40 protein-coding genes and 4 pseudogenes are annotated in these 50,645 nt (G+C 44.1%); 12 read left to right on the top strand and 32 right to left on the bottom strand.

The window, feature by feature from the left end:
* Together ACTNB3_RS13295 and ACTNB3_RS13290 are read left to right on the top strand one after the other, a co-directional pair.
* Nucleotides 1-376 (top strand): annotated as a pseudogene (locus ACTNB3_RS13295) (recombinase family protein); the annotation flags it as partial.
* Nucleotides 324-893 (top strand): annotated as a pseudogene (locus ACTNB3_RS13290) (ABC transporter substrate-binding protein); the annotation flags it as partial. The pseudogenes ACTNB3_RS13295 and ACTNB3_RS13290, both read left to right, overlap by 53 nt.
* Before the next feature lie 55 nt (nucleotides 894-948).
* Here the strand turns inward: ACTNB3_RS13290 and ACTNB3_RS13285 are convergent.
* From ACTNB3_RS13285 to ACTNB3_RS13270, 4 genes are all read right to left on the bottom strand, one after another.
* Nucleotides 949-1,692 carry a DUF975 family protein gene (locus ACTNB3_RS13285; protein ID WP_441026261.1) on the bottom strand — a complete coding sequence of 248 codons (744 nt, stop codon included), beginning with the start codon at nucleotides 1,690-1,692 and terminating at the stop codon, nucleotides 949-951.
* A 22-nt stretch (nucleotides 1,693-1,714) separates the two neighbouring features.
* A complete protein-coding gene (locus ACTNB3_RS13280) occupies nucleotides 1,715-3,565 on the bottom strand; it encodes an ABC-F family ATP-binding cassette domain-containing protein (RefSeq protein ID WP_441026259.1) in 1,851 nt (616 codons plus the stop codon).
* Between the two features lie 81 nt (nucleotides 3,566-3,646).
* Nucleotides 3,647-4,105: an RrF2 family transcriptional regulator gene (locus ACTNB3_RS13275; protein ID WP_427805651.1), complete on the bottom strand. Its 459-nt coding sequence runs from the start codon at nucleotides 4,103-4,105 to the stop codon at nucleotides 3,647-3,649.
* Nucleotides 4,106-4,116: 11 nt separating this feature from the next.
* Entirely contained in the window at nucleotides 4,117-4,548 is a 432-nt protein-coding gene (locus ACTNB3_RS13270; RefSeq protein WP_441026257.1) for an RrF2 family transcriptional regulator, read from the bottom strand.
* A gap of 234 nt (nucleotides 4,549-4,782) precedes the next feature.
* Between ACTNB3_RS13270 and ACTNB3_RS13265 the strand changes: the two genes are divergently transcribed.
* On the top strand, nucleotides 4,783-4,983 hold the full coding sequence (locus tag ACTNB3_RS13265; protein WP_427805649.1) for a cold-shock protein: 201 nt from the start codon (nucleotides 4,783-4,785) through the stop codon (nucleotides 4,981-4,983).
* A gap of 149 nt (nucleotides 4,984-5,132) precedes the next feature.
* On the opposite strand, the gene ACTNB3_RS13260 is transcribed toward ACTNB3_RS13265, so the two are convergent.
* The 10 genes and pseudogenes from ACTNB3_RS13260 to ACTNB3_RS13215 form a co-directional block, all read right to left on the bottom strand.
* Nucleotides 5,133-9,752: a PolC-type DNA polymerase III gene (locus tag ACTNB3_RS13260; protein ID WP_441026255.1), complete on the bottom strand. Its 4,620-nt coding sequence runs from the start codon at nucleotides 9,750-9,752 to the stop codon at nucleotides 5,133-5,135.
* A gap of 3 nt (nucleotides 9,753-9,755) precedes the next feature.
* Complete coding sequence (gene ispG / locus ACTNB3_RS13255) at nucleotides 9,756-10,811, bottom strand: flavodoxin-dependent (E)-4-hydroxy-3-methylbut-2-enyl-diphosphate synthase (protein WP_441026253.1); 1,056 nt, start codon at nucleotides 10,809-10,811, stop codon at nucleotides 9,756-9,758.
* Between the two features lie 63 nt (nucleotides 10,812-10,874).
* Nucleotides 10,875-11,339: a hypothetical protein gene (locus ACTNB3_RS13250; RefSeq protein ID WP_427819696.1), complete on the bottom strand. Its 465-nt coding sequence runs from the start codon at nucleotides 11,337-11,339 to the stop codon at nucleotides 10,875-10,877.
* Between the two features lie 114 nt (nucleotides 11,340-11,453).
* On the bottom strand, nucleotides 11,454-12,926 hold the full coding sequence (gene xylB / locus ACTNB3_RS13245) for a xylulokinase (RefSeq protein WP_427805645.1): 1,473 nt from the start codon (nucleotides 12,924-12,926) through the stop codon (nucleotides 11,454-11,456).
* A 37-nt stretch (nucleotides 12,927-12,963) separates the two neighbouring features.
* Entirely contained in the window at nucleotides 12,964-14,448 is a 1,485-nt protein-coding gene (locus ACTNB3_RS13240; protein WP_441026251.1) for an L-fucose/L-arabinose isomerase family protein, read from the bottom strand.
* Between the two features lie 143 nt (nucleotides 14,449-14,591).
* On the bottom strand, nucleotides 14,592-15,419 hold the full coding sequence (locus ACTNB3_RS13235; RefSeq protein WP_441026271.1) for an AraC family transcriptional regulator: 828 nt from the start codon (nucleotides 15,417-15,419) through the stop codon (nucleotides 14,592-14,594).
* 4 nt (nucleotides 15,420-15,423) lie between these two features.
* A complete protein-coding gene (pdxR, locus tag ACTNB3_RS13230; RefSeq protein ID WP_441026249.1) occupies nucleotides 15,424-16,755 on the bottom strand; it encodes a MocR-like pyridoxine biosynthesis transcription factor PdxR in 1,332 nt (443 codons plus the stop codon).
* 113 nt (nucleotides 16,756-16,868) lie between these two features.
* Nucleotides 16,869-17,897: pseudogene (locus ACTNB3_RS13225) on the bottom strand (AMP-binding protein); the annotation flags it as partial.
* Nucleotides 17,864-18,106, bottom strand: a complete 243-nt coding sequence (locus ACTNB3_RS13220; RefSeq protein WP_441026269.1) for a hypothetical protein — start codon at nucleotides 18,104-18,106, stop codon at nucleotides 17,864-17,866. The pseudogene ACTNB3_RS13225 and the gene ACTNB3_RS13220, both read right to left, overlap by 34 nt.
* A gap of 349 nt (nucleotides 18,107-18,455) precedes the next feature.
* On the bottom strand, nucleotides 18,456-18,785 hold the full coding sequence (locus ACTNB3_RS13215; RefSeq protein ID WP_441026247.1) for an SCP2 sterol-binding domain-containing protein: 330 nt from the start codon (nucleotides 18,783-18,785) through the stop codon (nucleotides 18,456-18,458).
* A 225-nt stretch (nucleotides 18,786-19,010) separates the two neighbouring features.
* Between ACTNB3_RS13215 and ACTNB3_RS13210 the strand changes: the two genes are divergently transcribed.
* Nucleotides 19,011-19,625: a TetR/AcrR family transcriptional regulator gene (locus ACTNB3_RS13210; protein WP_441026245.1), complete on the top strand. Its 615-nt coding sequence runs from the start codon at nucleotides 19,011-19,013 to the stop codon at nucleotides 19,623-19,625.
* A gap of 31 nt (nucleotides 19,626-19,656) precedes the next feature.
* Nucleotides 19,657-20,514 (top strand): pyridoxamine kinase, encoded by an 858-nt coding sequence (locus tag ACTNB3_RS13205; RefSeq protein WP_441026243.1) that lies wholly within the window; start codon nucleotides 19,657-19,659, stop codon nucleotides 20,512-20,514.
* A gap of 66 nt (nucleotides 20,515-20,580) precedes the next feature.
* On the opposite strand, the gene ACTNB3_RS13200 is transcribed toward ACTNB3_RS13205, so the two are convergent.
* The 7 genes from ACTNB3_RS13200 to ACTNB3_RS13170 form a co-directional block, all read right to left on the bottom strand.
* Nucleotides 20,581-21,594, bottom strand: coding sequence for a M20/M25/M40 family metallo-hydrolase (locus ACTNB3_RS13200; protein WP_441026241.1), 1,014 nt, complete (start codon nucleotides 21,592-21,594; stop codon nucleotides 20,581-20,583).
* A 12-nt stretch (nucleotides 21,595-21,606) separates the two neighbouring features.
* Nucleotides 21,607-24,660: a glycoside hydrolase family 2 TIM barrel-domain containing protein gene (locus ACTNB3_RS13195; protein WP_441026239.1), complete on the bottom strand. Its 3,054-nt coding sequence runs from the start codon at nucleotides 24,658-24,660 to the stop codon at nucleotides 21,607-21,609.
* 168 nt (nucleotides 24,661-24,828) lie between these two features.
* Entirely contained in the window at nucleotides 24,829-25,338 is a 510-nt protein-coding gene (locus tag ACTNB3_RS13190) for a COG2426 family protein (RefSeq protein WP_441016089.1), read from the bottom strand.
* Between the two features lie 10 nt (nucleotides 25,339-25,348).
* Nucleotides 25,349-26,413: a histidinol-phosphate transaminase gene (hisC, locus tag ACTNB3_RS13185; RefSeq protein ID WP_441026267.1), complete on the bottom strand. Its 1,065-nt coding sequence runs from the start codon at nucleotides 26,411-26,413 to the stop codon at nucleotides 25,349-25,351.
* Nucleotides 26,413-27,342, bottom strand: a complete 930-nt coding sequence (locus ACTNB3_RS13180; RefSeq protein ID WP_427819713.1) for a DUF2156 domain-containing protein — start codon at nucleotides 27,340-27,342, stop codon at nucleotides 26,413-26,415. Before ACTNB3_RS13180 ends, hisC begins: the two co-directional genes overlap by 1 nt.
* A 120-nt stretch (nucleotides 27,343-27,462) precedes the next feature.
* Nucleotides 27,463-28,029 carry a tRNA (mnm(5)s(2)U34)-methyltransferase gene (locus ACTNB3_RS13175; protein ID WP_427805633.1) on the bottom strand — a complete coding sequence of 189 codons (567 nt, stop codon included), beginning with the start codon at nucleotides 28,027-28,029 and terminating at the stop codon, nucleotides 27,463-27,465.
* Nucleotides 28,030-28,093: 64 nt separating this feature from the next.
* Nucleotides 28,094-29,830, bottom strand: a complete 1,737-nt coding sequence (locus ACTNB3_RS13170; RefSeq protein ID WP_427805632.1) for an ABC transporter ATP-binding protein — start codon at nucleotides 29,828-29,830, stop codon at nucleotides 28,094-28,096.
* Nucleotides 29,831-30,074: 244 nt separating this feature from the next.
* On the opposite strand from ACTNB3_RS13170, the gene ACTNB3_RS13165 reads away from it, so the two are divergent.
* From ACTNB3_RS13165 to ACTNB3_RS13150, 4 genes are read left to right on the top strand one after another with little or no spacing between them, the layout of a single operon-like run.
* Nucleotides 30,075-30,293: a spore coat associated protein CotJA gene (locus ACTNB3_RS13165; RefSeq protein WP_427805681.1), complete on the top strand. Its 219-nt coding sequence runs from the start codon at nucleotides 30,075-30,077 to the stop codon at nucleotides 30,291-30,293.
* Between the two features lie 5 nt (nucleotides 30,294-30,298).
* Nucleotides 30,299-30,571, top strand: a complete 273-nt coding sequence (locus tag ACTNB3_RS13160) for a spore coat protein CotJB (RefSeq protein WP_427805680.1) — start codon at nucleotides 30,299-30,301, stop codon at nucleotides 30,569-30,571.
* 3 nt (nucleotides 30,572-30,574) lie between these two features.
* A complete protein-coding gene (locus ACTNB3_RS13155; RefSeq protein ID WP_441016091.1) occupies nucleotides 30,575-31,198 on the top strand; it encodes a manganese catalase family protein in 624 nt (207 codons plus the stop codon).
* Nucleotides 31,195-31,689, top strand: a complete 495-nt coding sequence (locus tag ACTNB3_RS13150; RefSeq protein WP_441026237.1) for a superoxide dismutase family protein — start codon at nucleotides 31,195-31,197, stop codon at nucleotides 31,687-31,689. Before ACTNB3_RS13155 ends, ACTNB3_RS13150 begins: the two co-directional genes overlap by 4 nt.
* Nucleotides 31,690-31,766: 77 nt before the next feature.
* Here the strand turns inward: ACTNB3_RS13150 and ACTNB3_RS13145 are convergent, their stop codons facing one another.
* The 7 genes from ACTNB3_RS13145 to ACTNB3_RS13115 all read right to left on the bottom strand — a co-directional run bounded on the left by ACTNB3_RS13145 (nucleotide 31,767) and on the right by ACTNB3_RS13115 (nucleotide 45,807).
* Nucleotides 31,767-33,029, bottom strand: coding sequence for a S1C family serine protease (locus ACTNB3_RS13145; protein ID WP_427805629.1), 1,263 nt, complete (start codon nucleotides 33,027-33,029; stop codon nucleotides 31,767-31,769).
* A 147-nt stretch (nucleotides 33,030-33,176) separates the two neighbouring features.
* Complete coding sequence (locus tag ACTNB3_RS13140; protein ID WP_441026234.1) at nucleotides 33,177-34,706, bottom strand: LTA synthase family protein; 1,530 nt, start codon at nucleotides 34,704-34,706, stop codon at nucleotides 33,177-33,179.
* A 98-nt stretch (nucleotides 34,707-34,804) separates the two neighbouring features.
* Nucleotides 34,805-36,631 (bottom strand): glutamine--fructose-6-phosphate transaminase (isomerizing), encoded by a 1,827-nt coding sequence (glmS, locus tag ACTNB3_RS13135; protein WP_427819718.1) that lies wholly within the window; start codon nucleotides 36,629-36,631, stop codon nucleotides 34,805-34,807.
* A gap of 126 nt (nucleotides 36,632-36,757) precedes the next feature.
* Nucleotides 36,758-38,224 carry a hypothetical protein gene (locus ACTNB3_RS13130; protein WP_441026232.1) on the bottom strand — a complete coding sequence of 489 codons (1,467 nt, stop codon included), beginning with the start codon at nucleotides 38,222-38,224 and terminating at the stop codon, nucleotides 36,758-36,760.
* An 83-nt stretch (nucleotides 38,225-38,307) separates the two neighbouring features.
* Nucleotides 38,308-40,311, bottom strand: a complete 2,004-nt coding sequence (locus tag ACTNB3_RS13125) for a C39 family peptidase (RefSeq protein WP_441026230.1) — start codon at nucleotides 40,309-40,311, stop codon at nucleotides 38,308-38,310.
* A gap of 21 nt (nucleotides 40,312-40,332) precedes the next feature.
* Entirely contained in the window at nucleotides 40,333-42,240 is a 1,908-nt protein-coding gene (locus ACTNB3_RS13120; protein ID WP_441026228.1) for an NlpC/P60 family protein, read from the bottom strand.
* Between the two features lie 72 nt (nucleotides 42,241-42,312).
* The gene (locus tag ACTNB3_RS13115) at nucleotides 42,313-45,807 is read right to left on the bottom strand and encodes a glucosaminidase domain-containing protein (protein ID WP_441026226.1); all 3,495 of its coding nucleotides are present in this window, start codon (nucleotides 45,805-45,807) and stop codon (nucleotides 42,313-42,315) included.
* A 484-nt stretch (nucleotides 45,808-46,291) separates the two neighbouring features.
* On the opposite strand from ACTNB3_RS13115, the gene ACTNB3_RS13110 reads away from it, so the two are divergent.
* The 3 genes from ACTNB3_RS13110 (at nucleotide 46,292) to ACTNB3_RS13100 (ending at nucleotide 47,784) form a co-directional block, all read left to right on the top strand.
* Entirely contained in the window at nucleotides 46,292-46,678 is a 387-nt protein-coding gene (locus ACTNB3_RS13110; protein WP_441026224.1) for an IS110 family transposase, read from the top strand.
* 70 nt (nucleotides 46,679-46,748) lie between these two features.
* Complete coding sequence (locus tag ACTNB3_RS13105) at nucleotides 46,749-47,093, top strand: hypothetical protein (RefSeq protein ID WP_441026222.1); 345 nt, start codon at nucleotides 46,749-46,751, stop codon at nucleotides 47,091-47,093.
* A gap of 31 nt (nucleotides 47,094-47,124) precedes the next feature.
* On the top strand, nucleotides 47,125-47,784 hold the full coding sequence (locus ACTNB3_RS13100) for an ATP-binding protein (RefSeq protein WP_441026265.1): 660 nt from the start codon (nucleotides 47,125-47,127) through the stop codon (nucleotides 47,782-47,784).
* A 276-nt stretch (nucleotides 47,785-48,060) separates the two neighbouring features.
* Here the strand turns inward: ACTNB3_RS13100 and ACTNB3_RS13095 are convergent, their stop codons facing one another.
* From ACTNB3_RS13095 to ACTNB3_RS13080, 4 genes and pseudogenes are all read right to left on the bottom strand, one after another.
* Nucleotides 48,061-49,131 carry an acyltransferase gene (locus tag ACTNB3_RS13095; RefSeq protein WP_441026220.1) on the bottom strand — a complete coding sequence of 357 codons (1,071 nt, stop codon included), beginning with the start codon at nucleotides 49,129-49,131 and terminating at the stop codon, nucleotides 48,061-48,063.
* A gap of 348 nt (nucleotides 49,132-49,479) precedes the next feature.
* Nucleotides 49,480-49,623 (bottom strand): hypothetical protein, encoded by a 144-nt coding sequence (locus ACTNB3_RS13090; protein ID WP_441026218.1) that lies wholly within the window; start codon nucleotides 49,621-49,623, stop codon nucleotides 49,480-49,482.
* Complete coding sequence (locus ACTNB3_RS13085) at nucleotides 49,620-49,838, bottom strand: DUF6618 family protein (RefSeq protein ID WP_441026263.1); 219 nt, start codon at nucleotides 49,836-49,838, stop codon at nucleotides 49,620-49,622. The genes ACTNB3_RS13090 and ACTNB3_RS13085 overlap by 4 nt, the downstream gene beginning before the upstream one ends.
* 357 nt (nucleotides 49,839-50,195) lie before the next feature.
* Nucleotides 50,196-50,645: pseudogene (locus tag ACTNB3_RS13080) on the bottom strand (hypothetical protein); the annotation flags it as partial.

Below are 50,645 nucleotides of genomic sequence, written 5' to 3'. Positions count from 1 at the left end.
GAACCGTCGTGAGAATACGATCATTGCTGTTGTCATGAAGCTGATTGCTGAGGAAAAACGGAATTTTACATCTGCGAAATATCTTGCAGAACACATAACAGCGCTTGGAATTAAGAAGACAAAGAAAAATATCATGCCTTATGTCGAACTGATGAAGGAACAGGGCATCCTGGAAGCTACGGATAATCCTTTGAAGCCTTACAACATCATAAAGACAAAGCAAGAAATCACAGCACTTATCCGCAATTTTGTACCGGATTTGCCTTCTGAAACGACCGCAAAGCAGTTATCAGACGATTATTTACATTACTATGGTGGCAACAGGTGGCATGCCGGAAATGGTATTCGAGTATATCCTCAAACAAAATGGAATTGATCCTTCCAAAGACCTGACCATCAATCAAAGCATCGATTTCGGTTCCACCGCCGCCGCATTTTCCGGCGGTCAGGGAGACTTCACGATCGAGTTCGAACCTGCAGCAACCACACTGGAACAGCAGAATGCCGGTTATGTCGTAGCATCACTCGGTGTAGATTCCGGTTACGTTCCCTACACAGCCTACAGTGCAAAAAGCAGCTATATGAAAGGAAACCCGGATGTGATCCAAAGTTTCACCAATGCGCTTCAAAAAGGTATGGATTACGTCCAGACACATACCCCGGAAGAAATCGCCGAAGTCATTGCTCCACAATTCAAGGAGAACGATCTTGAAACCATCACCGCCATCGTCAGACGTTATTATGAACAGGATACCTGGAAAGAGAATCTGATTTTTGAAAAAGAAAGCTTCGAACTTCTGCAGGATATCCTGCAAAGTGCCGGAGAGCTGGAAGAAAGAACACCATATGAAAAACTTGTTACAACAAAATATGCCAAGAATGCTGCAAAATAAAAAGTAAAAGGTGGCTGATGGGGACGTATCCCCCACCAGCCACCCTACCAGTCACTTATCGGATAAATCCCTGCTGATATGCTCTCATTTTATTAAATGAATACATCTCAGCAATCGTTGCCTGATAATACGGTTCTACATAAAGCACGGACAGAATTCCGCATGTAAATACAGATAAAATATTCCATCCGATGAAGGAAAGATCAAGCACAAATGCCTCCCATTTCTGGCCTTCCATCATCTGTTTGCTGATCAGGAATGCTTCTTTTCTGTCCATTCCCGGATTCTCGGCAAGGATGTACGGGACCATTTTATATTCGTAAGATTTCACGATTCCCGGTACCACGAGAAGAAGTGACCACAGGAACACATACAAGTCTCTAAGAAACATAGTCAGTACAACGTTGCCATAATGTCCTGATCTGAACGGATCGAGCATCGTCCCTACTCCCGGTCTTTCGGTCTGGTTCAATACGAAGAAACGTGATCCACCGACGATCAGTACGTTTTCCACCAGATACTGAAGCAACATTCCGACCAGTGCCATCACAAGCACGATCGATGTAGCAATTCCTGCAAACAACATTCCTTTCGGTGAACTCAGGAAGTCCTCAATCACATTTTGAGATGCTGAACCGGAATACTCGACTGTATCCGAATACTGAAGTCTTTCTGTGACATTTCCGCCTCCGAAGATCAGGGAAATAATTCCCATCAGAAGTGCAACCGCAACTGCTGCACCATAGTTGCGTTTAAACGCCATTTTCCCTCTCATTTTTAGTTCCTGTCTGTTCCACATAGCTGTTACCTCCTAAACTAAATCATTCTTTCGCTTCCTGTATGCGCTCATTCAGATCATTTAAATAGACCCAGCGCTCCATCTTCTCTTCTAATTCTGCTTCCACCCCTTCTTTCTCAGCTACAAGTTCACCAAGGCGAAGAGAGTTTGTTGCATTTTTCAGAATCTCTTCGTCCAGATTTTCAATTTTTGCTTCCAATCTGGCAATATCGTCATCAATCGTTTCGAATTCTTTCTGTTCTTTATAGGTAAATCTAAGTTTCTTCTCACGCTGTTTCCATGTGTCTTTGGCGGGTTGTTTCTGATTTTCCGTCGTTCCGGTGCCGTCTCTATTATTCTTGTTCGGAATGGCACCACGCCTGCCGTCTTCATCTTCCGAAATGGTCTCCAGCTCTTTCCGGATCAGATAATCCGAATATCCGCCTTCGGACTGCCGGATCACTCCGTCTCCTTCAAACGCAAAAATACGGTTCACCGTCCGATCCAGAAAATACCGGTCATGTGAGACGATAATGATAATTCCCGCAAAATGATCCAGATAATCCTCCAGAATCGTGAGCGTCTGAATATCCAGATCGTTAGTCGGCTCATCCAGGATCAGCACATTCGGTGCTCCCATCAGAATACGCAGCAAATACAACCTCCGCCTTTCTCCTCCTGAAAGTTTCTCGATCGGAGACCACTGCATCGCTCCGTCAAATAAAAAACGTTCCAGCATCTGTGAAGCTGTGATCTTACCGTCCGATGTGGTGATGTATTCTCCCACTTCTTTGATATAATCGATCACTTTAAGTGATGTATCCATATATTCATTTTCCTGGGAAAAATAACCCATGCGGATGGTCTGTCCCACTTCCACTGTTCCTCTGTCCGGCTTCGCGATCCCGTTAATGATCTTAAGCAATGTGGATTTACCACATCCGTTCGGTCCGATGATCCCAATCCGGTCATTGCGCAGAAAAATATAGGAATAATCCCGAATCAGGCATCTTTCCCCATATGACTTTGAAATTCCGGACAATTCAATTGTCTTATTTCCCATGCGGGATGCCGCCGAGTCAAACTGAACCCGGCGTTCTGCCTGAATGTCCTTCATCTCCTGCATCGCTTTGATCCGGTCAATATGTGCTTTCTGCTTTGTACTGCGCGCTCTCGCGCCTCTATGCAGCCATTCCAGCTCCGTCCTGAGCAGACTTTTCCGCTTTCTCTCTGTCGCCAGTTCCATGCTTTCTCGTTCTTCTTTCAGGCGCACAAATTCCGAATAATTTCCCGGATAACTGTACAATTTTCCTTTATCCACCTCTACGATCCGGTTCACCACCCGGTCCAGAAAATAGCGGTCATGTGTCACCATCAAAATGGCGCCCCGAAAGCGTATCAGATACTCTTCCAACCATTCTGACATTGCATGATCCAGGTGGTTGGTCGGCTCATCCAGAATCAGGATGTCTGCCGGCGTCAGCAGTGCCTGAACCAGCGCAACCCGCTTCTTCTGTCCCCCCGACATATGCTCGATCTTTTCATTATAATCCGTGAATCCAAGCTGATTCAGCATCGATTTTGCTTCGGCCTCAATCGTCCATCGATTCATCTCATCGGTATTTCCCTTGACCGCTGCCCGAAGAATCGTCGTTCCTTCCGCAAAAACCGGTGTCTGGGGAAGGTAACAAATCTTCACATGATTCCCCATGCTGATTTTTCCCGAATCATATGGTTCTATCTGTGCCGCCACCTTCAAAAGTGTCGATTTCCCCATCCCGTTGATTCCAATCACACCGATTTTCTCATTTTCATTGATTCCAAATCCAACATCATTCAGCAGGATTCGATCTGTGTAGGATTTGGTTACATGTTCCATAGTCAGCAAATTCATAATCTATATTCCTTATGGCAATACCGGAAAAGGCACCGCCATTCTTCTCTTTGTCTCTTTCTCATTGCTAACTCATTATACTCACATTTCCCTGTTCGCGTCAACACCGGATTCCGTTTTCAATTTTTTCTCAGATTCACTTGCTTTATCCGCAATTTCGGCAAGTGTCATATCCTGAAGCAAGGCAATCACATCCTCATCAATCTGATCCCAAACCAGTTTTCTGATCGCTCTCTGGAGCGCGTCCAGTTCTTTCTCCTCTTTTTTTTCGACAATGCAGAATTTTCCCTCTACTGCAGCCAATATTTCTTCTACCGTGATTTCTTTCGGTTCTTTATCTAACGAATAACCTCCTTTTGGCCCTTTCATACTCTTCACGATCCCGGCTTTTCTCAATGCACCCAATACCTGTTCCAGATAATTCAGAGACATCTCCTGCCGCTTGGCAATCTCCACCAGAGGCACCGGGCATTCCTGAATGTGAACCGCCAGATCCACTAACGCTCTTAACCCATATCTTGCTTTTTTAGAGACTTTCATAACATACCTCTCTACGTTTCATTGTTCATTTTTTCCACTTCGTCAACAATATCCTGAAGTGTGACCTTCTCTGTAGTCTTCTGTATTCTCTCCCAGAGCTGCTGCCACACTTCCTGCACAGCACATGTGCCATTATTCCTGTCGCATTCCCCTTTCTCTCCGAGACAGGATACGGGAATCATTTCATCTTCCACTGCTGCCAACACATCATATGCTGTAATTTCTTCCGCATTTTTTGCAAGACAGTATCCGCCATACGCCCCGCGTACGCTGACAACGACCCCATTGTCTTTCAGTCCTTTCATAATACGTTCCAAATATTTTTCTGAAAGGTTTCGATGATTCGCAATATTTTTAAGGCTTTCCCAGGAATCCTCTGTCGAATGCATGGCAAGGTCTGCTACTATTTCTAATGCATATATTCCTTTCGTAGATATTCTCATACAAGATTCCCTCCAAATTTTCTTTCTTTTCTATCATTGTAAAGGATAATGCATTTTCACACAATGAAAAATCGCTAATTTTTTTTGCTTTTTGTTATAATCACATAGTTTTTTGCGCATTTATCATGCAACTATTGACGAATTTACAAATGCATGATAAAGTAGTATAGAATATATACACTTTGGTAACGGTTGATGATCGTTATGCACAAATCTATAATGGAGGTAGTACCGATGAACAAGGGCACCGTAAAATGGTTTAACAACCAAAAAGGCTATGGATTCATCTCTGACGAAGCCGGTAATGATATTTTCGTTCATTACAGCGGACTGAACATGGAAGGATACAAGAGCCTTGAAGAAGGTCAGGAAGTCGAATTTGAGATTTTCCAGGGCGAAAAGGGACCTCAGGCAGTGAACGTAACAAAGCTGTAATCAAAATTTGGTGTACCTTTTATATATGTAAATCGCAATTTTATTTAAATATTTAAAAGACATACATGAATTTAGATGAGGGAAAAAAGGAATCGTAAAATATACGATTCCTTTTTTATTTCGGGACAAGACAAGTACTCCAATATAGCTTATGTAAAGTCAAAAAGTGAAAGCTGATTGGTTTCCGGAAGATCTCCGAGAAGCCCCATCTCATCCATCAGATCAATGACTGTTTTGCTGACTTTCGTGCGCTGTCTGAAATCGTCTTTTGATAGATATGGGCCATTCTTGGAAGCAATCTCCACAGCTTCTGCAGCTTTATCCCCCATTCCTTCAATGGTGTTTAAAGGAGGCAGGAGCTTTCCGTCCACGATCTTGAATTTTGTTGCTGCTGATTCATAGATATCGATTGGCAAAAATTCGAAACCTCTCGCGTACATTTCCAATACATTTTTCATATCCTTCAGTGTATCCTGATCTTTTTTACTGAGCTGATTTAATTCCGCCCGGCGCTTATACTCTTTCATGTGATATAAAAGCTTATCTTTTCCCTGCCCCATCAGTTCATAAGAGAACGCAGACGCACGGATACCAAAATAAGCCGCATAATAGGCAAGCGGGTAATTCAATTTACAGTAGGCGATTCGGTACGCCATCATGACGTATGCCGCCGCATGTGCCTTCGGGAACATGTATTTGATTTTCTCACAGGACCAGATATACCATTCCGGCACATCATGCTCCAGCATATCTTTTTTAAACTCCGACCATTCTTTACATTTTCCTTTCGCCACAGTCCCCTTACGCACACGTTCCATGATCGTAAAGGATTCCTCACTGTCCAGTCCTTTATTGATCAGGTAGGTCATAATGTCGTCTCGGGTACAGATTGCCGTAGAAATCGTTGCTTTTCCTTCTTCGATCAGAGTCTGCGCGTTATTCAGCCACACGTCGGTTCCGTGTGAAAGTCCGGAAATACGGATCAGATCGGATAAGGTCTTGGGTTTGGTGTCCACGACCATCTGAATAACGAAATCCGTTCCGAACTCCGGAATTCCAAGGCATCCCACCGGACACCCGTCGATATCCTCCGGTTTGATTCCCAGTGCCTCAGTTCCCGCAAAAAGGGACATAACTCCCGGATCATCAAGCGGGATATCCGTCGCCTTAAAAATACGGTTCACTCCATCATAACCGGTGTCCATGGAATCGGAATTGATCAGCTCCTCCAGGGTCTTGATCATCGTCGGATCATCGTGTCCGAGAATATCTAATTTCAGCAGGTTGTGGTCAATGGAATGGTAATCAAAATGCGTCGTAATAATGTCCGTCGTCATATCATTTGCCGGATGCTGAATCGGGGTAAAAGAGTTGATATCCTCGCCGTGCGGAAGGACAACAATTCCTCCCGGATGCTGCCCGGTACTTCGCCGGATCCCCGTGCATCCCTGTACAATTCGGTCAATCTCACAATTCCGTTTGCGGTCGCCCCGCTCTTCATAATAATTTTTTACATACCCGTACGCCGTCTTATCAGCCAGGGCCGCGATCGTTCCTGCACGGAAGGTCTGACCCTGACCAAAAATAACTTCCGTGTATTTATGCGCTTTACTCTGATAATCCCCGGAGAAGTTCAAGTCGATATCCGGCTCTTTGTTTCCCTTAAATCCGAGGAAAGTCTCAAATGGAATGTCAAATCCGTCTTTGATCAGCTTTTCCCCACAGACCGGGCACAGCTTGTCCGGCATATCGTGCCCGCATCCTCCGGCATATTTTCGCACCTCATCCGAAGTGAAATCACTGTAATGACATTTCTGGCAATAGTAATGCGGGGACAGCGGATTCACCTCCGTAATTCCGGACATGGTCGCCACAAAAGAGGACCCTACGGAACCACGGGAACCAACCAGATATCCGTCTTCGTTTGATTTCCATACCAGTTTCTGTGCAATGATATACATAACGGCAAATCCATTGGAAATAATGGAATGCAGCTCCCTTTTCAATCGTTCTTCTACGATTTCCGGGAGCGGATTGCCATACATGGAGTACGCCTTAGTATAACAGATGTCCGTCAGAAGCTGATCGGAATTCTCAATGACCGGCGGGCATTTGTCCGGCCTCACCGGTGAGATCTTCTCAATCATATTGGCAATTTTATTCGTATTTGCAATTACCACTTCATATGCCTTCTCGGAGCCCAGATAGGCAAATTCTTCCAGCATTTCTTCCGTCGTCCGAAGATAGAGAGGTGCCTGCTGGTCCGCGTCTGAGAAACCTTTTCCCGCCATAATGATACGGCGGTAAACTTCATCGTCCGGATCCATGAAATGCACATCACAGGTTGCCACGACCGGCTTATGGAACTGTTCTCCCAGCCGAACGATCTTCCGGTTCATGTCCTTGACATCCTCCATGGAATTGATCGCACTGACCTTATCGCTATCGATCATAAATGCATTATTTCCCAACGGCTGAATCTCCAAATAATCATAGAAATCCACGATCTTCGCAATGGTCTCATCGGATTTTCCATTCAGGAGTGCCTGATAAAGCTCCCCGGCCTCGCAGGCACTGCCCACGATCAATCCTTCCCGGTATTGGTTTAGTACACTTTTGGGAATTCTCGGCCGTCTTCCGTAATAAGTCAGGTGGGACAGCGAAACAAGCGTGTATAAATTCACTCTTCCAAGATCGTTTTTGGCAAGAATGATGACATGATACGTCGGAAGCTTCCGGATCGCATCCGGATTCAGATTTCCAAAACGGTTCACACCTTTCAGTGTTGTGATGTCACGTTCTTTTAACATTTCAATAAATTTTACAAAGATCTCCGCCGTCGCACCTGCATCATCCACCGCACGATGATGATTTTCCAGAGAAATATCCAGCGCTTTTGCCACCACGTCCAGCTTATATTTGGACAGGGACGGCAAAAGGACACGCGCCAGTGCTACGGTATCGACCGACACAAAATGCGGTTCAATATCCTGATAACGACAGTTCTGTTCGATAAATCCCACATCGAATCCGGCATTATGCGCCACCAGAGGCGCGTCGCCCACGAATTCCAGGAACTGCGGAAGGATCACCTCAATGCCCGGATAATCCATGACCATCTCGTCCGTGATGCTGGTCAGCTCGGTAATCTTAAACGGAATCGGCCTTCCGGGATTGACAAAGGTACTGAATTTGTCCGTGATGACTCCGTGTTCCACCTTCACCGCCCCGATTTCGATAATCCGGTCCGAGATTGCGGAGAAACCGGTCGTCTCAATATCAAACACGACATAGGTATCATCCAGGCTCTGACTTCCAGCTCCTTTGGCAATCTCGGTCAGATCATCCACCAGATATCCCTCCACACCGTAGATGACTTTGAAGGGATCGTCTTTATCCAGCCCCTCGATGAAATGGTTCGCATCCGGAAATGCCTGTACGACTCCGTGATCGGTGATTGCAATGGCCGGGTGTCCCCAGGAATGTGCTCTTTTCACCAGCGCTGTTGCCTCGGATACTCCATCCATATCACTCATTTTGGTATGGCAGTGCAGCTCCACCCGCTTCTCCGGGTATTTATCCTTTCTTCCAACACGGATGTCTGTTGCCTTACGGATTCCTGTTACAGAGCCAATCGTCAGTTCCCCGTCAAATTTATCGATCGTAGTAACCCCTTTTACCTTCAGGAACACACCCGTTTTGATCTCTGCAAGAAGCTCCGGGAGCTGGTCATTCCGGGTGAACATCTTGACCATGATCGTATCGGTAAAGTCCGTCACCGCAAACATGATGATCGTCTTTTCATTCCGGATCTCGCGGGTATCAAAACTGATGACCTGTCCCCGGATCGTAATCTCTCCCATTTCTGATACGACCTGTTTTAATTCAATCGGCGTATCATCAAAATCACGCCCGTAGATCACATTCGGATCGTCTGAACGTTTCAGCGGATAATCCCGCTTCTGGAATGTTCCGCCGCCTTTGCTGCCTTTGAATCCACCGGTCTTTCCGGCAAAATCCTGTTTTGGCTCCGGAGATTTTGCCTCGGTCTTTTCCTGCTTCTTCGTATCCTGCTTGCCTGCCTCGTTCTCTTTCTTCTTCCCGGTCTGCTGCTTCTTTTCAGACGAGCCGCCCCCGGATGCGTCTCCTGCATGTTCCTCCTTGCCGGCTGCGTGCTGTGCCTGAAGGGTGTGGTTCCGTTCCAGGATCGCATCCACTTCCTGCTGAAGCTGCATCTCATTGAACTTGCGGTATTTGCTCTCTTTGACTTCCTCATAATCCACCCGGATTTCCACCGGAACGTGAAATCTTTCTTCAAAAAGAGCTTTTAGATAAGCGGAGAGTGCATCTGTCCTTCCCTCGGCCACGATCGTATCCGCCAGCGTAAGGAGAATCACATTCTCACCTTCATATCCTATTTTCGCTTTCTGAAACATGTTTTTTTCCAGAACACTCCGCTGTTCCAGTTCAAAGAGAATGCTGTCCCGATACGCTTCCATCAGATTCTCCGGCGTATAAAGTCCCGACAGGCGATACTCTTCCAGAATCGTCACCGGAATCCCCATTCCCGAGAAGAGCTGCATCTCAATCTGACGCTCGATGTCATACACCGTTTTCTTCGGAATCAGATGCGTACTGAAAATATGTACCTTAATATGGTCTTTCGCAGAAGTAGAGGTGATTTTCGTCACCTCTACCTCCCGAAACAGCGCCTGGCTGTCACTATCCAGTTTTAATGTTGGAAATACATCAAAAAATAATTTCGTCATTCTCTATTCGCCCCAATGTACCAATTCGTCTCTGAGTGCATCCAGAAGCTCTTCTTCTTTCACCTTTCTGATGATCTCGCCTTTTTTGATCAGAAGACCTTCTCCGATTCCCCCTGCAATCCCGATATCTGCTTCTTTTGCCTCACCCGGGCCATTTACTACACAGCCCATAACCGCAACCTTGATATCCAGCGGGAATTCCGCCACCATCGTCTCTACCTGATTCGCCAGAGAAATCAGATCGATCCGGGTCCTTCCGCAGGTCGGACATGACACTACTTCGATCCCGCCTTTACGAAGACCGAGTGTCTTAAGGATCAGCTTCGCACTCTTGATCTCTTCCAGCGGATCTCCGGTCAGAGATACCCGGATCGTGTCCCCGATTCCCTCATGGAGAATAATTCCAAGTCCGACAGAGGATTTGATATTGCCGGACATCAGCGTTCCGGATTCGGTAATCCCCACATGCAGCGGGTACGGACATTCCTTCGCAATCAGTTCATGTGCTTTCACACACATCATGACATCAGAAGATTTGATGCTGACCACCAGATTCTCATATCCCATCCGCTCAATCATATGAACTTTGTCCAATGCGCTTTCCACGATTCCTTCCGCGGTCACGCCTCCGTATTTTTCAACCAGCTCTTTTTCCAGAGAGCCGCTGTTTACGCCCACACGAATCGGCACATTGTATTCTTTGGCCTTTTCAACTACGGCTCTTACCCGGTCCTCGCTTCCAATATTTCCCGGATTGATCCGGATCTTATCTGCACCGTTCTCGATCGCCGCGATTGCAAGTCTGTAATCAAAATGAATATCCGCAACCAGCGGGATATGGATCTGTTTCTTGATCTCTTTTAAAGCCTCTGCCGCCTCCATTGTCGGAACCGCACAGCGTATAATATCACATCCTGCCCGTTCCAGTGCCAGAATCTGGCTCACTGTGGCATCCACATCCTCCGTCTTTGTATTCGTCATAGACTGAATCGCAACCGGATTCCCGCCTCCGATCCGGCAGTTGCCGATCCGGATTACTTTTGTATCGTTTCTCGTCATCTTCCGTCTTCCTTTCTCAAATCTATATACTCAAATCTTACGTTCAAACGTTCCAGATGCCGGTTATTTTCCTTTTGTAAAGAACATCTGATCCCCATAATCCCATTCTGTCAATGTCAGTTCCCTTCCGTCCACACTGTAATGGAATTTGGTCTGCATGGAACTGACGGCAGATTCAATGTCCTCGGCCGAGGCACCGCCATCCAGCTTCTTCGCAGCCGCTTCCAGAGCGTCCTGATGGATCTGGAAGGTGATCTCTTTGTTAGATTTATCCAGTGAATACTCCATATCCACAGTCAGTGTCTGATTCTCGATCAGATTATCCCATACAAGATTTGCCTGATTCTTTCCCCTGATTTCCAGAATCATATCACTGTCCTCCTGATTCCAGGTTCCTTCCAGCGGATTGCCAAAGAATCCTTTATATAAGAAAAACACTGCCACGATGAGTATCAGTATCGTCGCTCCCCTCATGGCATAATTCCATAATCTATTTCTCTTTTCTTCGTCATTTCCTGCAATAAGCATAGAATTATCATCCTCCTGTATATGACTTTCTTTGTTATCAATTATACGGGGTTTCAACTTTCATGTCAACGGTGCCGAAAACTCAAAAAAAGGTCCAGTGGACCTTTTTATAAATTATTCCGAAATATCACGGAAAAGTTCTTTGACTGCCGGATAAATTTTGCGGAATTTCTGATATTGTACTTCATATTTTCTGACCAGTTCTCTTTCCGGTTCAATGATCTTTTTCACTTTCACCAGTTTTTTTGCGGCCGTCTCTACATCCGGATATTCGCCGCAGCCGACCGCGGCAAGAATCGCTCCTCCAAGTGCAGGACCTTCTTCGCTTTCGATCACTTCCACCGTCAGGTTCATAATATTGGCAATCATCGCTCTCCACAGCGGACTTTTGGCTCCCCCACCGCAGATTCTGGTGCATTCCGGGCGGATCCCGATACTTCTCGCCACTTCGAGGGAATCTCTGAGTGCAAATGCCACGCCCTCCAGAACGGCCTGTGTCATATCCGATCTGGAAGTATCCATCGTCATTCCGATGAAGGTCGCTCTTGCAAATGGGTCGTTATGCGGAGAGCGCTCTCCCATCAGATACGGCAGATAGTACACATGATTCTCTCCCAGCTTCGTGATCTGCTCCTGCTCCGCCACATAATCTGTCGTCCCCAGGATCTCTTCGGACCACCATTTATTGCAGGACGCAGCGCTGAGCATACATCCCATCAGGTGATACTTTCCGTCCGCATGAGCAAAGGAATGCAACGCATTCTGTTTATCTACACCGAATTTTCCGCTGGAAATGAAGATCGTTCCGGAAGTTCCGAGGGAAATATTACATTTTCCATCGCCTACGGTTCCCGTTCCGACTGCTGCCGCCGCATTGTCTCCGGCTCCTGCGATCACCTTCACCTGCTCGTGCAGCCCCAGTTCCCGGGCTGCTTCTGGTGTCAGATTTCCAACCACTTCATAACTCTCATAAAGCTTCGGGAGCTGTTCTTCTGTAATACCACAGATCTTCAACATTTCCTTAGACCAGCACTTGTTCTTCACATCCATGAGAAGCATTCCGGACGCATCGGAATAATCCGTGCAGAAGCTTCCGGAAAGCCGGTAAGCGAGATAGTCCTTCGGAAGCATGATTTTCCTGATTCTGGTAAAATTCTCCGGTTCCTTTTCTTTCACCCAGAGGATCTTCGGGGCAGTGAATCCGGTAAATGCAATATTGGCCGTGTATTCCGATAACTTGTCTTTTCCGATTACCTGGTTCAGATAATCTGTCTCTTTTGTCGTTCTTCCGTCATTCCACAAAATGGCAGGGCGGATGACCTCATCGTTCTCGTCCAGAATGACGAGACCATGCATCTGACCTCCAAAGCTGATGCCTGCAACCTGTTCTTTATCGAACCCGTCCACAAGTTCCCGGATTCCTTCCGCAGATTTCTCATACCAGTCCTTAGGATGCTGCTCAGACCATCCCGGATGCGGGAATTCCAGAGGGTATTCCTTCGATACGATTCTTTTTATCTCACCTTTTTCGTCCATAAGCAGCAGTTTCACCGCTGACGTTCCCAAATCTACTCCAATATACAGCATGTTTATTCCTCCATTTACCTGCGGTTCCGAACGTTTCTTACGCCCATGGATTCTCGGTCGGATATCTTACCCCCTTCGGCTGGTTATATCCGATTTCCTCGACCGGCACACCGATGTATTTGAACACTTCGAACAGTGCTTTTCCGTAATGACCGAACGCAACGGCTCCGTGATGCGGGAAATTCTTCTCGATCAGTACATGACGGTAGAAACGTCCCATCTCCGGGATCGCGAAGATGCCGATGGAACCAAAGGAACGGGTCGCTACCGGAAGTACTTCGCCCTGTGCAATGTATGCGCGAAGAATGTTGTCGGCAGTGCTCTGCAGTCTGAAAAATGTAATGTCCCCCGGCACGATGTCGCCTTCCAGCGTTCCCTGTGTCACTTCTTCCGGAAGTGCTCTTGCCATGATCATCTGGTATTTCATTTCGCAGAAAGAAAGCTTGGAAGATGCGGTGTTGCCGCAGTGGAATCCCATAAATGTATCTTTCTGTGTATAGTCATATTTTCCTTTGATATCTTCTTCATAAAGATCAGCCGGTACGGAATTGTTGATATCAAGCAGGGTAACCGCATCCTGACTGATGACCGTTCCGATAAATTCGCTGAGCGCTCCGTAAATATCCACTTCACAGGATACCGGAATTCCCTGCGCCGTCAGACGGCTGTTCACATAGCATGGAACAAATCCGAACTGCGTCTGGAAAGCAGGCCAGCATTTTCCTGCGATCGCAACGTATTTTCTGTATCCTCTGTGTGCTTCCACCCAGTCCTTCAATGTCAGTTCATACTGTGCAAGTTTCTGCAGGATTTCCGGTTTTTTATTGCCGGTGCCGAGTTCTTCTTCCATCTCTTTCACAACAGCAGGGATCCTCTCATCACCTGCATGCTTGTTATATGCTTCAAATAAATCCAGTTCGGAGTTCTCTTCAATCTCAACTCCGATATTATAAAGCTGCTTGATCGGCGCATTGCATGCCAGGAAATTGAGCGGTCTCGGTCCGAAGCTGATGATCTTCAGGTCGTTCAGGCCGATGATTGCGCGTGCGATCGGTACAAACTCATGGATCATATCCGCACATTCCCCGGCAGTTCCCACCGGATATTCCGGGATATATGCCTTGATGTTACGGAGCTTCAGGTTGTAGCTTGCATTCAGCATACCGCAGTATGCATCCCCGCGTCCCTGAATCAGATTATTTCCAGTCTCTTCTGCCGCTGCCACGAACATCTTCGGTCCGTCAAAATGTTTTGCAAGGAGCGTCTCTGCAATCTCCGGTCCAAAGTTTCCAAGATAAACGACCAGCGCATTACATCCGGCCTTTTTGATGTCTTCCAGCGCCTGTACCATGTGGATCTCACTTTCCACGATACAGACCGGACATTCGTAAATATCGTTATCCCCGTACTTTGCTTTGTATGCATTTACAAGGGCTTCTCTTCTTGTTACGGAAAGGCTCTCCGGAAAACAGTCACGGCTGACTGCAACGATTCCGATTTTCACTTCTGGCATGTTGTTCATGATTCATTCCTCCTGTTCATTTCAACTATGTTGTTCCATTTTTTATCCCCATCGTATTTCTGGCTTCTCACTGTCCAGAATTCGTATCGTCAGCTATAGTATAGCATTTTCAGTGATTTTTCAACTACCGAAAACTTGTCTATTTAACTGCAATTTTTTGTCTTTTTATATTCACTTGGCAGCATTCCGTATTTCGTTTTAAAGGCTCTTGTAAATGCCCTTGCGTCCGTAAATCCATGATGCTCTGCTATTTCTCCTATGCTGTTTTCGCTATTTTCCAGTTCTCTGTATGCGTACTCCAGCCGGATGCTCTGCAGATAGGATTTATAATTCATATGTGCATATTTCCGGAACATCCGGGACAGATACGTCGGTGAATATCCAAACACCTCCGAAAGCTTTTCCAGTGAAATCTCAGAGGTATAATTCTCCTTAATATAACTGATGATCTCTGACAGACGCCCCAGATTTCTGCGGGATCTGACGATCTCCTCACTCACCTCAAGTTTACGGTAACGGGTGACCATAAGATAGATCAGCATATAATATAAGCTCTGCACTTTCAGTTCATAGCCCGTCTTTTTTTCCTGATATGTAACGAACATATCGCGGACAAGCTGCATGACAAATGCATCCTGGCCCCGGTCACTATGTGTAAAACAGATAAACTGCTCATCCGTATAATAGGCTTCGAATGTGCCAAGCGGCATCTGCAGTACCACAGTCTGATTCGGCTCTCTGGCCACGATAGAATGAATCTCATTGGAATTCACGATCACAAATTCTCCGGCGGCAAGAACCGTCTTTTTTTCATCAATATAGAATTCCAGATTTCCGTCAAACACCGCAAAGATCTCAACCGACCGGTGCCAGTGTTTATCCCGGAAATAATTCCCGTTTTTGCCCTCAAATAAAAACATTTTAAAGGGCAGGTCCTCATTCGGCACGATCAGTTCATGTGTCACTTCCATTTCTTCACCCCACACATTCTTCCAGCAGCTTCATCGCCGCATGGTATTTATCCACCGGCACACCTGCACAATTCATCATGATCGTACATTTTGACTCCCTGTTATCAGCAGGCACCGGTGAAAGAAGCAGCCCTTTCTCCTTCGCCTTTTCCGCAATTTCCCCGGCGGGTAATTTCGTATCAAGCTCCACATAGACATGGAAACCCGAGTCGCCGGTCCTGACTTTTGCCTTCCTTCCGAGAACCTGTTCCACCGTAGCTGCCAGTTGTCCTGCCTTTGCCATATGTATTTTCCGGGATTTCCGGATCTGCCCGGCAAGATGCCCGTCGCGGATAAACTGTGTCAGTGCGATCTGTTCTGCCTTGGATGCCGTCTGGTTATAACGGTCCTTTCGTGCATCATAGCTTTCCAGAAGTTCCGGCGGAAGCACCATGAAACTCATTCGAATGGACGGAAGCAGCATTTTGGAAAAGGTCCCCAGATACACCACACCTCTTCCGCCTGCCAGTCCCTGAAGGGACGGAGTCGGCCTCTGGAAATAGCGGAACTCACTGTTATAATCATCTTCTATGATCAGCAGATCCCTCTCCTCAGCTTCCCCGATCAGCGCAAGCCGTTCGGAAACCGTCATCACACCTCCCCACTTCGTCATCTGTGACGGCGAAAGATAATATACTTTGCAGCCCTCTTCCTTGTAGTTTTCTGCAAATGTAAATCCGTAATCTTCAAAAATCGCGCGTCCCTGCACAAACTCCGGATTATAAAATGCAGCCGTCTTCCGCTCCCAGATCATCGGACAGAGAATATGCAAAAGGCTCTGCACACCTGCCCCGATCACAATCTGTTCCGGCGAACAGATCACTCCCCGCACCTTGTGAAGGTAAGAACTGAGCACTTCCCGGAATTCCTGCTCTCCCTGCGGTTCGCCATAAGTCAGAAGTTTTGTATCCTGACGCAGCGCGCTCTTCATATAACGTCTCCAGAGTTCAAACCGGAAACTCTCCCGATCCACGTTCGAGGTCACGAAATCGTACTGTATTTCCTGTTTCTTCCTGCTTTTTCGCACCTCTCCGATGTCCGACGGCTTTTTCTTCTGCACCGCAATGTCTGTGACATAATACCCACTCTGCGGTTTGGAGAGAATGTATCCCTCGGCGGCAAGGAGCAGATAAGCGTTCTCCAGCGTCGTGCGGCTGATCTGAAGCTGGATCGCCCCCTTCCGGATCGACGGAAGCTTCGTATCCGGTGCCAGCTTTCCGCTCAGGATCAGTTCTTTATAATAATGATACACGCGCAGATACCGCGGAATATCCTGGTTTTCCAGTGCTGTAGACATCTCTGCCACCTCCCGTGCTTTTATCAGAAATATATATAGCTGAAACAAAGAGGACTGCACCTGCAATCCTTTTTTTATCATACCATATCCTGACCAGGCGCTCAACGCCCGATTTAATACCGTTTAATTTTCTTAGAAGGCATTTTCTCAAACTCCCGCTCTCTGACCTTCAGTTTGTACACTCTTTTATACGCCGGTGCTTCCTGATTATAAGCATCGATCACTTTCTGAAGTTCTTCTTCCACATTTTTGATCCGTTTCTTTTTCACATAATCCAGATCCGGGAATATCTCCGCCTCGATCACGCCTTCTTTTTCACGAACCAGAATTTCCTGTACAAGGCGGGCCTCACCAATCTTGTTCTCCAGTTCTTCCGGAGACACATTCTCTCCGTTTTTCGTAATGATCAGATTCTTCTTCCGACCGGTCAGATAGACAAAGCCGTCTTCATCTACATATCCCAGATCTCCGGTTCTGAGCCAGCCGTCCACCAGCGTCTCCTTTGTTTCTTCCGGCATATGATAGTATCCCTGCATCACACTGCTGCCGCGGACCCAGAGTTCTTTGTCTACCACCTTCGCCTCACAGTTCGGCAGAAGCTTTCCAACCGAATTTTTCCGGATATCCCAGCTCACATTCGTGCTGATGACCGGTGCACACTCCGTCATACCATATCCCTGCAGGATCGTGATCCCATAGGATTCAAACAGATCGATCATATCCGGCTGGAACAGACGGATATTCTTTGCCACACGAAGCAGCGAGTCATTGATACAAATGATACTGCCCAGTGAAATACCTTTGAGAATGTCCATACTGAGGCAATACGCATGATGAATCGGCAGAACAGAAAGGATCGTTGTACGGGGCGGGATCTTCATATCCAGGCAAGTCGCATTCTCCGCCAGATTCCGGTGGGTCAGCATGACACCTTTACTTTTTCCGGTCGTACCGGAGGTAAACATAATCGTACAAAGCTGATCCGGTTCCGGTTCATACGAATATCCAGCCTCCTGCTTTTCAAGAAGCTGCCAGAACGAATATGCCTGTTCATCCTGTTCCGTTTTCTGCATGGAAATCAGGGTTTTCAACTTCGGACATCTATCTTTTACAATTGCCGCCACATCTGCGCGGATCTCATTCCGCCCATGGAAATACCGTGGAGCAGAATTTCCACATCTTCGCCGCAGATTTCGATCACCTTTCTGATCCAGCCCATCGCATCGTGCCGGTCCAGACACCCAAATCCGATCTGTTCCCCTTCACTCATACCATGTGCTCTCTCATCAACCAGAAGCATTGCGAAACCATTTCTCAGATAATAATCCGACAGCCCGACGAAATCGTTCATCCCCTGACTGGCATATCCGTGGAAACAGATGACAATTTTCTTCGCATCCTGATTGGGAAACCAGGTGCCATGAAGTTTCAATCCGTCGTCAGATGTCAGATACAGATCCTGATGCGGATTCGCAACAAGTTTCTCTTTCCTGTCCTGAATGATATCCATGTACTGATTCCAGTCCGTGCCTGCCATCTTCATGGTTCTCTTCATGTCTGCATTATTTCTTATCATTGTTCTTCTGTAGAAATAGGCCGTTCCTCCTGCTTCTGCCAAAGTAAGTGTTCCTGTCAGAAGCGCAGCTGCTTTCCAAAATCTCATACTGTTCTTCTCCTTATTCAAATCCCAGAGCTTCCTTCTATTTTCTGCTGTCAATCAGCTGTTTGAAACAAAGCGCCTTGTCAATATTTCCTTCTACCTTCATTTTCTGAAGCGTCACGGCCATGATCGGATCCATCTTTCCGTCTGCAATCTTCATCAAAGTCTCTCCGCTGCAGGTAAACATGGCATCTCTGTCATAATATTCATATGGTTCTACAGACAGTTTCCCCTCTTTCACTTCCACATAAAATATACCGGATCCTTCACCAATGATATTAAACTGATAAGCCAGATGTTCCTGAATATCACTCACATCCGCTTCCATAAATCTTCTTTTTAATTCCGAAAAAATATCTGCATAAGTCATTTCCATATTCTCCCTCTGGGTTGATTTTCGACCATGAGTCGATTTATTTTTCATTCATCATACTATGCTTTTCGACCACGGATCAATTCATGAATTGTCACAAAAAATCTGTCCTTCTTCCCGATTTCTGTGTGTTTTTTCGGTTGTAACCGGGACTTTATAATGTTATACTGAATAAAATTACTGTTCGCTATCGACAAAAAATCACAATTTTCGGAGGGAAACATGCGTAATTCCACAAAATATGACAAAATATTAGATGCTCTGCAGTCCCTTCTAGAGCACAAAACACTTCAGAACATATCTGTTAGTGAAATTGCACAGACGGCCGGAATCGGAAAAGGAAGCATCTACTATTATTTTCCATCCAAAGATGCCATACTGGACGCCCTCGTAAAACGCAATTACGAATCACCGATCCAGACTGCAAAGACACTCTCGCGCCAGACCGATATTTCTTCATTCACGCGTATGGCCATGATCTTCCAAGCATGCAGGAATTCTTCCTCAGCATTTCGCTACCATCCGTCCGGCACATTGGAGACGGATGCGAAGGGAGAATCCTTTCTCCATCATAAATATATGAAACACCTGATTTCCGAACTCAAACCGGAACTGACCGAGATCATCCGGCAGGGAATCGAAAACGGTGATATTCACTTTGACCAGCCGGCAGCTCTTGCAGATATCGCCCTCATTGTCCTCACCGTCAAGTTGGATAATACCCTGGTTCCGTCCAGTGAGGAGGAAATTGAAGATACCATCCGCGGGCTCATCTCGCTTTTGGAAAAAGGGATGGAGACGCCGCCCGGCTCTTTGAATTTTCTTACTGTTTTCTAGAGATGCAGTTTCAGAAAGGAATGTTTGAGATATGGTTAAAAAAGTGGCAGTCATCCAGGATCTGTCCGGTCTTGGTAAATGTTCTCTGACCGCAGCGATTCCGGTCATCTCGGTGATGGGCGTACAGGCATGCCCGGTGCCCACCGCTGTTCTGACGAATCAGACCGGATACGAAAGCTATTATTATGATGACTATACTGATAAAATTGATTTTTTTACAGAAGAATGGCAGAAACGAGGTCTCGCACTGGACGGAATTTATACCGGTTTTCTCGGAAGTGAAGCCCAGGTTGAGAAGATTCTGTATTTCAACGAAGTGTTCCGCAAAGAGAATACCTTGCTTTTTGTGGATCCCGTCATGGGAGATATGGGAAAGGTTTTTGATATGTACACACCTGCACTCCGTGAACAGATGCGCACGCTGGCACTCCATGCTGATGTCATTACTCCGAATCTGACTGAATGCTGTCTTCTTGCCGATGCCGATTATGATGCAATTTTCTCTCATACAGGGGAACCAGATTACCTGAGACGCATCGAAATGATGGCAAAACCGCTTTTAAAATCCCGGATAAGCACTGTAATCATCACTGGGATCATTCACAAAGCAGCAGAAGATCCTGCTCCGAAATACTACAACTTGATTGTCTCCTCCGACGGCTGCCAAAGTGTCTCCTCTGAGATTCACGGCGGAAGCTACTCTGGAACCGGCGATCTCCTTGCCTCCGTCGTCTGCGCCGATATGGTGCGCGGAAACAGCGCATACTGCGGGGTATCACGGGCCGTTCGTTTTCTGGAGGAAGCACTGACCGAGACGGCTGCGGAAGGCGTTCCGCGAAATGACGGAATCAATTTCGAACCATTTCTTCCGCTTTTGCTGGATCAATAGAACTTAAAAAGATGGCAGAGTCCCATTAACTTCAGGCTCTGCCATCTTATTTAATTATATTATATTCTATTCCATTTCTGTCAGAAATTCCGCGATCAGTTCGATGCATCCTTCTACATCTTTTTCATCCGCTACTTCCGCCGGTGTATGCATGTAACGCAGCGGGATCGATACAAGGACCATCGGCACGCCCTCATTTGAGAAATGAATCTTGTCCCCGTCTGTACAGGTAAGACGGCTCGCTGCTTCTCTCTGAACCGGAATCCCCGCCTTTTGGGCACACGCTTCCATTTTCTGATTCAGTTTTTTCACAACAATCGGGCTGTTGCAGAGTACCGGTCCTTTTCCAAGTTCCACCGTACCCGTTTCGGCCGGATTCATTCCACTGTAATCACTGCAGTAAGTCACATCCACCACAATGGCCAAATGCGGCTTGATACGTGCGCTGGTCCAATATGCACCGCTTTTCGTCGTCTCCTCCCCGACCGTCGATGCCGCATAGACACCTGCTTTGCACCCTTTTTCTTTCGCCCGTTTCAATGCTTCTATAATAATGAATACACCAAGACGGTCATCCAACGCACGCGCCGTGAATCTTCCATTCATCATGGAACGGATATGGGTATCCGGCACGACCGGTGCGCCGAGCGCAACCTTCTTAAGCGCCTCCTCCTTTGAATCGGCCCCGATATCAATCAGAAAATCTGTCGCTTTCAGATCACTGTTTCTGAAAAGCTCTCTTCGTCCCTCCACAACTCCGTATACATCTTGGTCCGGCATATGGACCTTGATCTGCTGCCCCGGATAGGTTCCGGCGATGATTCCCCCACGGTCAACCACCTGCAGCCGTCCATTCTCTGTGATATTGGAAACCATCACGCCGATTTCGTCCGCATGGGCAGAAAGCATGATCCGTCTCTCACTTTCCGGATTCAGAATACAGATCAGATTCCCCATTTCATCCTCACGGATCTCGTCTGCCGTATGTTCCATATAGGTTTTCACAACCTTCTGCACCGGTTCCTCATAGCCGGATACAGAAACCTGGTTCAGTATCTCATTTAAAAATTGCTCATTCATTTTCCTTTGCTCCTAACTAGTTTGTGTATATAACCGATTCCATGCCAGAACGTTCTTACTTTTCTGAATCAGGCTCTCATTCTCTGCAGCCTGAAACGTCAGTTTCATAGAATAATCATTCAGCCGGGTTTTATTTGCATAAGTCTGTTCCTCTCCGCAGGAATTGCTGCCCACGCCCGAGTGTTTCGCATCCAGATGTACAATGATCTCATCGCAGCGCCGGATTTCTCGGACATGCCTTGCTTTTTCAAGCGCCTCAATGGTATAATCGTGGACATCCATTCCCACCTCATTTCGGGAACTGATCAGAAGACTTTTCCTCTCATTTCCGACCGCAAGCCATCTCACACGTTCCCGATGGCCGTTCTCCTGGGGCATCGCATATTCGACATGCATCTCATCCACTGTGCTTCTGTATACACCCATTATAGACGCAGCTTTCATGTCACTGTAATTTTCATCCGGCCCCAGCCCATACCATTCCACTCTCTTCATTTCCTGTGGCATCTTCATCTCAATTCCAATCCGCGGAATAAAATTCGGAACAAATTTGCTGTATTTGAACCCTTTGATGTCCAGTTCCAGTTCCATTTTTCCGTCGGCATAGATCCGGTAAATATAGTGTCCCTTAAAGCCAAACGCCATACTAAGCGGTGAGAAATGCGTACGTACCCGCACTTCCACATAATCTGACTTTTTATGGATTTCAAATTCTTCCAGCTGTTCCTGCTGTTTGTGCAGAAAATACTTATTTTGCCAGTCTTCAACTTTATACATATCATTATCGATCGTTGCACGATTAAGATTCAGAGACGGACCTTCCGTAATCCAGCATTTTCCGTCCATTTCATAGGTTAGAAGCCTGCCGTTTACCTTATCAAATACAACTCTGACATGCCTTCCCGAAATCTCTGCCCTCACATCATTTTCCAGTACCTGCAGTTCTTTCGTCTCCGCGTCTATTTGAGCCACCATTCCATAAGTCTTGTAAATCGGAAGCCGGAACTGCGCCTTTGCCACTTCGTCCCCTTCTTTTCCAAAAAGCGTATCCTGATTATAGAGAAACGAGATATTCAGATAGTAATCCGTCTCCGGAATCATATTATCAACATGAACCGGAATTTCATAAATCTCAGATTTCTGCGCTTCTACCTCAATCTTATGAACGATCCCCGTCTGAATCACCTGATCATCACAGGCAAGTTCATACTTCATGGACAGATGCTCCAGCGTGCGGAAATAATATAGATTGGAAATCCGTATTCTTCCCTTTTCAAGATCCACTTCCTCCGCTTTTACCGGGGCAATCACCTGTTTATAATGAATCAGTCCCGTGGAAGGTACTCTGTCCGGTCTTAACAGACCGTCCATACAGAAATTCGAGTTGTTCGGTTCATCGCCGAAATCGCCTCCATAGTAATACGTCATATTTCCTTCATCGTCTTTATGCTCGATTCCATGATCGTACCACTCCCAGATAAATCCACCCTGAAGCCGCTTGTATGTATGGAATAATTCCTGATATTCTTCCAGATTCCCCGGCCCATTTCCCATTGCGTGTCCATATTCGCAAAGAATATGCGGTTTTCCATGTCCGTCATTGTTCTCACCGATCCGCTTCATTCCATCCAGTCTGGTATACATGGTCGAATAAACATCTGTAATGTCCGCCTCGTAATCCCCCTCATAATGAATCAGCCTCGAACAGTCCAATTCCCGGATCGCCTCTGCTACAGCAGTAAAATTATCTCCTGTCGATGATTCATTTCCCAAAGACCACATGATAATGCAGGTATGATTACGGTGTTCTTTCACCATCCTCACACTGCGGTCACAATAAGCATCTTTCCAGCTCGGCAGATTATTCAGCCATTCATATCTCTGAATCCACTCAAATCCATGGGTCTCCATATCTGCTTCATCAATCACATAAAATCCGTACCGGTCACACAAATCATAGAAATACGGCATTTTAGGATAATGCGAGCAGCGGATCGCATTGATATTATGCTGTTTCATCATTCTGAGATCCTGTTCCACGATATCCGGATCCACGGTTGCTCCGCCGGAAGGGCTGAAATCATGCAGGTTGACACCGTTTAGAAGAATCGGCTGTCCATTTACGGTAAAATTCTCACCCTTCACTTCTATTCTTCTGAACCCTGTCTGCACAGTAATCTCATCCATCATTTCGCCCTGCTTCCACAGTTTCATAATGACCGTATAAAGCTCCGGCAATTCCGCACTCCATGGATTCACCTTTCCGATTTCCGTTTTTGCCGTAGCACTGCCATTTTCTAACCGGATTTTTCCGGAAGAAACCTGATTTCCACACGAATCCCGAAGTTCCCATTCCACCTGATCCGCATCAGCAGATGCCTGGATCGTCTGGATCAGAATCCCATTTCTGTACGAATCATCCAACGTTGCTTCCACAACATAATCCAGCACGGAACACTCCGGTTCATTCCTTAATGAGACACTGCGGAATATTCCACTGAACCACCACATATCCTGACATTCCAGATACGTTCCGTCCGACCACTGATATACGCGTACCGTAATCTGATTTTCTCCCAACTGAAGACATCCGGTGACATCAAATTCCGACGCCAGATGACTGACTTTACTGTATCCAACATGAGTTCCGTTTATCCATACATCGAACGCACTTCCGACTCCTTCAAAACGAAGGATCTTTCTCCCACTTTTCCATTCATCCGGTATTTCAATCGTCTTTCTATAAATACCTGTTGGATTTTCGGACGCTACAAACGGAGGGTTGATCGGAAAGAGATACCATACATCTGTATAATGAGGCTGCCCGAACCCTTGCATCTGCCAGCATGAAGGAACTGGTATGTCCTCCCATGCCGCGTCGTCAAAGTATTTATCGCAGAACCCTTCCGGGGAATACTCCGGCGCTTTCAGATAAAGAAATTTCCATTCACCGTCTAAAGAGAATCTGGGGGAAATCCGGTCGCTCCTGTGAAAATCCGAATGGCTCTCCCGTCTTCCAATATGAAGAAGTTCCTCATTCTCCCAACGTTTCTTTTTCCTTGACACTTTTCTTTTCCTCCTGTTAACTGTTATAAGTTCAGATTACCATTTTACCAGGCACTTATCAATATTCTTCTGAGAATCTGGCCCACTGGATCAGTTTCTCATATGCATGGCTACATAAAAGGAGACAGTCCTTACGGATTGTCTCCCTTCACTAACTTCTATTCTTCCTTACCCAAATATTCCGCCAATCACCACATAGGACAGAAAATACATGATCACAGTCGCCATGCACACTCCGATCACCACAGCCAGAAATGCTTTCTTCCAGTCGATTCCCAAAAGCGAAGCAATCAGAGATCCCGTCCACGCTCCGGTTCCCGGAAGCGGAATTCCCACAAAGAGCACAAGCCCCCAGAATTCATACTTTTCGATCTGACTGCTTTTACTCATCGCTTTTGCTTCCAGCTTCTCGACCAACGGCCGAAACAGTTTTGTCCGGCGCAGCCACGCAAAGATTGGCCTGATGAGCAGCAGAATGAACGGTATCGGAATCAGGTTTCCGATAATACAGATTGGAATCGCCCTCCAGGTCGGGATATCCAGGAATGCCGGTCCCGCTGCCAGAAGACCACCCCTGAGTTCCAGAATCGGCACCATGGAAATAATAAATACAATCAGTTCCTTTGCCGCCTTGCCCCCCAGCTTCGTCACAAACCACTGTACTAAAGATTCTACCATATATTCTCTCCTAACACTTCTTCATATAATTTTTGAGGAAAGCGAATAATGCCTCCATCTCTTCCCTTGTTCCTATCGTTACACGCAGATACTGTTCAATCCTTTCACTTCCCCAATGGCGCACATAAATATCATTTGCCTTGAGCGCCTCAAAAAGTTCCTTTGCATCATAATCCGGATGAGAAACAAAAATAAAGTTTGCAGCCGGTTCCGGGAACACGAATCCCAATTTACGAAACTCCTCTGCCGCCCATGTTCTTGTCGCCACGATTTTCTGTATCGTCTCTTCAAAATACACTTTGTCTTTGACAGCCTCCACGCCATATACAAGCGATGTTTTGTTCATCGTATAGGAATTAAATGAGTACTTCGCATCGTTCAGATATTTGATCAAAAGCGGACTTCCGATGGCATATCCGATTCGCATGCCCGCCATGGAGCGCGCCTTGGAAAATGTCTGTACAATGAGCAGATTCTCATATTTGTCCAACAGCTTCAGCGCGGACTCTCCTGCAAAATCAATATATGCTTCATCCACGATCACAATGACATCCTGATTGTGTTTGAGGATATCTTCCACAAAATCCAGATTCTCGTAGAGCGAGGTCGGCGCATTCGGATTCGGGAAGATCACACCGCCGTTCTCTTCGTAATAATCTTCTTTCACAATCCGGAACTCTTCATCGAGCGGCTTGCATTCATATGGAATGCGGTACAGATCCGCCCACACTTTATAGAAAGAATATGTAATATCCGGGAAAAAGATCGGTTTCTCCGAATTAAAAAATGTCAGAAAACACATGGCGAGTACATCATCCGATCCGACTCCCACAAAAACCTGATCTTTTCCCACATGATAATGATCAGCCAGCGCGCTCACCAGCAGATCCGCTGTCGGATCCGGGTAAAGACGAAGCGTGTCCATATTCTGTTCCAGTTCCTTCATCGCCGCAAGCACTCCCGGTGCCGGCGGATACGGATTCTCATTGGTATTTAATTTGATCACCTTTCTCTGCGGCTGCTCACCGGGTACATAAGGTTCTACTTTTCTGATATTTTTTTCAAATGCTTTCATCATTCATGCCTTTCTGTATTTTGTTCGTTCGCAAGTGTCACATATCCTTTTTCTACCAGAAAGACCGGCTTATAAGAAAGCTTTGCCTTTCTGAGTCCCTCAAGACCGACATCATCTTCCCTGTTGACATATCGATATTTCCCCAACAGCTCGTGCTCCACAAACTGCTGATTGATCATCGTGTACGAACCTTCCACTTCTGCATATGCCTTCTCGATGTGAACAACAAAGGTATCATCATTCACTGCTTCTCCGATCGTAAAAGCAACGATCTCACCGTCCACTCTTAATACTCCGCCTGTCAGGCCAAGTTCTTCAAACAACCTGAGGGAGTTGAGCGTCACGCACATCTCTGCATTCTTCTCTTCATCTTCTTCACAGCCATTCTCATTTCGCCATCTGAGAGCCATCTGGAAACACTCCTCCAGATTTTTTCCGGACAGTGTCTCATAACTCCAGTTGCCCGCATGGACTTGACGGAATTTATTGATATGATTCCTCTTACTGTGAAGCTTCTTTCCGGAAAGAGTCGCCAGTTTTTCCGTCTCATAGACGTAATCCGCTTCATCCCGGTTGTATTCACATACAAATTCTTTCGGGAACCACATTTCCAGCTTTTCCATATGTTCTTTTGTAATACCGTAAAGACAGAATCTTTCTCCATCCTCTTTTGCCTGGTTTACCAGCTCCGGTATCACATTTCTCACATCTTCATCCTCGCCTGCCGGAAAAGCGAATCCATACCCCGCACTGTTGTCCCTGAACAAAAGGGTGCGCTTATACTCTGCAAACTCCACATTATAATGTTTTGCCCACAAAAACACATTTGCAAACGTCCGGTCACAACTTCTGCTCGGATACTGACGAAAATACCAGGAAATCAACTCCTGATCCCTTAATTCCGGTCTTCTGAATTCTGCTTCTATCATAAAATCACTTCAAATACTCCTTTTTTTTCAATAACTCCGTACCAGTATAACACAAAATCTGTCTTTTTTTGACATGAAATTGCAATTTAAAATAAATAAAACCGTTACTGTATCGTTTATCTATTTTAACCGGATCACAAATACCGGCAGAGGCGGATCATTTTTCCGGTTATAATAACTGTTCACAAGTACGAGCCACTTTTTCGAATCCAGTTCTTTCAAATACGAAAGCAGCGCTTCCTTTTCCTCATACCCGGTGTCTCCCCCGCTGTAAATACAGAGGCTCATCACACCGCCTTTTTTCAAAAGCCCAAGTCCCTGCTCCACTGCGATCAGACTGGTCTCCGGTCTCGTTGCCACCTTGTGATCTCCTCCTGGAAGATACCCGAAATTAAACACCACCGCAGAGGCCTCTTCCTGAACATACTTCGCCATGTTCTCGTGACCATCCAGTATCAGACTCGCACGCGCGGTCAATCCGGCGTTCTCAAGACGCAGCCGGGTCTGGCGGATAGCCTCTTCCTGCACGTCGAATGCATAGACCTTTCCGCCTTCCCCGACCATCCGGCATAAAAACTCGGTATCATTCCCATTTCCCGCTGTCGCATCGATACAACAATCATTTTCCCTCACATATTCTTCCAGAAAATGATGGCAATATTCTGTAATCTGAAATCTGCCCGGCATCGTTTCACCTTCTCTTATCCTGTCAGCCTTGTTCTGACATATTTTCTGTCATAGTTTTCCCATGTTAACTCTGAAAATGCATATGATACAAGGATTCATATACACCCTTCTTTGCCAGAAGTTCCTCATGCGTTCCCTGTTCTGCGATTCCGTTCTCCGTAAGCACCAGAATCCTCTGGGCATTGCGGATCGTCGTAAGTCTGTGCGCGATCACAAACGTGGTCCGGTTCTTCGCAAGCTCTTCGAGGGATTGCTGAACCACTTTCTCACTCTCATTATCCAGTGCCGATGTCGCCTCATCGAAGATCAGAATCGGCGGGTTCTTTAAGAAAACTCTGGCGATGGATAATCTCTGCTTCTGCCCTCCGGAAAGCTTCACTCCCCGCTGTCCGATATCCGTATCATATCCGTCCGGGAATGCCATGATAAATTCATGCGCATTTGCACGCTTCGCCGCAAGTATGACCTCTGCGTCCGTCGCCCCCGGTTTTCCATAACGGATATTGTCCATGATCGTACCCGCAAACAGGTAGACATCCTGCTGAACAATACCGATATTATTTCTCAGATTGGCAAGCTTCATATCTCGAACGTCCATACCATCAATCTGAATAGCTCCCTCCGACACTTCATAGAATCGTGGAATCAGACTGCAAAGTGTTGTCTTACCCACACCGGAAGGGCCGACAAGCGCCATATACTCTCCGGCATGCACCTTCAGATTAATATGGTTCAGCACCTTCTCCTTATTATCCTCATAATGGAACGAAACATTCTTGAATTCGATGTCGCCCTGCAAATTCCCCACCTCGACTGCGTCCGGCTTATCTGTAATATCTGGCGCGATTGAAAGGATCTCCAGAAAACGCTCAAACCCGGTATATCCATTCTGGAACTGTTCCGCTGAATTCACCAGCTTCTTCACCGGCTCCGTAAAATTACTGATATAGAGAAGAAACGTAATCAGATCCGTCACCTCTACCGTACCGGTCGTCAGGAAGCTTCCTCCTGCCACCAGAACACCGACCGTCACCAGTGTCGTCATCGCATTCAGACCGGAATGGTAAATCCCCATATACTTGTAGCTTGTCCGCTTTGATTCCACAAATCGGTCATTTCCCACATTGAATTTTTTCAACTCTTCGCCTTCATTTGCGAACGATTTTACCACACGGATTCCCGACAGACTGTCCTCGATCTGACTGTTGATATCCGCAATCCTCGCCCTGTTCTGAGAAAATGCCCGCTTCATTTTCTTATTATAATGTACAGCAAACACCACCATAAACGGAAGAAACGCAAACGCAACCAGTGTCAGCTTCGCATTGATTTGCAGCAGGATTACAAAAGAACCTACGATCTTGATCACCGAAATCAGCACATCCTCAGGCCCATGATGCAAAAGCTCACTGATATCGAACAAGTCACTTGTAATTCTCGAAAGCAGATGTCCCACCTTCTGATTATCATAAAACGCAAATGTCAGCTTCTGATAATGACCAAAAATATCACTTCTCATATCCGCTTCCATCCGGGCCCCCATCATATGTCCCAGGAATGCTATATAATAATTGCAGCCATACTCGATCAGCACCAGAATCACCAGGAAAATCCCCAGCCGCAGAATCGCACTATTTGCTTCATTCGGGCTGAAATATACAACCTCACTTGTAATGTATCGCACGATGAGCGGAATTGCGAGCGTTACCATGGCCCCTACTACCGCAAAAAACAAATCACTGAACAGCAAAAATTTGTACGGTCCATAGTAGGCTAATAACTTTTTTATTTTTTCCCACATAGTTCAAAACCCCCATTTCACAGACTCTTTCCAAATTATACTACACCTTCGGAAGGCTTTCAATCGTTTATAATCATGTTTGTTTTTATTAATCCTGATGGGGAACCCTTTTCCCCCGGCTTCCATACTATAATATTGTAAATACTATGGAAGGAGCTTACTACTCATGCAGAATTATCGGAATGATACAAACGATTATATGAGGCGTGGGAACTGCGGTCACGGCTATCGAATGAACAATGGCATGGCTCCGGGATCTGCACCTTCTCCGTATTCCGGAAACAGAAATATGAATTCCTGCTGCGACCGGGATGACGCACTGGAAGGAATGCCACTCGCGATGGCTTATGTTCCGTGGCAGAACTGGAGAAAAATCTATGAACCTGAGAAAGCATTCTGCCGTGGTACGATTTTCGAAGAACTGGATAAACCATTTCATGGAACAGGAGGATGCCAGTCATGAATGAAATGAATCAGGGAAAACCTTGCCGCCGGGAACTGCTTTGCACAATCAACCAGGCGAGCTTTATGGTGGATGATGTCAAATTATATCTGGACACCCACCCATGTGACAACGCCGCACTGCAGTTATTTCACGAATACAGTAAAATGCGGAATCAGGCATTGAAAGAATACGCGAAATATTATGGTCCGCTTACCATCGATACAACGGTTGCTTCGTGCACCGACAGATGGAACTGGATCCATGAGCCATGGCCATGGCAGGAAGGATGGTGTTAGAGTATGTGGAATTATGAAAAACGTTTACAGTATCCGGTCAAAATCAGCCAGACCAATCCGAAAATAGCTCAGGTTATCATTAGTCAATTTGGCGGCCCGGACGGGGAGCTTGCTGCTTCAATGCGATATCTCTCCCAACGATATACCATGCCTTACAAAGAAGTGACCGGTATATTGACAGATATCGGTACAGAGGAACTGGCTCATATGGAGATCGTCAGCGCAATCGTCTACCAGCTCACCAGAGACCTTTCCCTTGATGAAATAAAGGCCTCCGGCTTCGACAAATATTTTGTAGACCACACCCTCGCTCTCTGGCCCCAGTCAGCCGGAGGTACACCATGGACTGCAACATATTTTCAATCGAAAGGGGATCCGATCACAGATCTTCATGAAGATATGGCAGCAGAGCAAAAAGCCCGCACAACATACGACAACATTCTCCGCCTTGTGAAAGATCCGGAAGTATGCGATCCGATCCGTTTTCTCCGGAAAAGAGAAATTGTTCATTACCAAAGATTCGGCGAAAGTCTGCGAATCGTTCAGGAGAATCTGGATAGCCGAAACTTCTATGCCATCAACCCGGAATTCGACAAGAAAGAAATGTGCGGGTGCAAGCAGAAATGAACCAGGTCCTGAATGATACAATCCGGATCCTTCTGTCCCAGAAACCGGATGCACAGGCAGAAGTTCGCGGCAGCAAAGAATTCTCCGATATTATGGGCGAAGTGATGTTTTATCCTCTCTGGCGCGGAACCCTTGTCGTTGCAAGTATCTCCGGTCTTCCCCAAAGTGCTGAGCATTGCAGGGGCGGCTTTTATGGATTCCACATTCATTCCGGAAACCGCTGTACAGGAAATCAGGAAGATCCTTTTGCTGATACAGGCATACACTGGAACACAACGCATTGTGATCATCCGGGGCATTCGGGTGATTTTCCTGTGCTGATGGGGAATGACGGTTATGCAATGGAAGCCTTCTATACCGATCGCTTCTATCCGGAAGAAGTCATTGGGAAAACGGTGATCATTCATGAAATGCCGGATGATTACAGGGCACAGCCATCCGGGAACAGTGGACGCAAAATCGCATGTGGGCAGATTATAAGCGGAAAGTGAAGAAGAATGAGTATGAAAAAAGCGGACTACAATAATCCGCTTTTTTCATGTACAACTCTAAATCAATATAAGAGGTCTTACGATGCTTTACCCAGTTTTACAGTAACTTCCTGCTCCGTGTATTCACCATTTTTTTCCGGAACCTGAACCTTCACAGAAACTTCCTCACCTACTTTATAATATTCCAGCAAGCCTTTCAGAGTTTCCATATCGTCAACAGAACTTCCGTCAAACTCTGTGATGATCATGCCTTTTGTCAGACCTGCGTCTTTTGCACCGCCGCCATCAATGACTTCCGCAATGAAAACGCCGGTCGGCATATTATACATCTGTGCGCCTTCTTCTGTTACATCATATCCCTTAATACCCAGATATCCACGTTCTGCTTCGCTGACTTTGCTTCTCGTTTCTTTATTCATCAAATTCTCGATAATATCGGTTGTATCGGAAATCGGAATCGCAAATCCCATTCCTTCGACTTCAGATGCATTGATCTTTGCAGAGTTAATACCAATCACTTCTCCATTGATGTTCAGCAGTGCTCCGCCGCTGTTTCCGGGGTTGATTGCTGCATCTGTCTGAATATAGGTTCCGTCATAACCGGAAATCGTACGTTCCGTTGCACTGACAATTCCCATTGTAACAGACTGTCCATAGCCAAGTGCATTTCCGATTGCAATGGCAGGTTCTCCGACCTTGATGCCATCCGAATCACAAAGCGTTGCAAGCTTGATCGCATCCATCGTCTCATCCGGAATCTTCTCCAGTGGAACTGCAACAACTGCCAAATCTCTTGCAGAATCTGTTCCTTTGATCAGCGCCTCCACACTCGTCTCATCAACAAATGTAACTGTAAGTGTCTCGCTTCCCTCTACTACATGATTGTTCGTCACGATCAGCAGCTCTGTATCATTCTGACTGATGATGATGCCGGAACCCGCGCTCTTGCTTTCCTGTTGCCGGATGCCTCCGAAGAAATCCTGTACCTGCTGAACACTCATATTGGTAATCGAAACGATCGATGGGAGCGTTGCATCCACAATATCGGATACATCGGAAGAAACCGCGGTCTTTGAGGTCGTAAGCTGGGTATTGGCAACCGTCTTCGTACTTTTTGTCTCTTCTTTCGTGCTCGTCGTTCCCAAAAGTTTACCCGTTATATAGTTCGTTCCCTGGAAGGTCAGTCCCCCGATCACGCCAAACATAACCGCAAATCCCGCAACCGCTATTGCCTTTTTCGGAAATTTCTTCTTCGGCTTCGGTGCCTTTCTGCTTTCCTGAAATGATCTGTCTGTATTATTATCGTCATCTGGTCTATAATAATTGTACTGGTTTTCCATAACCAAAATCCCCTTTCCTTATCTTTATGACTTAGAGTTTAATCGATAATTGTGATAAAAGTGTGATAAAACGATAAAAAAATGTTGAAAAGGCGGGAAGAATCCCGCCCTTTTCCCGAAGCATCACAAACCTGTATTCTGCAGGTTCTATTCTGCCGGTTGTTCATAATCAATGTCGTTGATCAGCATATCATAAAAATTAGATTTTTGACGAAGGTGATCGCTCACTTCATCGTATCCGTATTTTTCTTCCAAAGTTTCCTCTGAAGAGAATAAATTCGTACCAAGTGCCAGTCTGTCGCCTTCTATCTGCGCTCCCAGAGCTGCCAGCGTAGTCGGGAACATGTCCAAAGTACAGCTTTTTCTCAAATGCGTCTGCTCATAAGAAGTATTTAGTCCTTCCGGAAGGTTAATAAATGCATTATAAACAGTCCTTTGATAATCCTCATCCAGACCTTCGCAGAAATTCTTATCCATCGTTGGATGATCCCCACAAAGTATGATCGTCGTATTCTCATAGAAATCCTGCTGCTGTATCCATTCAATAAATGATGCACCCTGTCTGCTTGAGCATGCCATAACATTCGCATACTGGTCATCTCCGAATTCATCCTGACACAAATCACAGACATATCCGTCTTCAAAATGTGTGTCTACTGTAAGAAGTGTAAGATTGAATGGTTCTGATCCTGAACTCAGCTCTGTCAGTTTTTCCCTGGCATATGTAAAGAGCTTCTCGTCCTCATATCCCCACCATCTGTAATAATCTTCCGGAATTCTTCCTTCTTCGACAGCGGTATAATAGTCCCAGATCTCACAATTTCCATGGCTGTTAAAATAAGCTTTTCGTCCGCCGAATGTCACATCCGATCCGATCATAAAACACTGCCTGTATCCTTGTTCTGCAAGAATATCCTCCAGATTACACACTCTTGACGAGAAAAACATCTGCTCTCCCAATGTCTGGTTCATGTCATCCGTTCCGACACTGTTCTTGATCGGCAGTCCGGATGTCTGTCCGAAGATTCCTCCCATTGTCCATCCGGTCCCCGGGACTGCAACTGGTCCTCCCAGTTTATCTGTATTGGAAAATGAAACATAATTCGTTGCAATCTCTGTCAATTCGGGGATACAGTTAAAATCAAGCCCTCCCCCGACATCCTTGGAAGCATAAGTAGCTTCCATCGATTCAAGGAAAATATAGACCAGATTTCTTTTCTCTTCCGGGAACGTGATCTCCACATTTCTGGGGTCAACATAATGTTCCTCAATGAATTTGTCATCTTCTTTCTGACTGAGAAGATAATTTCCCACCTCAAGCTCTGAATACAGATTGTACGCAGCCTTAACACCGCTTCCGGCAGAGAGGCAGGTAATACACAAAAACCCGAGCCCCAGTTTCCATTTACTGTGCTTCATACCGGCCGCATATACGATCATAAAGAGCACGACCAGTATAACAAGCGGAAGACAGGTATTGATTCCATCCCAGACAATATCCGTATTTGTTCCTTCAATCGGTACCGTCAGATGAAATATGATCTCGTCGATCGTTAACAGCCCCCAGGTATCCAGAACCCATCCCGCAAGATTATATATTGCCACACATACCGCAGAAACCACAATCATTGCCAAACAGCATAACGAAAAAAATGCATTGCCAATCTTTTTTCTCATTTTCATACTTTTCCTTCATTTCTTAATTTTTCTTTAATATTTAAGCATGAATTGTCGAAAAAAGCAAGTGGATTATTCTATATTTTATTCATCCAGTTTTATTCAACCGTAACCGATTTTGCCAGATTTCTCGGTTTATCCACATCGCATCCTCTTCCGATTGAAACATAATATCCAAATAACTGGAGCGGGATGATCGCCAACGAATTGGTAAAATACTTATTTGTCTTCGGAATATAGATCACATAATCAGCAGCTTTTTCCACTTCCGTATTACCGGTATTGGTCACTGCCATGACAAATGCGCCCCTTGTCTTTACTTCAACCATATTGCTGATCATTTTCTTATACAGTTCCGGCTGAGTCAGGACTGCAGATACCAGTGTTCCCTCTTCGATCAGTGAAATGGTTCCGTGTTTCAGTTCACCGGCAGCATATGCTTCCGAATGAATGTACGAAATCTCTTTCAGTTTCAAAGAACCTTCCAATGAGATTGCATAATCGATACCGCGGCCGATAAAGAAAATGTCCCTTGCAGCGAGATATCGATTCGCAAATTTCTGAATCTTCTGCTTATTATTCAAAAGCATCTCGACCTGTTCCGGGAGACGCCGCAGATCCTCCAACATTTCAGCCAGCTCGGAATCGCTCAGTTTCCCGCGTACATAGGCAAATTTCATAGCGAGCAGATAATGTGCTACCAACTGTGCTGAGTACGCTTTCGTCGTCGCAACCGCAATTTCCGGACCTGCCCATGTGTACATGACGTTATCCGCTTCTCTGGCGATGGAACTTCCCACCACATTTACAATACCAAGTACGCGCGCCCCTCTTTTCTTTGCCTCACGAAGTGCCGCAAGTGAATCTGCCGTTTCGCCGGACTGGCTGATTACGATGACCATTGTGCCTTCTTCAATAATCGGATCACGGTACCGGAATTCCGAAGCCAGATCTACTTCAACCGGAATTCTTGCAAGCCCCTCATAAATGTATTTACTGGTCACACCGGTATGATAAGCAGAGCCGCATGCCACAATCATGATCTTCTTGATTTCCCGAATCTCTTCGTCCGTCATTCCAAGCTCATCAATCACAATCTTTCCGTCTTTTAATCTCGGTGAAAATGTATCGGTGATCGCTTTCGGCTGCTCATACATTTCTTTCAGCATAAAATGCTCATAACCGCCTTTTTCTGCGGCGTTGACATCCCAGTCAATATGTGTGGATTCCTTCTCGAGAGGTTCCTCATCCACGGTAAAAAACTCCATAGAATCTTTCGTCATCCGCACGATTTCTTCATTTTCAATAAAGAATACGTCTCTGGTGTATTTCAATACTGCCGGTACATCCGAAGCAATGATATTTCCACCTTCCGTGTGTCCAACGATCAGCGGACTGTCTTTTCTTACCGCGTATAATTCATCCGGATGATCTCTGAAAATGATACCCAGTGCATAAGATCCTTCCATTCGATGCATGATCTTTGTAACGGCCTGAAGCGGATTACCTGTATAATAATAATCCAGCAGATGAGCGATCACTTCCGTATCTGTATCCGAGATAAACTGATATCCTTTTGCCTCCAGCTTCTTTTTCAGCTTCAGATAGTTCTCAATGATGCCATTATGAACCACTACAATACTCTCATCTTTATTAAAATGCGGATGTGCATTGATGTCAGACGGTTCCCCGTGTGTAGCCCACCGAGTATGTCCGATTCCAAGTGTTCCCGGCATCATACTTCCATCATGAGTCATCTCACTTAAAACCTTAAGTCGCCCCTTGGACTTCACCACTTCAATTTCTGTTCCATTATATACAGCAATACCGGCCGAGTCATATCCTCTGTACTCCAGTTTTGACAATCCGTCAAGCAAAATAGGTGCCGCCTGGCTCTCTCCGATATATCCCACTATTCCACACATAATTAAGTCCTCCCTTTTATTTGCACAAAAGTGTATTTTTTTTGCACTTTTCCATGTATTGTAACAAACTTGTAACATTTTGTAAATAGAAAAAGGGATATTGTTTCCAATATCCCTTTTCCCAAGTTATTCTAAATCAATAAAATCCATCTCAAATGTGTCATCTCTTGTTGACTTGGCGGAAGTGGCCTCATACGAATCTTCATCATAATCATCGTAATCATAATCATCGTCCGCGTAATCATCATCATCATAATATTCGTCCAGATTACTGTTTGGCTGCGGAGCCGCTGACATGAAGTCTTCTCTCAGCTCTGCAAGATCGTCGTCTGCCTCTTCATCATCGTAATAATAGGCATCATCGTCTTCATCGTAAAAGTCATCGAAATCATCTTCGTCTTCTTCTGCCGGCTTTTTGAACTGATTCTTCTTTGGCTGAACTTTCGGATTATCCTCTTCCACATCGATACCATACTCATCGTACAGTTCATCAAGTTCCACATTTCTGTTGCGAAGCTTTACAGCCGTTACAATCAAAAGGATGAACATAATAAAGATCAGGCATCCGACACCAACCAGCACCCAGATCAAATAATCCGATATCACACCAAGTACCTTATCCAGTTTGCTTTCTTCCTTCGGCGCAACCGTTGTACCGGTCTTCGGGGTTTCCATTCTCTGATAGGTGTGTTCTAAGGTATCATAAAGATAAAGTGACTTATCCCCGTCGTTATTAACTGCATAAAGAATCAGAAATCCATCTCTGTCAGGTTCCACCCATGCAGGGAAGCTGACACCGTTGATATCGAGTGAAGCCTCCACATATTTCTCAGGCATTTTCACTTCATTCGTTCCGTCCAGGATCACGATAGAATATGTATCTGAAATCATGATTTCTTCGAACGGATAGAAGGAACTGTCTTCTGTATTATACAGCCAGAATTTACCGGACTGATCACTGTCGATCAGGTAAGCTGCCGTCAGACCACTGTTTGCCTGAACAGCTCCTTTAAATGTCTCACCTTCGTAATCGAATTCACCTGCAGCAAATCCTGTAGGAATCTCGCTTTCATTAAACGCTTCTGACAGCGTATATTCTGCGCCATTGACTGTAACGCTTTTCGTGTTTCCGACCGGAAGGATCTTACCTGGATCCCCTTCACCGATTACTACGTCTGCAAATCCGGTCTCGCAATCCACCGTTTCACCATTCTGGTTCGTTACGGAAGTACTTCCCTGCTCCACTCTCGTATTTCCTTCCAGAAGTGCCTGAAACTGCATATTATATTCCAGACGGTCACTGCTGCCGTCTCCCGATCCGCTGAAAACCAGTTTTCCACTTTCGCTCTCACTGACCCCATCTCCTTCTATAAAACGAAGGTAAGTCGTGTCATACGTCATCTCCACTCTTGCATCACCGATCGTATCATTCCTTGCTACCACGGTACCTGTAATGGTAAGCGTATCCCCTACCTTCGTTTCCAGATCCGTGAAAAATACAATTCCGTCTGCCGCCATCGATATTGTTGCAAAACATGGCACCAGCAGACTTACTGTTAATAACATTGTCGCAATTCGCTTTAGTATCTTCATGTGCATTCCTCTTTCTAATTTTCTGTTTGCATACTTACTAAATATTATACATTTTTTACTGTTCAATGTCTAGATGATTATTTCTATTCTATAATAACTGCATTTTTGCCCATGTTTTTATATGCTTTTTCAAAATCTGACATAGAGTATTCCACGGTTCCCCGTATTGGATCATTGACTTTAACAGTTCCCCGGTTCAGATCATATCCGGTCAACACCATGCAATGTGCTCTTCTCGGCCAGTACACTGCTTTTCCGTTAACAGTCCCGGCCTGAAACCATTCTCCGGTACTCCCCATATCCAGCGTAACCCATACGATCACCGGCTTTCCCAGCGCAACATATTTGTACAGATCCTCAGGCGTGCTGTCACTGATATTTTTTGCTCTTTTTGGTGAAATTCCTTTGCTTTCAAAGTATTTATCCGCTGCCTTGACAATCACAGGTGCCCAACAGCCATAACCTGCATTTTTTCCGGCCGGATTACCCATATATGCCACATACGGATTGGTCGAATGCAGGGGGCCTTTGGGCAGATATATATTACACATTTCCGAATTGGATATCTCGTATCCCAGATAACGCATGACCATATTCAGCGAAATTGCTTCACATCCGTTCGGAAAATCGGGATACTGCTTGAATAGCGGGACACCACTGATATTCTTGCTTCTTGGACAAACAACATAGTACCCGGAATTTGCCCCCGGAGCTGCATTTCCTTTAACAACCAGAACAACCTGTAATGCTTCCATCCGAAGGCTACTGTCTGTTGTACCTGCAATCTGCCCATTTTTAGCCCATCCCAGCCATCCTAGCGACTGAACATGTGCCCGGTAATATATATCATAATACTTTGAATTTTCACCCTTCAATCGTATTTTGACTGCTTCCATTCTCTTTGATTCTCCGGTCGTTCCGGCAAGCTGACCGTTTTCCTTCCACGACTGCCATCCGATATTCTGGACATGCGCCTGATATTCTACAACTCCCGCCAGACTATTTGATGTATCCAATATGATTTTTAATGCTTCCAATCTTTTTGAACACCCTATAGTTCCCAGAGTTCCACCACCATAAACCTCACTGGTATTTCCACTATCTTGTACATGGCCAGAATACTTTAAATTCTCCTTCGAATATCCTTTGATATAGCCTCTTTCTGATAAGTTCTGTTCATTCTCTGATTTTTCCAAACCTATCATAAGAGCTTCGACTCGTTTTGACATTCCCTCTGTACCAGAAAGTTCTTCGCCTTTTACCAGACCGAGCCACCCAAAATCTGCAACATGAGATTTATAATACACTTCATATTCCTTGGTGATTTCACCAATAAGTCGAATCTGAATCGCCTCAATCTGAAGTTCTTCTCCTGTCGTACCTGCCAGTTCTCCATCTTTTTTCCATGACTGCCATCCTTTGTTGCGTATATGAACACGGTATTCGACATGAGATTCTTCTGCCAATTCCTTTGTTTGTTCATCAGATACTTCATCTTCAGATATCTCTTCAGGCTGACCCGAATTTTCATTCGTTTTTTCAAGTTTTATCTTAACAGCTTCAACCCTCAAGGATTCCCCTGTTGTTCCTGCTATTTCATTATCTGTCACCCAATTCATCCACCCTTTATTCTGGACGTGAACCTGATACATGATTTTCGGGGGTTCCTCATCTATGATTTCTTCTGGTATCTCTTCTTCGTTCTCCGTTTGTAGTTCCTCTTCAGATGTTTCTATTTCATCCTGAGTTTCCACCCCATCATCAGTAAACTCATTTTTCGCAGAACTGATATCATTATCCGAATTTTCACTTTCGACTGACTCAATCGTATCATCTAAATTATTGGATTCATCTGTGTTTTCGTTTTCATCTTCTGGAGTTAAATCCTCAATTCCGTTCTCACCGACAGATGTATCAGAACCTTCTTCCTCATTTATTATTTTTTCATCACTAGAACCATCCTGTACTGTTTCACTTTCCCAAATTAAATCTGTATCACCCGAAGATGCAATAACATAACTCCCCGTATTTCCCATCATCATGCAAAAACAAACAATACCCACGACAGTCTTATGTATCTTTTTCATTATTCTGGCCCGTTTTGCACTTTAAGCAAACGGACGCACAACCCCCTTTATTATTGAACGATGCGAATTCTTTATCGGCCATACTACCACTTTATCGGGCCAGGATTCAATCACTTTATCATTACCCAGATAAATAGCAACATGAATAATAGTTCCAGACGAATTTGCGTAGAAAATCAAATCGCCGCGTTGCCTTTCGCTATATGAAACATGTTTCATAGGTAAGTTCCAAAGATTTCTCGACTCATATTCATACCCAGGCTTCGAATGCCTAATGGGACTGACAGGATCCGGATCAATTCCCGCAGAGTACAATGCCTGCATCACCAGTCCGCTACAATCTACTCCTGTTCCTGGTTTACCTGAAGCTCCTATAATATATTCAGTATTCAAGTAAGAATATGCTGTATCAATCATCGCTTCAATACACTGAGATCTCGTACTGGCAGGATTGGTTTTTAAAAGACTTGCATATGCTCCCAGATTATACCAGTCATTTTCGGATAATCCCATCTTCTTCCAAGTTGTAAGATCCACAATCCCATTTACAGTAAGCCCATTCTTCTTTTGAAAGCTTTTTACTGCATTAATTGTTGTAGAATCCATAATGGCACGCCTTACACCAAGTCCAAGTTTTCTCTGAACATATGCAACCTTTAACCCCATATAATTTTTAGACAGATTATAACCACCACCAGTTAATGCTTTCTGCTTATGCTTTATCTGTAAGTATTTTGATGGATTCTGATAAACATAAGTATTACGATAAGCTGCCACAGAGCTATTGAAAGAGCTCTGATCTTTAATTTTTGGTACAAGCACGATTTGAAAAGCTTCCATTCTTTGTGAAATTGACTCACTTCCTGCCTTTTCTCCGTTTTTAGCCCATCCCATCCATCCGAAATTCTGAATATGAGTTCTGTAATATACATTGTAAAACGCTACTGCTTCACCTGTTAGCTGAATCTGAATTGCCTCAATTCTTAATGATTTTCCCGTTGTTCCAGCAAATTCTCCATTTCTTTTCCACTCCTGCCATCCAATATCCTGAATATGAGCTCTGTATGTAATATCACCCTTTAATGAATGAAGTGCACTGGTATCCAGATTCACAGCAAATCCCTCAAGTCTCAAGCCTTCACCAGTTGTTCCCTGTATCTCTCCGCTTATGACCCCATCCAAATCTCCTATATTTTGTACATGCGCCGTATAAGTTAAATCATTTGAAGAATAATCTTTCACAAAACCTCTTCCATCAGGAATACTGTCTTCGTCCTGCTTTTTATCCGCCAACATAATTGTCAGTGCTTCCATTCTAGCTCCAAGTCCTTGTGACCCTGCGCTTGCACCGTTTGAAACATATTCCAGATCACCGATATTAGATACATGAGTCATATAACTAACATCATATTGTTCCGCAAGTTCTCCCGTAAGTTTAATCTCCAATGCTTCTGCCCGAAGAGATTTACCAACAGTACCAGCTATTTCTCCTCCGTTCACCCAATCCTGCCATCCAATATCCTGAACATGCGCTCTATACATAATCTGACTATTTAATTCTTCACTTCCCAAATCGATTTGAAATGCCTCCATCCGAAGAGATTCTCCCGTAGTTCCGGCAAGTTCTCCTGCTTTTTTCCAGCCTTGCCATCCAATGTTCTGAACATGAACCTGATACTGAAGTGTAATCACCCTTTCCACTTCATCATCTACGGGCTGTTCTTCTATTTCTTCATTCATAAACTCTTCTGGACTCTCTTCTTCCTCAGAGTATGAACTGTCCGGCATTTCTTCTGCTTCATCCAAACTTTTTTTATCTCCACCCAAATCTATTACATTATCAATACTTCCTTCCTCATTTGCAAAGGTTGTAACAGGATAAAGCGATAAATAAATTGCTAAAGATAATGCTAATATTCTCTTATACATGTGCTCCTCCCTTATACTCTCTATTAAAACAGGGGCCAGACTCTCACGCAGCCTAGCCCTAAACAAAAATTATTATTTGTAAAATGCTGTTTCTGAAGTAGATGGCGCTTCCTCACCCTTTGTTACTATTTTAATTTGAATTGCTTCCATCTGCCTGCTAAGGCCTTCACTACCTGCCGGTTCTCCATTCTTTGTCCAGCCAAGCCAGCCATAACCAACAACATTTACTCTGTAATATACATCGCAATAATCTGCAATTTCTCCCGTTAACTCAATTTTTATTGCTTCAACCCTTTTACTTTTTCCTACAGTTCCACTTATGGAATTGTTTGTTGTAAAAGGTTGCCAACCAATATCTTGTACATGAGAACTATAGCGTATTCCACCTCCGCATTTCATATCTGTCAACTTAATCTTAAGTGCTTCTAATCTCAATGATTTACCCGTTGTTCCTGCTGTACTTCCATCACTAACATAAGATTTCCATCCGATATCTTGAATATGAGCAGAATACTGAACCGATGTATATTTTCTTTTAAATGCAGCATTCGTATTTCCTGGTGCTTCGGCTCCTTTATCCAATAATCTAATTTCAATTGCTTCAACTCTGTAACTATACGCCTCAGTACCTGCCGCTTCACCATTTTTTGCCCAACCAAGCCAACCAAACTCCTGTACATGAACACGATAATAAATATCGTATTGCTTTTCCATTTCATCAGTAAGCTTAATTTTAATAGCTTCCAATCGCTTCAGTCCATCTGCAGTACCACTTACATCTCCATTTTGTTTCCAATCATCCCAGCCTTTATCCTGTATATGTGATGCATATTGAACATTTCCAGATAAAATCTTATTGCTTAAATTAATTTTTATACCACCAAGCGCTTTAGCAACTCCAGTTGTTCCGCTAAGTGCTCCATTTTTCACTTCATTTTGCCATCCATTTCCATTGATAAAAGAAGCATATACTATATCTGCAGGTTTCAATTTAAAAGCATTTTCTATACTTCCTGGTGCTTTACTTCCTTTCTCTACAACAACAATCTGAAGTGCTTCAATCTGACAAGAGTATCCTTGAGTGCCAGCCTTTTCGTCATTTTTCGCCCAACCTAACCAACCATAATCAGCACAATGCATCCGATAATATACATCATAATTATCAGCATTAGGTCCTGTTAGTCGTATTTTAATTGCTTCTATCCTCTTTGGTGAATCATTGACTTTTGATTCCTCATCGTCCGCTACGTAAGACTGCCAGCCCACATTTGGAATATGTGTTGAATATTCTACTCCTACTCCTTCTATTCCACTTTGAATTTTAATACTCTCAATCGGTACTGACATTCCCACCGTACCACTTTGTTCTCCATTTTGGGATGCAGCTCCCCCCCAACCGAAAGTACTGGTATAAGTACTATAAGAAATATCCGCTTTATTATTTACACTAATATCCTTTTCTTTTTTTAACAATACAATTTGAATTGCTTCAACCGGCGTACTTTCTCCTGTTGTCCCTGCAATCTCATCTTCTGAGACAAAGGACTGCCATCCATCTTCCGCGACATGAGCTCGATAAAAGATATCATATTCGTCACTCTTACTTCCCGTCAAACGAATTTTAATTGCCTCAATAGCTGCATCCTGTTCTGTCGTTCCTGCCATGTCTCCGTTCGATACATAATCTTGCCACCCCACGTCTGCAACATGTGCAGAATATTCAATATTAAGATCCGAAATACCATTGATTTCAATTTTGACCGCTTCAAGCTGATGGCTAATTCCGGTCGTACCAACCTGCTCTCCATTTTTCACTTCTGATAACCATCCGAGTTTTCCTACATAAGGAGTAATAGTCAACGCACTTGCAACATCAGCCGGTACCTTTACAGGATCTACGGTATTCCAAGAAACACCTCCATTTCCACCTGAACCATTATGTACAATCGTTACATGATTCCTATGCGCATATGCATACATATTTGAAAAATTATAATTTCCAGTGGAAGTGTCAATTGCTGTCCTATCACTATTTAATACCGGATCACTTTGCACCCTATAAAAATCATTCTCTAATGCACCATCATTTAAGATTAAGAAAGCATATTGTGATTGTGAAACTGTCTTATATAAAACTTCAGAAGAGGAATCTTTAGTACTCTTATTGCGAACATTTAATGTGGTATGATCACTGCTGAGAAGATCCTTAATTCCAATTGTATACTTTCCATAATCCTTCTTCCCATTATTGTTATCAAGATTCCACGCCACATTTGCTGCTTTCTCTCCCCAATAAGGGTCGGACGCATAATGAACATTAATTCCGCTGGCCTTGTTTCCAAGAAATCCACCTTTATAATATGTATACCCCGCTCTCAGATATCGTTTTGACATATAAGTCTCAGCAAACTCTTTAATACATGTTGTTACATCTGAATAATAATTGGCAGATTCTCCTGGGCTGGAATCAATTGCGTTAAGGCCAAATAAATTATTCTTTGACTGCGAAATATTACTCTTTCCCCATGCACTTTCGTTTGCAGCAATTCCTGTCATAATCAATGCGTTAACACCATAAGTATTCTGATTGTTGACCAAACTTATTCCAATATCTCTCATCTTAGAGTCACTGTCAGTTTTAGCATTAATCATGGAATTAAGTTCAGAACTGCTATATTCTATTTGGCTCCTAAGAGGAAGATACTGATAATAATTAAAATAAGGGATACTTGGGTTTACTGAATTTTTCCTATCCCCATTATTATAATCAGATAACATTGCAGCAAATTTTCCAGATGTATAAAAATAATGTCCATCATAACTATAATATTTGGTTCCTTCACTTAAATACGATGGTGCCGGTCCGTTATCCAATTTTGATGAATATGATTCCTTTGATACATTCGTTGTAATATAATGCATCAGACGACCTGAAGAAACTATGTAATAACTGATGGAACTCGCATCTGAAATATTGACAATCTGAACTTCAGATTCATCAACTTCTCCAATAACTCCAGAAAGCATGAACTTTACTTTTCCTGAGCTTGTACCAAGATAAGCAGCATCTGCTCCATAGGTACCGCAAGTATATCCCGAAGCACCTGTCTCTACTTCTTTATAATCTGTTGTACTCGATCCTTTGGTATTGAAGTTTACTATCTGTGCATCTGCTGCTCTGGTTTTAGTTTCGCTTTCCTTTACAATTCCAGCCTCATCATCTATCTCCTGTAGATTACCTTCTTCATCCATTCCAGTAACAGTTTCAAGCCTATCCCCATTTTCAGGAAATGGTTCTATCTCCTCTTCTTCAATCGGATTTTCCGTCACTTCATCTGAAGAATCCTGATTAATAACCGAATCGTTATTCTGAACACTAATATCGTTGTGCTCAGTTTCTACTATTTCCCGTGTATCGTTTTGCTTTTCCTCTTCTGTCTGAATCTGTATTTCTTCTCCAGAATTGACATTATCTTCTGCCTTGCTTGTATACCCTATTACACTTGTTGCCAATAATGTACTAACAAGCATAGCCGATAACAATCTTGCCACTTTTTTTTGAACCATTTGCCTTCCTCCTATTGTATAATCTGTTACCATTGTATAATAGTTAATATAGATTGTCAAACCAGCAAAAAAAGATTATACTGATTAAAAATTGCAAAATTTAATTCCACCGTCCGCTCGGGCATGTGGACAAAAAGTTGGACTGTATAGTGTCTGATTTGTGTAAACGTTCAATAGCGAGTACCTCCAAAAATTAAGAGCCACCTTACGGTAGCCTTGGTTATCAGTTCTTTCGAATACCGTCCGGTAGCTTTGGTGACCATGGTAACAGATCATCTAGAAAGCTTCCTGTATACTTTAAATAAGTCAAGAGATTGACACAAAAGAATACCTCAAGTAAATTTAGATTATTACTGACCTGCCAGTTGGTAAAAATCTAAAGAGTACAAGAGGTATCTAAAATGAATGTTAACGGCAAGAAAAAGAAAAATCAAGTAGTAACAGCAAATATTTTTGAACAGCAGGAGCTTTTGAAAAAGTAGAGGTGATCAGAGAGAATCTCACAGCTTCCACATGGCGTGAGTTGGAAACCAATGGTAAATTCGATAAAAATAAAAAACTCTCTTTTATCAGTGATGACATGCTTATTTTAGGATGCGATGTAGGCAGTGAAATACATTATCTGAGAGCTATTGATACCGGAGGCAGAGAACTCAGTAAGTCGGCGTTTCCATTCAGCAATGATTCAGAGGGATTCCAGGGTGCAAAGGAATGGGCAGTAAAAATAGCTACTGAGCATAACAAGAACCAGATAGTTCTTGGCTTAGAACCGACCGGTCACTACTGGTTCTGCCTTGCGACATGGATGATTTCAAATGGAATCAGTGTTGTTCAGGTGAATCCTTATGCAGTAAAGCAGACAAAGGAATAAGTAGTCACACGTGTGTGCCATTTCTATTATAGGTCCGTGCATCCACCGAAGGAAAGGCAGGTGAAGCATAATGATCGACAGTGATTACAGGGCTTGGGATGAATGCCCAGGTGTTGACAACTGCCAACTCATTCATTCCTTTTTGGAACTGGTCGATTCGATGGTACGGGATATCCAGCATTTGAAGGCTGAAACAATCCGTGCCAGATACGAACTGAGCCAGAAATACGATCCCGAACACAAATGGATCACGACCGTTGATATCTTGTCGAATCTGGATACGCCTCATTATGACAGCCTGGCTTATCAGGAATACGTCATGGCTTACTATGATGGCGGTGATCCTATGTCATTTAAGGAATACATTGATTCAATGGTCAACCTTTCCAAAGGGATTGACGATGAAAAGTATTAATTACTGAGATTGCTCCCGTCCGTTCTGCCGTATCTGGCATTACGGATGGGAGGACAAAATAACCTGCCGGACTTATAAAACACATCTGCCGGATGGTACAGCCATCCGTTACAGTTTCCGGCAAGGTGGTTCAGTTTTTCCGTGCAGTTGGTCTTTTCAGGCCGTCATATACACTACAAAAACTTTTTGCAATTTTATGCCAAAAAGGCTTGCAAAAAACAAACTTCTGGCCAAGTGTGATTGGATCGATGAGCCGAATAACCTGCTGATGACCGGAGGAGCCGGTGCTGGGAAAACGCACATCGCCTGCGCCTTATGTATCACAGCAATGCATCAGAACCGTACTGTTAAATACATACGTGCGAATACTCTCTTAAAAGAATCGGATCATGCCAGGCAGGAAGGTACTTACTTTGAGTATTCGAATGAAATGGCAGCTTATGATCTCATGGTGATAGATGATTTCGGCTTAATGGATCTGGACATTGAGAAATGCCGCGATCTGTTTGAAATCATCGAATCCAGAGACTGCCGCAAGGCAACTATTATTATCTCACAGATTCCAGTATCTGGAGGGTATCAGCTTTTTGGGGATTCCACCTACGCAGATGCCTGCTTAAGCCGAATGACATCCAAGGCATATCGCCTTGAATTTCCTGGCAGGGATCGCAGAATAACCAATAGTAACTAATCAACCTGCTGAGCTTTGCTCAGTTTGAAGCGGAATGGCGCTCCGTTCCTCCGGAACGGATGCGCAGTTCTTGCGGAATATGCAGATGCCTGCATGGATCGCATCATCCATAATGCATATCGGCTTGAATTTAATGGGAGAAACATGAGAAATCCTTCTAGGTAACCTACAAATCGACCTACAAGTGGTCAGATAAAGCGAACTCGCGGTCAGCTCATCCGAGCTGGCCGGTCAGTTCGACTGAATTTAGCACATTATTCTATGTATGCCATATTGCTAAACTATATATTTATTTAAAATTGGAATCTTATGAATAATATAAGAAATACTAAAGGAAATAATAAATACTATTAGCCCCATTACTGGAACTGCAATAATCGGATTGCACATCAATGAATTAATACCAAACTTAGGAAGTATTTCAATAATACATGCGTGCACCAAATATGCACCAAAACTATACTTTGATAATTTAATCACAAAACCATTGATTCTTTCATTTTTAAAAACATGGTATTTAAAAAATACAAATACGGCTAATGACTCAAAAAGAACATTGATTGTAAAATTCCCATAATAATTAGAGCAGTACTTCTGTGTTTTTAAAGCTACGATTAAGTCTAACAATACCGTCATTGAAAAGCCAAGCATTCCTATGAAATAAATATACATTCTATGTTTCTTATTAAGATCAATTGAGTAAATATAATAACCAAGTATAAAATAAAATATATACCCCATCACAAATGACATATTCATATTGGAAACATCTGAATTTACAACACCTGCTACTTTTATAACAAATTCAGGTGTAAAATCTGAAATAAGCATCATTATTTGAGGAATTAAAAAGGCAAAAGAAAAAGATAGTATCAAATAGTACTTCACTAATCTTTCACTTTTTACTATTTCCTTTACGAATGGAACGCACACATAAATACCAATAATCATAAACACAAACCACATATGATAATGGCCTTCCACAAAACTTACAATGGCGGAAGCAATTCCATTTCCACCCAGATAAATCTTTATAGCATAAAAAAAACTCCATGCAATGAAGGCTGTAATCATTCTAAAAATATATTTTGAATATAAAACTCTAATGTTAATCTCTCTATTTAAGAATAATACTCCACTTATCATTACAAATACCGGAACACTCCATCTAACAATACTATCGTAGAAATTAAATGTTTGCCATTCAATTCCATTAACATCAGTTGTGTACCAATTTGAGCCAGCAATATGAAGAATCATAACTGCAAACGTTGCAAATACTCTAAGGTAGTCTAATTCAATGCATCTATTGTTGTTTTTTATTATTCTTTGTTCATTGTTCAACATTCTTTTCCCTCACTAAATCGCTTTTTTAATTTCAATCCTTTATATGATTGTTTTTGAGAAATCAGTCTCTCATTGGAAATACTTTAGTATCTATATATATAGATATTTCTAGTAATAAAATGTCTTACTAACTTTGTTTACTCTGTGGACAAGTAATTTTTATTTCTCGTATCTAAAACATAATTTGCTGTTAAAACTCAGATAAATAGGTTATAAAAGCCATAACCAACGAAATAGAAATCAAAAACTATACCTTATTGCCTCAATTAAGTGCATTGACATACAGCATCATATAGACCACTCTGGCGGCATTCCATTATAATAGACATCCATTCATCAAGTGTTCATTTATGATTTTTCATTGTTAATGATTTCCTGATCTGTCACAGGACTGCTCTTACGAACTGTCATTAGAATGACAAACTTTCTGTCACCTAAATGTTTGATACCAGAAACGGGGAATCCCGCCCCTGGCATCTGTTCAGATTTCATCCTATGCATCCATTATCCGCAAGTACCTTCAATGCAGTTACAACCGTACATGCATCCACTTTTTTCATCTTACTGTAGTTTCGGAGTCGTTCCTCATTCCAAAAGGTATCCGACAGGGCGGCGAGTTCCGTACCGATATCCCAGTTGGGAATACAGATATAATTCCCATATGCATGTTTTCCTACAATCAGGTGAAAATGATGATTATTCCGGATGAGTTTCCATCAGCTGTCCGGTGATATGGAAATCACTTTTTGGATTTAATTTTGTGCATACCGAATCATAATTTCTATGAGAATATTAGTAAAGGCTGCTACGCACCGCAGATGCGGCAAGGCCTTGACAAATATCCCCATAGAAATGGACACGTAATCAAGCACAAAAAAGACGATTTCCGAGTAACGGAACTCCGATTTCCAAATTTCCGGATTCGTGATTTCGAGCCACAAGAATATTCAAATGACTCCCTCTTGCGTCAAGCTCTGCCTCACATGGATTACCGCTTCTTATGATCTCAAGCGTACCTTTCCACTGATGTGGGGAGCAGCTTTTTCCCTTGCATAAAAAAGTGATCATTGATGTACGTCACCTCCCAGAAGTTCATGCTCGACGATATAATGCACCAAATGTTCATCAATCAAACGCTTATTCTGCTGGCTTGCATACATAAGGCTTTTTTCACAGATCCGGTTGATGCTGCGCGGAATCCCTGTGGATTCTTTATAAATATCATCTATGGCTTTATCGGTGAATATCTCCTGTTTCCCTCCGGCGTAAGCCAGATGGGAAACGATATATCTTTCCGTTTCCGCTCTGTCCAAGTGCGGCAGGACGCAATTGATATCAATACGTTGCCGAACAGCTGCATAACGTTGCATCCGTAGCTTATCCCATAATTCTGTCTGTCCTACTGTTGGACAGCGAATTGAGGGAGACGCAAACGACAAATTATTTTTCCGTCCTTTAAAGAATCGACCGCGCAGTCTGGGAGCTAATGGCAGATTGACAGCGATAATACGGCA

This window comes from Bariatricus sp. HCP28S3_D3, assembly GCF_052065755.1.
Lineage (GTDB): Bacteria > Bacillota > Clostridia > Lachnospirales > Lachnospiraceae > Allocoprococcus.
Note: the sequence above shows the minus strand (reverse complement) of the source record. Positions and strands in the feature narration are given on the sequence as shown.

Bases quoted from the DNA above. Each gene is read 5' to 3' on its own strand.
- ACTNB3_RS13275 (WP_427805651.1), bottom strand. From the start codon at position 4,105: ATGAAAGTCTCTAAAAAAGCAAGATATGGGTTAAGAGCGTTAGTGGAT.
- glmS (WP_427819718.1), bottom strand. From the start codon at position 36,631: ATGTGTGGAATAGTGGGATATATCGGAGAGAGCCAGGCGGCACCTATT.
- ispG (WP_441026253.1), bottom strand. From the start codon at position 10,811: ATGACGAGAAACGATACAAAAGTAATCCGGATCGGCAACTGCCGGATC.
- ACTNB3_RS13175 (WP_427805633.1), bottom strand. From the start codon at position 28,029: ATGCCGGGCAGATTTCAGATTACAGAATATTGCCATCATTTTCTGGAA.
- ACTNB3_RS13285 (WP_441026261.1), bottom strand. From the start codon at position 1,692: ATGTGGAACAGACAGGAACTAAAAATGAGAGGGAAAATGGCGTTTAAA.
- ACTNB3_RS13210 (WP_441026245.1), top strand. From the start codon at position 19,011: ATGCGTAATTCCACAAAATATGACAAAATATTAGATGCTCTGCAGTCC.
- ACTNB3_RS13160 (WP_427805680.1), top strand. From the start codon at position 30,299: ATGAATCAGGGAAAACCTTGCCGCCGGGAACTGCTTTGCACAATCAAC.
- ACTNB3_RS13250 (WP_427819696.1), bottom strand. From the start codon at position 11,339: ATGCTTATTGCAGGAAATGACGAAGAAAAGAGAAATAGATTATGGAAT.
- ACTNB3_RS13165 (WP_427805681.1), top strand. From the start codon at position 30,075: ATGGCTCCGGGATCTGCACCTTCTCCGTATTCCGGAAACAGAAATATG.
- ACTNB3_RS13150 (WP_441026237.1), top strand. From the start codon at position 31,195: ATGAACCAGGTCCTGAATGATACAATCCGGATCCTTCTGTCCCAGAAA.
- hisC (WP_441026267.1), bottom strand. From the start codon at position 26,413: ATGAAAGCATTTGAAAAAAATATCAGAAAAGTAGAACCTTATGTACCC.
- ACTNB3_RS13280 (WP_441026259.1), bottom strand. From the start codon at position 3,565: ATGAATTTGCTGACTATGGAACATGTAACCAAATCCTACACAGATCGA.
- ACTNB3_RS13140 (WP_441026234.1), bottom strand. From the start codon at position 34,706: ATGAGAAAAAAGATTGGCAATGCATTTTTTTCGTTATGCTGTTTGGCA.
- ACTNB3_RS13190 (WP_441016089.1), bottom strand. From the start codon at position 25,338: ATGGTAGAATCTTTAGTACAGTGGTTTGTGACGAAGCTGGGGGGCAAG.
- ACTNB3_RS13090 (WP_441026218.1), bottom strand. From the start codon at position 49,623: ATGAAATCTGAACAGATGCCAGGGGCGGGATTCCCCGTTTCTGGTATC.
- ACTNB3_RS13105 (WP_441026222.1), top strand. From the start codon at position 46,749: ATGATCGACAGTGATTACAGGGCTTGGGATGAATGCCCAGGTGTTGAC.
- ACTNB3_RS13270 (WP_441026257.1), bottom strand. From the start codon at position 4,548: ATGAGAATATCTACGAAAGGAATATATGCATTAGAAATAGTAGCAGAC.
- ACTNB3_RS13260 (WP_441026255.1), bottom strand. From the start codon at position 9,752: ATGACGAAATTATTTTTTGATGTATTTCCAACATTAAAACTGGATAGT.
- ACTNB3_RS13215 (WP_441026247.1), bottom strand. From the start codon at position 18,785: ATGACTTATGCAGATATTTTTTCGGAATTAAAAAGAAGATTTATGGAA.
- pdxR (WP_441026249.1), bottom strand. From the start codon at position 16,755: ATGTCTACAGCACTGGAAAACCAGGATATTCCGCGGTATCTGCGCGTG.
- ACTNB3_RS13130 (WP_441026232.1), bottom strand. From the start codon at position 38,224: ATGAAGATACTAAAGCGAATTGCGACAATGTTATTAACAGTAAGTCTG.
- ACTNB3_RS13170 (WP_427805632.1), bottom strand. From the start codon at position 29,830: ATGTGGGAAAAAATAAAAAAGTTATTAGCCTACTATGGACCGTACAAA.
- ACTNB3_RS13220 (WP_441026269.1), bottom strand. From the start codon at position 18,106: ATGAACGATTTCGTCGGGCTGTCGGATTATTATCTGAGAAATGGTTTC.
- ACTNB3_RS13155 (WP_441016091.1), top strand. From the start codon at position 30,575: ATGTGGAATTATGAAAAACGTTTACAGTATCCGGTCAAAATCAGCCAG.
- ACTNB3_RS13235 (WP_441026271.1), bottom strand. From the start codon at position 15,419: ATGGAAGTGACACATGAACTGATCGTGCCGAATGAGGACCTGCCCTTT.
- xylB (WP_427805645.1), bottom strand. From the start codon at position 12,926: ATGCTGTATATTGGAGTAGATTTGGGAACGTCAGCGGTGAAACTGCTG.
- ACTNB3_RS13125 (WP_441026230.1), bottom strand. From the start codon at position 40,311: ATGAAAAAGATACATAAGACTGTCGTGGGTATTGTTTGTTTTTGCATG.
- ACTNB3_RS13095 (WP_441026220.1), bottom strand. From the start codon at position 49,131: ATGTTGAACAATGAACAAAGAATAATAAAAAACAACAATAGATGCATT.
- ACTNB3_RS13115 (WP_441026226.1), bottom strand. From the start codon at position 45,807: ATGGTTCAAAAAAAAGTGGCAAGATTGTTATCGGCTATGCTTGTTAGT.
- ACTNB3_RS13200 (WP_441026241.1), bottom strand. From the start codon at position 21,594: ATGAATGAGCAATTTTTAAATGAGATACTGAACCAGGTTTCTGTATCC.
- ACTNB3_RS13265 (WP_427805649.1), top strand. From the start codon at position 4,783: ATGAACAAGGGCACCGTAAAATGGTTTAACAACCAAAAAGGCTATGGA.
- ACTNB3_RS13180 (WP_427819713.1), bottom strand. From the start codon at position 27,342: ATGATAGAAGCAGAATTCAGAAGACCGGAATTAAGGGATCAGGAGTTG.
- ACTNB3_RS13145 (WP_427805629.1), bottom strand. From the start codon at position 33,029: ATGGAAAACCAGTACAATTATTATAGACCAGATGACGATAATAATACA.
- ACTNB3_RS13120 (WP_441026228.1), bottom strand. From the start codon at position 42,240: ATGTATAAGAGAATATTAGCATTATCTTTAGCAATTTATTTATCGCTT.
- ACTNB3_RS13205 (WP_441026243.1), top strand. From the start codon at position 19,657: ATGGTTAAAAAAGTGGCAGTCATCCAGGATCTGTCCGGTCTTGGTAAA.
- ACTNB3_RS13240 (WP_441026251.1), bottom strand. From the start codon at position 14,448: ATGAACAACATGCCAGAAGTGAAAATCGGAATCGTTGCAGTCAGCCGT.